We start from the raw sequence: 57671 nt of genomic DNA, 5'->3' as shown, positions 1-57671 counted from the left end.
CCCTAAAGCTTAAACCTCAAGTGCCTAATTGCAAGAGCAAATTACCACTTTTTAGCTCTAAAATAGTTTCACCTTTGTCATTTTCAATCAGTGTTCCATAGTTCACCAAATGATAGAAAGCCTGACGTTGAATCAGCGCGTTAATTCCAAAACGGACATGCACATAAGGGCGTAATTCCCCCGCATATTCACGCATAAAAATTGGATGTTCTGCATCAACCAAAATCACATCTTGATTGGTCGTTGTCAGTTGTAAAAACTGCCCACCTGAAATTTCGACCTGATCTACCTGATTGACTAATAAAGGTTCATCTTCAACTTCGATTTCAATTTGTTCTACAGGGGTTTTCAGGTAGAATTTGCCTTCTTCTTTCCATAGGACTTTGGTAAACAGATCCAATAGAGCTTGGCGCTTAATTAATTGACCTTCGTGCCACCATTCTCCATTGGATTTCACCGTCAAATCCATTTTGCCGCAATGCTTTGGATGCCACTGCTCTAAAGGTGGAATTGACCTTTTGTGACTTTGCTGTACATCTTTTAAGTATTGTGCAATGTTCATTAAGTTTTTATCATCAGATAACGGTATTTTTCCCATATCCGATGGTGAATTATTTTGATTTACCATAGTTTATGCCTTGCTGACGAAAAAATGTTACGACTCAGCCAATTGGCTAGATCATGGTTTAAAACTATACTAGCCCAAACGATAAAAGGCACAATAGCATATTTGCGCCTATGGATTAAAACACTCACGGCAGCACCGAATTTTCTAAATATGACGGTTGCCACCTTTAAGTATTGAGGAGTCCTACATGGAACACATCGAACGTGAATCGATGGAGTTTGACGTTGTCATCGTAGGTGCAGGACCTGCAGGTCTATCTGCTGCGATTAAGATCCGTCAATTAGCGATTGAAAAAAACTTACCCGATCTTTCTGTTTGTGTAGTTGAAAAAGGCTCTGAAGTAGGTGCGCATATCTTGTCTGGTGCTGTGCTTGAGCCACGTGCCATCAATGAACTTTTCCCGAACTGGAAAGAAGAAGGCGCGCCTCTTAATGTCCCTGTAACTGAAGACAAAACTTTCTTCTTACTTTCAGACACCACTTCTAAAGAAGTACCTCACTGGATGGTTCCTAAAACCATGCATAACGATGGTAACTATGTGATCTCTTTAGGTAACGTGGTTCGTTGGTTAGGACAAAAAGCTGAAGAGTTAGAAGTTTCTATCTTCCCTGGCTTTGCTGCATCTGAAGTGCTTTATCATGAAGATGGTACTGTAAAAGGTATTCAAACAGGCGACATGGGTATTGGTAAAGATGGCGAACCAACGCATAACTTTACTCCAGGCTATGAGCTTCACGCTAAATACACCCTCTTTGCTGAAGGTTGCCGTGGTCACTTAGGTAAACGCCTAATTGCTAAATACAATCTTGATAAAGATGCTGATCCACAGCACTACGGTATCGGGATTAAAGAACTTTGGGAAATTGATCCAGCAAAACATAAACCGGGCCTAGTCATGCACGGTGCAGGTTGGCCTTTAGCAGAAACTGCTTCTTCAGGTGGCTGGTGGTTATATCACGCTGAAAACAACCAAGTTACGTTGGGCATGATCGTGGACTTGTCTTATGAAAATCCACACATGTATCCATTTATGGAAATGCAGCGCTGGAAAACTCACCCACTGATTAAACAGTATTTAGAAGGTGGTAAACGTATTTCTTACGGCGCACGTGCTGTAGTGAAAGGCGGTTTCAACTCTCTTCCTAAATTAACTTTCCCGGGCGGTTGCTTGATTGGTGATGATGCAGGTTTCTTAAACTTTGCAAAAATCAAAGGCTCACACACTGCCATGAAATCAGGCATGTTATGTGGTGAAGCTGTATTTGAAGCCATTGCTGCGGGTGTAGAAAAAGGCGGTGATCTTGCCATTGCACGTGTTACTGAAGGCGAAGATTTATTCGTTAAAGAATTGACTTCATACACTGACAAATTTAACAATAGCTGGTTAAAAGAAGAGCTTTATAACTCTCGTAACTTTGGCCCAGCAATGCATAAATTTGGTCAATGGATGGGTGGTGCATTTAACTTTATCGACCAGAATGTCTTTAAAGTGCCATTCACTTTACATGACTTGAAGCAAGACTTTGCTGCATTGAAAACTGTTGATGCAACAAGCTTTAAGCCAAACTATCCAAAACCAGATGGCAAGCTTACATTTGACCGTTTATCTTCAGTATTTATCTCAAACACTGTACATGAAGAAAACCAGCCTGCTCACTTGAAGCTTACTGACCCTTCAATTCCAGTGAATGTGAACTTACCAAAATGGGATGAGCCTGCACAGCGCTACTGCCCAGCTGGTGTTTACGAAATCATGGAAAATGATGATGGTTCTAAACGCTTCCAGATTAACGCAGCGAACTGTGTTCACTGTAAGACCTGTGATATTAAAGACCCATCTCAAAATATCACATGGGTAACGCCTGAAGGCGGCGGTGGCCCGAATTATCCTAATATGTAATAAAAAAGCCCCGATTATTCGGGGCTTTTTTATTACTTATTATTAATATTTTTGCCTATTATTTTGTCTTTAGGTATTTTATATAAATGTGCATCATTATCTCCAACCTTAGCCCATAATTCATTAGTACTATTAAGCTTTACATATAGATGGTATGGGCCTTCTTTTGTAAAATCTCCTCCCAGCTCTTTTATATATTCTTGATTTAAATAAACGGTATCCTCATACATACCTAATCCAGTTTTTTTTGCAATATTGTTAATAGTATCAGCTGATAAAAGAAATAAAGATGAAAATAGAGATAGCGTACAGAAAATAATTAGATTTTCCACTCGCTTATTTGCTCCTCCTGAATAGACAATTGCTGAGAACAAACAATATGCTATTACCATTAGAAATAAAATCACCCACTGTAAAGATTCAACCTCAATGAGTAAAGCAATCTTAAAAAGAAATAGTAACGGATAAATACCAAAACAAACTCCTAAAAAAACAACAAGGCTATAAACAATCAAATCACCTAGATTATTATTAGGATTTTCTGGATTATTTTTATAAGGAATTAATAAAAAAAATGTGATAAGCAGAGCTATTATAAAATATATTATTACAGGAGGTTTATCCAGAAACTTAAATATAGCAACAAGACTTATCATTCCTAATAAATTTATAAATGTATTATAGACTACTTTCTTTCCAGATATTGTCGGAAAATCCCCCCAAATACGGTTGGTTTGAATTTCAAATGTAATCATCACCATGGGCATTAAGGCCATTATAACAACTACTGAAAACACAAATAAAATAGAATATGCGGCTATAACAGCTATTATAGATGGACTACCAAGCACATAAATAAAATTATCAGACAACCCTACACCGTCTAAATATTTTTTTATTATCAATATACCCACACTAGAAAATATTAAAGGAAATATTACGGAAAACGGCTGTAATACTTCTATAGACTTTTTTATCTTTTCAAGATAATTAGCAGACACAGAATACTTCTCCTATAGATTAGGATATTTAATTACCAACAATTAAAATATAAAAAAATATAATATTAAATTACACATTCATCGAATAAAAATCACTAATTATTACTTCCATAATAAAGACAAATTACAAAAAAACTGTATTTCTAAGCGATAAAAAATTATTATTTCAAATTAAAGTTGAATTATTCATGGCTTCTAATCATCTTTATTAGAAGCCTTATTATTCTATTAACCTTTCTTCACTAAGTAATGAAATTCTTTATGACCATTTTCATCTAAGCGTTCTTCTTGCAACAACAACTCATGGCCCAAATGCATACAAAACTTAGGAATATCCCAAGAGGTCGAATTATCTGTTGCAAAGACTTCAACCACATCGCCTGACTTAGATTTTCGGATGGCTTGATGCAACATCATCACAGGTTCCGGACAACGTAAACCACGCGTATTGAGTTGTACAGTAGGTGAAATGGGTTGCTCTGACATAACAAACTCGAACAAATAGAATTTTCACATTTTAGCATAAACAAATTACTGAGCTGTTAACTGTAACTGGCTTTTACATAACAATATACGTTTTGTCTTTTAGCTTGTTTTATAGATGCATAAGCATCTTTTCTTCGGTATGATCTGTGTATTCATTTGATACATTGAGTCTTTAGGAAAGATCATGCAAGAGGAACCAAGTCCGTCGTGGGGAATGCGAGGCTTACGAAAATGGTTAGGTACAGCGCCAGAAACCCGTGATGAATTATTAAAATTAGTCCAAAATTCACGCCGCTTTTTAGAACCAGATACTGTTGCTATGCTTGAAGGCGTTCTTGACCTTCCAGCTACAAAAATTCGTGAAGTCATGACGCCACGAACAGCAATGATCAGTTTACAAGAAGATGATCAATTACTTGATATTCTTGATGTACTGGTCGAGTCTGCTCACTCACGCTTTCCCGTCTTCTCTGCCGATCAGCCTGACAATGTTGTCGGGATTTTGCTCGCAAAAGATTTGTTGCCGTTTCTAACTGAACCGAATACCAAAGTTGATATTCGAGTTCTTATGCGCCAACCGTTATTTGTTCCTGAAAGTGCACGTTCCGATCAAGTACTACGCATGTTAAAACATACTCAGACTCACATTGCGATTGTGATTGATGAATATGGCTCAACAGCAGGTCTTGTTACGCTCGAAGATATTCTTGAAGAGATCGTTGGCGAAATTGAAGATGAGCACGACACTGTCGATGAAGATGCTCAGTACATTGTTCCGGACAATGACCATACGGTAGCAAATGCATGGATGGTGCAAGCACTTACACCAATTGAACATTTCAATACTGTTTTAGATGCTGATTTTTCTGACGATGAAGTAGAAACTGTCGGTGGTTTATTGCTTCAAGAGATTGGTCTAGTAAGTGATTTACAAGGTCAAACTGTTGAGCTTGGAAATTGGTTATTTACAATCGTTGAAGCAGATGCCCGCACTATTCATCTGATTCGAGCTGTACGTCAATGAGAGCATACTTTGAAAAGCTGTTAGATTCTTCGCAACAACAAAAACAGCTTCCTTTAATTTTCCCTTTACTCATTGCTTTATTTTCAGGTGCCGTATTCAGTTTTTCACTGGCACCTTATTATTGGTGGTGGTTGGCAATTTTATCTCCAGCCCTACTCTATGCAACATTACACAAGCGTTCAGCTAAACAAGCCTTTGCTATTGGTTGGAGCTATGGATTTGGCTTATGGTTTGTAGGCGCTTTCTGGCTCTATACTTCCATCCATGTATATGGCGATACCAATGCTTTTCTAAGCGTATGTATGATTGCTGTTATGGCTCTTGTGATGGGTTTATTTACAGCATTTCAAACATGGGTTTACCGACGGTTTTTCCCTGAAACACCACTTACTTTTGCCCCACTTTGGATTGTTTTTGAATGGGCAAAAACTTGGATATTTACAGGTTTCCCATGGTTGTTTGTAGGTTACGCTTTTACTGAACGTTTACTCGATGGTTATGCACCGCTATTTGGTATTTATGCAATTTCCTTCGTTGTCATTGTATTAGCATGTGCTTTAGTCGAAGTTCTTCGTAAACGTATTTTCTGGGTTATCCCTTCTGCCCTGTTAGTTCTGGGTGCATGGGGAGCATCATATATACAGTTTGTAAAACCGAAAGCTGCTAAACCACTTAGCGTTTCGCTCATTCAAGGTAACATTCCACAAGATTTAAAATGGCTGACTGAATACCAAGTTAGAACATTAGAAATTTATGCTGGTTTGACACAATCTGAATGGGGCCGTGACCTGATAGTATGGCCTGAATCTTCAATTCCGCTTTTCCAAACCGATATCGAACCGTTTTTGGATGCAATGGATGCACAAGCTAAAAAGAACCATACTGCATGGGTAACCGGCATTCCTTACTGGGATGTTGCAAAATCACATCAAGTCGGCAGTCCGCTTTATTACAACAGTATTATGGCTTCGGGGAGCGATTCAAGCGGTCTCTATAAAAAACAGCGTCTTGTTCCTTTTGGCGAATATATCCCGCTTGCTGGGTTACTTTCTTGGGTATTACCCGCTATGCAAAATGATGTGAGCATGAGCGGTTTTACACGTGGTGAGAGCGACCAGAAACCACTCTTAATTAAAGGGCATGCGCTTGCTGCTGCAATTTGTTATGAAGTGGCTTATCCAAACCTGACAAGACGTAATGCAGAAGACAGCGACTTTTTAGTCACTGTATCTAACGATGCTTGGTTTACGGGTACTGCTGGGCCTTGGCAACATTTACAAATGGTGCAGATGCGCGCTAAAGAAAATGGTCGCTGGTTTATTCGTGCAACCAACACAGGTGTAACAGCGTTTATTGATCAAAATGGTCATATCACTGAACAAGCACCAATCGATAAAGAGTTCATCTTGAGAGGTGATTTACCTGCTATGCAAGGCCAAACTCTTTATAACCGTTTAGGTGATTATCCAATTTTAGGATTTGCGGTCTTACTGCTGATTTTAGGTTGGGTTTACCGTCCACGTAAAGTTGATGTTTCTTTTAAATCTCGTCGCTAAATCATAATAACTTTGTACCCAGAGGCACTTCAAACTCTGGGATACAAAGTGCTACATCACCATCTGCGTTATGAAATCCTGTCACCAAACATTCTGACTGAATAGGACCAATTTGTTTTTTGGGAAAATTCACTACAGCAACAACTAACTTACCAATCAAATCTTGTGGCTGATAAAGCTTTGTAATCTGTGCACTTGATTTACGTACACCCAATTCCTCACCAAAATCCACATGCAAAATATAAGCAGGTTTACGCGCTTTTTCAAAAACATCGGCTTGAATAATTTTACCAACGCGAAGCTCTACTTTTAAAAAATCATTCCACTCGATTTGTTCCATTTCATATTTCTCATGTTCTTAAATTACTGATTTGAAGCATATAATATGTACAAATGAAGAAACACCCAGTTTTTAAGTCCAGTTAAAAAATAAAACGTAGATGTTTAGTCTACGTTTTATCTAAAATTTGTTTTTAAAATATTATTAAAAAGCAATCGATAGTTGCAGAGATAAATAAGCAACTAAACTCGATAAAAAAACCATGGGTACATAACGGTAAGCTTTAAAAAGGAATTGCTCATATTTAGTTGATATTTGTTTAGCTTGCCAGACGCTCGCTTTTAATGCAGTAAAGAAGCTCACCATTAACCATGCGCTCACAATACTTAATGCGAAGAAACCAATCATGATTTGGCTACTTCCCTCTGTACTCAGCCATAACTTTAATGAAACTTCAGCAATCGGCAACAAACCCAAAATCAATAGGACAGACTTGAGCATTACCCAATGAAACTGAGTCATTTCATCTAATATGAGAAATGCTTTCATTTAATCTCTCTTTTTAATTGAATAAAGTGCTTTTTAATTATTATGCAAAGGTTTTATTTAAATATATAGCTTATTTTTCTCTACATTTTAACTTTCTTGTAACCATTAAATATGGGAATAATTCTTATTATAAATCTCAAATCTAGATATTAACTTTTTTACTTTATTTTCAATGCATTATTATATTTTTATGATTAAGAAAGATTATCAATTCGGATTATTGTTTTATCTTATTAACCGAATCGATAATCTCTCTTACATTTTAATTAAGGCTGATAATAAATATCGGCATCTTTACCTTCACCACCTTCTTTACCATCTGCGCCAAATGAATATAGATCAAAAGGATGGCCGTCTTTTCCAGGTACGACATATTGGATATCATTTTTCCAGCTGTCTTTAGGATAACCACCTTTCACATAACCACCCGGCATCCAGTTTTTTGCTGTAGCAGGTTGATTAATAAGCGCATCTAAACCACCTTCTTGCATGGTTGGGAAATGCCCATTATCGAGCTTGTATTGATCTAAGGCACCCGCAACCCCTTTCAAGGTAATTTGAGTCGTATCAATTTTGGCTTTTTCACTACGCCCCATGACATTTGGTACGATTAAAGCTGCTAACACCCCTAAAATTACAATCACAACCATGACTTCAATGAGAGTAAAGCCTGAGGCACGTTTCATTCGAGCACCGCTCGAACGTGCCGCAAGTCCGAAAGCTACGCTTGAGGTTTTTTGAGCATCCTTAACGTGCTCTTTTTGTTTCATGACCATCTTCATCATTATCTCTAATATCAAAGTTATTAAATCATATTGTTCATATTTACGATTGGCAGCATAACCGCGATTACAATAACCAGTACAATGCTTGCCATTAAAACCAGCATAAGCGGTTCAAGTAATGCCAGTAAGGTTGAAATAAATGTCGTCACCTCACGGTCTTGCATGGTCGATGCTCGTTCTAACATCCTGTCGAGCTCACCTGATGCCTCTCCACTTCGAATCATTTGTACCATCATTGGTGGGAAATAACCACTGCGCTCCAGTTGCGTACCTAAGTTACCCCCCTCTGTCACTCGCTCAGCTGCTTGTGCAATTGAATCGCGGATGACCCAGTTGTTGGTCACAGCAGCACCAATTTTTAAGGCGTCGACCAAAGGGACACCTGAACGGGTCAAAATAGATAAGGTACTGGCAAATCGTGCAGCATTAATACCACGGGACAGTTTACCGAATAATGGCAATTTGAGTGTTAATCGATCAAAAGCATAATGTCCAGCAGTGGTTTTTAAAAACCGTACGAATGCAACAACACCCACCACCGCAAAAAGAATAATAAATACCCACGCGTGGCGAATAAAATCACTCGCTTTCATTAAAGCGACTGTAATCCAAGGTAAAGCATCTTTATTTTGATCAAAAGTTTTTACAATCTCTGGCACAACATAAGTCATTAAACCCATCACAATACCAAAAGACATTAGCATTAAAATGATTGGATAAATCATTGCGCCCTGAACTTTCTTTTGCATGGCAAAGCGGTTTTCGGTGTAATCCGAAAGCTGATCTAAAATGAGATCTAAATGCCCAGAACGCTCGCCAGCAGCCACCGTTGCAATATAAAGGTCAGGGAAACGTCCAGACTGCTGCATACCTTGTGCGAGTGAATGCCCTTCTAAGACTCGAGAACGCACAGATAATAAAAGATTTTGCACATGTGTTTTTTCACTTTGCCTGCTCACGGCGCGCAAAGCTTCTTCAAGTGGAATAGCAGCAGCAACTAAAACCGAAAGTTGTCTGGTCATGAGCGCCAAATCATAAGCACTGAACTTTTTTTGGAATAATCCCTGACTCTGATGTTTATCTTTTTGTTCAACGGGATCAACGCTAATTGGTGTCCATGCTTTATCACGTAATTGTTGGCGAATCTGGCGCGCTGAGTCTCCCTCAAGCACCCCTTTTTGCTGCTTCCCTGAAGCATCAATGGCAGTAAATTGATATGCAGGCATGGTAATGTTCTAATTTTCCAAAAATAATAGTCGCTGCTGTTGCATCTATGCTACGCAATCATTCATATTCGTTCTATAGCCTGTGTAGAATACCCAAGTCCTCTTCACGACGCTATGCCGTTTTTTAAAATTGACGAAATGAGCCTCTATGACCATAACGCCAAAGCCTGATTCAGTTGTTTATCGTGTGCGTGTAGCCGTACCTGTGCATCTGTACGACACTTTTGACTATACACTCACCCAAGCACAATATGAACGGGCTCATGTAGGCTCACGCGTCGCTATTTCATTTGGACGCCAAAATCTGATTGGCATCATTACTGAAAAAGTTGACCCAAGTGAATCATTTACAGGCACCTTTCAGCTTAAAGCCATTTCTGACCTTTTAGACGAACAGCCTATTTTAGATGAACAAGTTTTAAGTTTATTGACATGGTCGGCTCAGTATTACCAATTTCCAATTGGTGAGGTCATGCAAACCGCCCTACCTGCATTATTGCGTCAAGGCAAACCAATGGATGTTTTGTTCCATTTTTGGAAAATCACGCCATGTGATAATGTTGAAGCACTTCTTAAACGTTCTGTTAAGCAACAAGACGCGTATCAAATTTTAAAGTTACACCCTGCCGGAACTACAGAGAATATTCTTAATTTAAGTGGTGTAGAAACGGCTACGCTAAAAGCACTTCAAAAGAAGGGACTAGTTGACTGTACGCTTGAACCACACGATTTTAGCCCATCGCCTGTTCAATTGGCACAAATGCCGCTTACACTCAATGAAGACCAAAAGAAAGCAACCCAACACGTCGTAAACGCACAGCACCAATACCAAGCCTTTTTATTAGATGGTTTAACAGGAAGTGGTAAAACTGAAGTTTATCTGCACATCATGCACGAAGTGCTAAAGCAAGGTAAACAAGTACTGGTGTTAGTCCCAGAAATTGGTTTAACCCCTCAAACGATTTCTCGTTTTAAGTCTCGTTTTAACTGTGATATTGCTCTATTGCACTCAGGCTTAAATGACTCCAAACGCTTACAAGCATGGCAACAGGCTCAGACTGGCAAAGCATCTATTATTTTAGGAACCCGCTCAGCCATCTATACGCCACTGCCACGTTTGGGCTTAATCATTTTAGATGAAGAACATGACCTCTCTTATAAACAACAAGAAGGCTTCCGTTACCATGCACGTGATGTCGCACTGTACCGAGGTCACTTACAAAACTGTCCTGTTATTTTAGGTTCAGCAACACCGAGCATCGATAGTTATTATTTGGTCGAAACTGGTAAATTAACTTCACTGCAACTTAACCAACGTGCAGGCCATGCGCTTTTACCTAAAATGCATTTGATCGATCTTAAAATTGTCAAAAAGCAACATGGAATTAGCCAACCTCTTATTGAGCAAATCAAGCATACGTTAGCAAGAAAAGAACAGGTTTTAATCTTTTTAAACCGTCGTGGCTATGCACCTGTACTGGTCTGTGAAAGTTGTGGGTGGCAAGCAAATTGTCCACATTGTGATGCACATTTTACGTTGCACACTCAGCCTTATTCTTATTTACACTGCCACCACTGCGGTACTGTTCATCGCTTGCCCGATCACTGCCCTGAATGCCAGCAAAAAAGCCTAAAAACCCTAGGTGCTGGAACAGCTAAGGTTGAAGAGCACTTACAAGAACTATTTCCAGACTATGATGTGATTCGGGTTGACCGTGACAGCACCAGTCGTGTCGGTAGCTGGCAAAAAATCTATGATCGGATTCATCAAAACAAACCAACAATTTTGCTTGGCACTCAAATGTTGGCAAAAGGTCATCATTTCCCACACGTAACTTTGGTTGCCATTTTAGATATTGATGCTGGGTTACTTAGTGTCGACATTCGTGCGCCAGAACGTACTGCGCAGTTAATTGTACAAGTCGCTGGACGTGCAGGCCGTGGTGAACATAAAGGCCATGTTTATTTACAAACCCTAAGACCAGATCACCCTTTGCTCACCACGCTCATCGAAAAAGATTATCGGGCGGTTGCCAAACAGACTCTTGCGGAACGTAAAGTCGCATTGCTTCCGCCTTATCGTTATGCAGTACTGATACGTGCGGAATCCAAAGATCGTGACTATACCTTGCAATTTTTAAATGAAGCGGCAGAACATTTACGCCAAATTGCGGGTGAAATTGTTGATATTTGGGGGCCGATTCCAGCACCGATGGAACGTAAAGCTGGACGCTACCGCGCCCACATGGTGATTTTATCTGCTGACCGTGCTCGCTTCCATTTTTACTTAAGACAATGGTGGTCACAATTGGTTCATGCACCTCGGCAGCATCAACTTCGACTCTCAATTGATGTTGATCCGCAAGAATTTAATTAGATGGCTTGAATATCATGGTGTGAAGAAGCCTTTTTGGCTTTACACTTAAAAGAGACTAATACATTCGAGGCAATGAATGTCATTCTTACTGCAAGCAACAATTTTTCTTGGAGCTTCTCTGATTTTAGTCCCTCTTGGCAAACGCCTAGGGATAGCAACAGTTTTAGGCTATTTATTTACAGGAATACTTCTAGGTCCTAGTGTTTTAAATATTGCACATGACCCTGAAGCAATTATGGAACTTGCCGAATTTGGCGTTATCTTATTAATGTTCCTGATTGGTTTAGAGTTGCGCCCCCAACGTTTATGGGAAATGCGTGACTCTATTTTTGTAATGGGAAGTCTGCAAGTCCTCATTAGTGGGGCCATTCTTATGCTGATCGTACTGTTACTCTTTCAACAGCAGCTTTCTGTCAGCTTTGTCATTGGTTTTGCCCTTGCGCTGTCTTCCACCGCTTTTGTATTACAACTTCTGACCGAAAAGCAGCAACTCAATACGACTTATGGTCAGCAGTCTTTTTCCATTTTACTTTTCCAAGATATAGCGGCTATTCCCTTACTTGCCATTATTCCATTATTAGCAGGAACAGAATCAACCCATCATGGGGTAGCTTATTTTGCGGCTATTATTGCAACCTTTACTGGTCTATTTCTGTTTAGTCGCTATGTGATGCGTCCATTCTTCCGCTTTGTTGCCAAAAGTGGAGCGACTGAACTTATTACAGCAGTAGGATTATTTATTATTCTTGCTGTTGTCTTGCTTATGGACACTTTAGGAATTAGCACCACATTAGGTGCATTCCTCACAGGTGTATTATTAGCAGATTCAGAATTTCGCCACGAAGTTGAAGCGAGTATTGCACCATTTAAAGGTTTATTGCTTGGCTTATTCTTTATGACCGTTGGCATGACCACACAGCTGTCACTGCTCATTGAAATGCCTTTGCTTATTATTGGTGGTGCAATCGGCTTATTACTCATCAAAACGCTGATATTGACCGCTATTGACCGCTATAAAAAATACAGTTGGAATAACAGCTTGCTTTTAGGTACTTGCTTGGCACAAGGCGGAGAATTTGCTTTTGTAATTTTGAGCCTTGCCAAAAGTGAGAAGGTTTTAACTCAAGCTATATTAGAACCCGTGACTCTGATCGTGACGTTGTCGATGGTACTTACACCAGTAATTTACTGGATCATGGCAACTCAGGTCATTCCTCTGTTTAATAAAGAACGTCCTCCCGAGTATGATGAAATTCCTCAGCAGGATAACCCGATTATCATTGCCGGCTTTGGTCGGTTTGGACAAATCATCGCGCGTATTGCTCGCCTACAACATTTAGGCTTTACTGCAATCGACAACAATCTTCATCAAGTGGACTTTGTTCGCCGATACGGCGGTAAGCTCTATTATGGCGATGTGACCCAGCCCGATTTACTGCGTTCTGCCGGTATTGAAAAAGCCAAAGTATTTATTTTAGCAATCGATGATGTTGAAGACTCTATGAACGTCGCACGTCATCTTAGATTAAATTATCCAAACTTAAAGCTGTTGGCTCGTGCTCGCGACCGTCACCATGTCCATCTTTTAAGAGATTTAGGTGTTGAATACATTTGGCGTGAAACGTATTTATCTTCATTAGGAATGGCTTACCGCGCTTTGCGAGAACTCGGTATCTCTGATGAACAAGCCTATAACAATATCGAAATCTTTCGGGATTATGATGAGAAATTGCTCATACAGCAGCAAAGTATTTATACTGATGAACAGAAGATTTTTGAAACACATCGTAATGCCTTAGCCGAGCTTGAACATTTGTTTGAAAGTGATGCGCAGCAACAGGCTACATCAAAACATGATGTTAATTTAAAGCGTCATTTACAACCAAATCGCATCGACATTACAAGAGATCATCTAGAATAACTTGAGATTTCAGAAAATGGCTATATTAAGGACTTATTCACATTGCCTAAATAATTGGACAATGGGCACAAAGCTGCCCCTGTCCGGCTTGCGGCTTAGCTGCATTTCCTAAGCTTGATTAAAACGAAATAGTTATACTCTGCTTAGGGCCCTGGAGAATATTATGTCTGATTTACGCCAACGCTTTTATATAGAGAACTTTCCAGTACGTGGAGAAGTAGTTCATCTAGAAGAAGCCCTACAAACTATCTTAGCTCAACGTGACTATATGCCTGCGGTTAAAATTCTGCTAGGTGAAATGTTGAGTGCGACTGCATTACTTGCAAGTACACTAAAAATCAAAGGCCGTATCAGCTTGCAAATCCAGGCTAGCGGCACCTTCAAATGGGCGATGGCTGAATGTAATCATTTAGGAGAGGTTCGTGCTTTAGCGGACTATGAAACCGACCCTCGCTTTGTTGAAGCAACAGACAGCAGCACAGTTCTTGGTGCTTTAGTTAATCCAGTTTTATTTATTAACATTGAACCGGAATTTGGCGAACGTTATCAAGGGATCGTGCCGCTTGATCAAGTAAATTTAGCAGGCTGCTTGATGCAGTATTACGATTTGTCTGCACAAATTCCAACTCGTATTGTGTTGGCAAGTACAGATAAGCGTTCTGGCGGTTTACTGATTCAACTCTTGCCACGTCACGATGAAGAAGAGCAAAACTTGGTCGATGAAGATTTATGGCCACGTTTGACGATGTTGACCGAAACATTAAAAGCTGAAGAGCTTACCAATTTAGATGCAAACGAAATCTTATATCGTTTATATAACGAAGAAGAAGTTCGGTTACCAGAAATTGAAGCATTAAAATTTGGCTGTACATGTTCAAAAGAACGCTGTGCAAATGCCCTGATTCAAATTGGTGTAGACGCTGTTCATGAAACCCTAGAACAACAGAACCCGATTCGTATGGACTGTCAGTTCTGTAATACGCAATATACCTTTACCGCTGAAGAAGCTTTAGCGTTATTTGGTGAACATTTAAGTTAATCTTTTAACTTTATAAAAAGGCGGTTATACCGCCTTTTTTATTTAGCTGTATTTTTTGATGATAATTTTCAACATGTTAATTTAAATAGGATAATATAAGGCTACTTTATAGCCTAATAAATAAGATGCCTAAATACCATGAATTATTTTGATTATTTTCTCTTTATTTTTAGTGTAGTTATCATGATTGCGACCCCTGGCCCTGTCATGATTTTAGTTGCAAGCGCTGGACTTAAAGGAGGCTATAAAAAAGCACTGAAAACCATTTTTGGTACAAACCTAGCATCCCTTGTTTTAATTTTTATTTCAGTACTGGTTTTAAAAGGAGTACTGAGTGTTAATGATAGTTACCTCAATATCATTCGTATTTTAGGGTGCCTATATATTGGCTATCTGGGGTTGAGTATTCTTAAAGAAGTGATTCAAGCACCTCACCCAGAAGCGATACAAACAGTTTCAGCACAAAATGGCGGCTTTAAAAAAGGTTTTCTTGTCGGCATTTCAAACCCGAAAGATATTATCTTTTTCTCGGCTTTCTTTCCGCAATTTGTCTCTATTACTCCTCAATTAAATTTAAGTTTAACCCTACTTACGCTGACATGGATCGTTTTAGACTTCCTCACCCTATCTTTGGTTTATATCTTTTTCCGCCGCCTTTCTAACAGTCATTTATATCCAAAAATATTAGGCCTCTGCGGTTTATTACTTCTACTTATTGCTCTTTACGGCTTATATCAGAGTTTCATCTAATTCATTAGAGGTATAGTCTAATTTTTCTATACCTCTGTATTTCGTAATAGAACAACTCTTATACAATCTAGCTTATTGAAAACTCTAAAAATCGTTTCATAATGAAATAAACAACACCATCGTGATAAAACATTATGGCAAAAAATTATTATGAAGAATTAGGGGTTACCCGCAAAGCCTCTGCTGATGAAATTAAAAAAGCTTATCGAAAATTGGCCCGCAAATATCATCCAGACATCAGCAAAGAAAAAGATGCAGAGGAAAAGATGCAGGCCATTAATGTTGCCTACGACACATTAAGCAATGCAGAAAAAAAAGCCGAATATGACCAAATGTTAGATCACCCTCAAGGTTTTAATAACTTTGGTCAGGGTGCTGCACAAGGTGGTTTTGATGGAGCACAGTTTTATCGCCAAGGTTTTACAGGTGGTGAACAAGCAGACTTTAGTGGTTTTGAAGATTTATTTGGTCACTTTGGTGCAGGCTTTGGCGGTGGGCAACAACACTATCAAAGACAACAACGTAGTTATCGCGGTGAAGATCAACATGCCAGCATAGAGGTTGATCTTGATATTGCCTATCATGGTTCAACACAGCAAATTACTTTGCAAATTCCAACCATAAACGCTTATGGCGAACCTGAAGTTCAACGCAAAACCTTGCAGGTGAAAATACCAAAAGGCATGAAAGAAGGTCAACAAATTCGCTTAAGTGGACAAGGCCAAAGTGGGATTAATGGCGGTGCCAACGGCGATCTTTATATTGAAATCCAGTATAAAGATACAGACCGTGTTCATGTCGAAGGCAGTGACGTATATCTGACCGTAGATGTAACCCCATGGGAAGCGGCATTAGGTCAAGGTATTGAAGTGAAAACACCGGCAGGATCTTTACATGTCAATTTACCTAAAAATGCAAAACAAGGACAACAGCTACGTTTAAAAGACAAAGGGATACCAAATAAAACGCCAGGGCATCTGTATTTAATTTTAAATATTGTATTCCCCCCTGCAAATTCTGAAAAAGAAAAAGAAGCGTATCAGCAACTGGCAGAAGCCTTTGCTTCATTCGAACCTCGTTCATCTCATTAGGGAGCAAGATCATGACAACCATTCACTATCGAGAAATTGTATATGACGGCCATACCTTTAGTGCAGAGGTCGTTGATGAACAATCGACATTTGATTTACAACAATTTGCCCAAGCTTGCGGCCAAAGTCCTGACTGGATTCTTCAGCTCATTGAATATGATATTTTATCAGTCGAGAATACACCTGAAGCACACCAGTTTATGGGTGAAGATGTCGCACGTGCACGTAAAGCGTATCGTCTGCAACGTGACTTTGACGCAAGTTTGGCAGCAGTTGCTGTGATGTTAGATTTGATTGATGAAGTGCAACAACTTAGAAAACAGTTGAAGCATTTTCATTGAGATTTTTTCTTCTAAATAACCATTAAAACAGGCATGAACTAAGGTGACGGGCGGCAGGGATGCCGCCTTTTGGACTGCGGTAACATGGATGTACCGTCAGTCCAATAAAGGGTTTTGTTACTTTTGCCCAGTCAAAAGTAAGGACAGGCCTATACAAAGAATATCTAATTAACCTCTATATTTGAGGCAATGCTAACACATCAACTTTACTCATTTTTTGAAAATCACTTTTATTTCAACCGAGTAATCTTTTCCACTTCCTTCAATGTCTGCTTAATCGGCTCATACTCCAGAAACCAAAACAAATTCATTCGATCTTGGCGATGCTGTTGAGCCAGTAAATCAATCACACTTTTTTCACCGCGCCCCACCAAATGTTGTCGATAAAAATAGTACAGTAACAAAACAGTACTTAGCAGCATAACACCGAGCATAATCCAGAAACCTACCGGTGATTTAAGCCCTGGAATAAACTCAAAGTTCATTCCATAAATACCGGTTAAAAGCGTAAGCGGTGCAAATACAGCAGTAATAATGGCAAGAATACGCATATTCTCATTGGTCTGGTTGGCAATTGCTGAGAAGTGCAAATCAATCGCCGACTGAATGGCGCTACGTAAACGCAAAGTATGTTTTTGAATACGTTCGACATGACTCATTAAATCATTCAAACGAACTAATAAAAGATCTTGAGAACTATGCGTCTTCTCACCAATAACATGATGATAGTTTTCTACAATTTCATCACGAAACTCTTGTAAGGTTTCGATTTGCTCTTCGCATAAATTTTCAACCTGCTGAAAGGCCATGTTTTCATGAAACAGTTGATGCCACTGTTTAAAACGACGATTACCTTGCAACAATTGTTGTTGCCAATGCTCAACTCTTCTAGTTAAAGGTGAACGGATATCAAGGTAGCCATCCACCATGCTATTCAGCAGACGTAAACATAAATCTACAGGTGAATTAGGCAGCTTACGGGTTTTGTTTTGTTCTTCCAAAGTTTTACATAAAATATTTTCGAGACGTTGAATATAGTTTTCAATCGACTTATTGCCTTGCTCACGAACACTAATCAGAACTTTAGGGGTAAAAATAAAGCTAATCGGCGTGGTTGCTAGACCAAATACACTCTCATGGGATTCCCCATTTTTAATTTCATCATCAGGTGTAACGAGCTTTCTAAAAATAAGCAGGTCGTATTCTTCAAGCGTATCAAATGCACAAGGATGCTCAATATTCGCAATATCCCGCATATGAAATTCATTGATAACCACGTCTGAAAGCTGCTGAATCGTTTGTTGCCATTCTTCGTTATGGTTCACCACATCCGTTCTGACACTATCAATCCAGAAAAACTCCAGAATGTGTTCATTATGCTGCTCACGGCTTAAAAAGACATAGCCGTCAGCGTGATGGCGATAAAAGTAATAAACCTGCATACCACAATGATCTGTTTTTGTATTACTTGCATCATGCCATAAAAAAAGTCCGCATCAAGCGGACTTTTTCATGTCACCAGAACAATTATGCTTGTTCAATGTCTTTCATAGTCAATTTAATACGACCACGATTATCAACATCAGCAACTTGTACTTTCACTTCCTGACCTTCTTTAAGAACATCAGTTACGTTCGCAATACGTTCATTTGAAATTTGCGAAATGTGAAGAAGGCCATCAGTACCCGGCATGATGTTTACAAACGCACCGAATTCTACAATACGAATTACTTTACCGTCATAGATCTTACCTGGTTCAACTTCAGCAGTAATTGCTTGAATCTTAGCAATTGCAGCTTTAGCAGCAGCTTTAGTTTCACCAAATACGCGAACAGTACCGTTGTCTTCGATATCAATTGCAGCTTTAGTTTCTTCAGTAATTTGACGGATAGTTGCGCCGCCTTTACCAATAACATCACGGATCTTGTCTGGGTTAATGTTAATAACTTCAAACGTCGGTGCATGAGCACTGATTTCAGCACGCGCACGTGAAATGACTTTATTCATTTCGTTTAGGATGTGCATACGACCAGCAAATGCTTGGTTTAATGCAACTTCCATAATTTCTTCAGTAATACCTTCAATCTTGATGTCCATTTGAAGTGCAGTAATACCGTTTGCAGAACCTGCTACTTTAAAGTCCATATCACCTAAGTGATCTTCATCACCCAAGATGTCAGAAAGTACTGCGAAACGCTCGCCTTCTTTCACCAAGCCCATTGCAATACCCGCAACTGGTGCTTTAAGCGGAACACCTGCATCCATAAGTGATAATGAAGCACCACATACAGAAGCCATTGAAGATGAACCGTTTGATTCAGTAATGTCAGATACAATACGAATTACATACGGGAAGCGGTCAGCCGCAGGAAGAACTGCTTGAACACCACGACGTGCTAAACGACCGTGACCAATTTCACGACGCTTAGGACCAGATTCACGGCCTGTTTCACCTACAGAGTATGCAGGGAAGTTGTAGTGCAACATGAAGTTGTCAGTCTTAGTACCAGCAAGGGTATCAACCATTAACGCATCACGAGTATTACCCAAAGTTGTTGTTACCAACGCTTGAGTTTCACCACGTGTAAATAATGCAGAACCGTGTGCACGATCTAATACGCCAACTTGAACGTCGATAGCACGAACAGTTTTAGTATCACGACCATCAATACGTGGCTTACCTGACAAGATGTTGTCACGTACTGTACGGTATTTAAGGTCTTCGAATAATTCGTTTACTTCATCAGCAATACCAGTTTCGTCATTTTCTGGAACAAACTGAGCTAAAGCTTCTGCATAAAGTGCATCAAGTGCTGCATAACGATCTTGTTTAACTGCAATTGTATATGCTTCTGAGATTTTCGCTTCGAAAGCTGCTTTTAATTGCTCAAGAAGAGCTTCGTTTTTAGCTGGAGCAACCCAAGTTGATTCAACAGCGCCAGCAGCAGCCGCAAATTCTTTAATTGCTTGAATTGCAATTTGCATTTCGTCATGACCGAAAAGCACAGCACCAAGCATTTGGTCTTCTGAAAGTTCTTTCGCTTCAGATTCAACCATCAGTACAGCAGATTCTGTACCTGCAACCACAAGGTCAAGGTCACTTTCTTTCAACTGTTCAAAGTTCGGGTTAAGAACATATTCACCGTTGATTAAACCAACACGTGCCGCACCGATTGGGCCGCGGAAAGGAGTACCAGCAATAGACAATGCTGCTGATGTACCAAGCATTGCTGCAATGTCAGCATCCATAGTTTTGTCAGAAGAAACAACAGTTGCTGTTACTTGAATTTCGTTGAAGTAACCTTCTGGGAACAACGGACGAATTGGACGGTCAATAAGACGTGAAATTAAAGTTTCAGCTTCAGAAGCACGACCTTCACGCTTACCGTAACCACCAGGGATACGACCAGCTGCATATTGTTTTTCTTGATAGTTAACTGTTAACGGGAAGAAGTCTTGGCCCGCTTTTGCTTTAGGTTGAGCAACAACTGCAACTAAAACAGTTACGCCACCCATAGTGATTAAAACTGTGTTTGCTTGACGTGCAACGCGACCCGTTTCTAAAACGACTTGATGTTGACCGAATTGGAATTCTTTACGAACGATATTAAACATTGACATGTATTGTATTTTCCTAATTTTATTCTAGTGAGACCCCTAAGGTTTGGCATTCAGACTACACCAATTGGTAGATAAATGACAAAGCTTAGAAGCCATCACACTAGATCAATTATTTAAAATAAGTTAAACGCAAAGAAGGAGCGCACAAGCGCCCCTTCTAAAAATCACTTAACCTAGCATTAAGTGAAACTCTCTTTTCAGCGATAAAGCATTGCGACATGCGAAATAGCGAAAACAAAGTGAAAATCGAATTAACGACGTAAACCTAAAGCACCGATCAAAGCAGTGTAACGACCGTGGTCTTTACCATTTAAGTAGTCGAGCAATTTACGACGTTGGTTAACCATACGGATCAAACCACGACGGCTGTGGTGGTCGTGTTTGTGAGCTTTGAAGTGACCTTGTAAATCATTGATTTGAGCAGTCAATAAAGCTACTTGTACTTCTGGTGAACCAGTGTCATTTTCAGCGCGAGCAAATTTAGCAATGATCTCTGCGCGGTCTGCATTAGTTAAAGCCATTCGATTTCTCCGAGATGCTTAAAAAAGTAAACGATATGAATCAGTTGAGGCAACTGACTGCCGTGCATCACTACAGCAAGTCGCCTATTTTAAGGTATCTATAGGTGGATTGCAAAATAGTTTTCAGTAACTTGTCATTTTAGACACTGACATCAAGACCTTAACCCTGCACACTAGCCTCGAATAAAAAGAAAGAAGCGCGAGGGACGTGTGAAAATTTTTTCAACTAACACTTGTCCAGTACCGGACAATATTGAGCAAGTCATTCGACAAAAAGATGAAGTTGCTGCTGAACAGGGTGGAATGAGCGATCACCAGATTCAAAAAATCTGGAAAAGTATAGAGGCACTATATAAAACCGGAAATTATCCACTTATTACCTTTTGTCTACGCAGACAAGGTAAAATTTTACTCAATCGAAGCATTGGATATGCCCAAGGTAACTCTCCGGCAGGACTTCAAGAAAATGCCCTGATTGCAACACCTGATACACCTGTTTGCCTATTTTCAGCATCAAAGATGATTACAGCCATGTTAATTCATCTATTAGATGAAAAGGGTGAAATCAATTTACTTGATCCCGTGAGCTATTATGTTCCTGAATATGGTGTCAACGGTAAGCGCCGTGCAACGATCTTTCATTTATTAGCACATCGTGGCGGCATTCCCTATATTGATGGCGATGTCACACCAGATTTATTATTTGATAAAGACGAAATTTTAAAACGTTTATATGCTGCTCGACCTGTGTCTCCTGCTGGCAATCACCTTGCCTATCATGCTGTTACGGCAGGTTATATTTTAGGAGAAGTCATTGAACGGGTGACTGGGCAGGATTTACGTGAATTTGTACATCAAACTATTGAAAAACCAATGGGGATGCCTTATTTCAATTATGGCTTAAAACCAGAATACCGTTCAGAAGTCGCCTTAAACTGTGCAACAGGTCTGCACCCTCGCCTTGGTACCGATCACTACCTGAATCATGTGTTAGGTGGCGGCTTACAACTTGCAGTTGATGTGACGAACGATAGTCGTTTTATGGACACCATTTGTCCAGCTGGAAACATCTATACCAGTGCAGAACAAGCTGGCCGCTTCTTTGAAATGCTTTTAAATGGTGGAAGCTACGGCGGTCAGCAAATCTTTAGTGAGAAAACAATTTTCAGAGCAACACTGCCAACCACAGGCGTTAACATTGACCGGACTTTGTTAATTCCAATGCGCTATGCTTTAGGGCCAATGTTAGGCAGTAACCCGGTAGGCCTTTTTGGTCCTATGACAGGACAAGCATTTGGCCATTTAGGGTTCTCCAATATCTTATGCTGGGCCGATCCAGAAAGAGATATTAGTGTTTCCCTATTAACGACAGGTAAATCTGTAGTAGGTACTCACCTACCTGCTTTAGCTAAAGTACTCTATCAAATCTCCAGCCAGTGCCCACGAATTCCTAGAGATCAACGTCGTTCTTTATTCGGCAGCGACTCTCATGAAACCAACTTAGTTTAAAAGCAAATAAAAAACCCAAGCATTTCTGCTTGGGTTTTTTGCGCTGTAGTTTTTGTTTATCGTGTTATTACTGTTTTTATTATCGTTGGTGAGATGCTAGTCACATCCTTCTTGTTGTTTTAACTCACTTCCAATGTTTTCGTTTCTATTTCCTTATGTGATGTATTGTGACACATCCAATTATGAAGAAAAGTAGTATTTTTCTTATCATCATGTAAGTAAAAACGTACAGGTCTGTATAATATTTGGTGTTTAGTCATTTTCAACATTTAACGTACAGTTCTGTATAACATATAACTTAACAATTCACAGGAAAAATGCTTATTTAAGAATCATATTACAGATAAATATATTGATATTATTGATATATTTTTCTCAACCGAAATATACTAGAGATAGGCTTAAAATTGATCTTTTCTGGTAGTTTTTTAGGAGCATTAGAAAAGCAAAAGATAAAAAAGCCCTGTAGTCTCTCCCAAAACTACAAGGCTTAGCGGCTGTAAGTTTCCTCTTTATACACCTACTTCATTGTAAGTTCGCAGTCTCTCGACTTAAGTTATTATTATTGTGCGATTTTGCCCGACATTCCGTGCCAAGCTCGTTGTGCGTTTATAATCTCAAAAACACGGAGTGTACTCTAGCAGCAAATATCTCGAATCTATGTAAGCTTTTTCTTACAAGGGTGAAAATATTAAGTTTGGCTTAACGAACTAACCGATTAACTTTTTGAACTAAACCGCTTTTCCGTGTAGTACGAACTGTAAATGCTTGTAATAAAGCCTCTTGATGCACCAAAAGACTGACTACTTTCTTAGCGCGTGTAATCGCAGTGTAAATAAGTTCTTGGCTTAATAAGTTCTTGGCAGCCTGATCTAAAACGACAGCAGTATGAGTAAATTCAGACCCTTGCGATTTATGAATCGTTAAGGCAAATGCGCTCTGAATACTTTTAGGCAATCGATTCGCAGCGACCCATTTGTTCAAACTTGGAAAATATACTTCAAATTGTTGTGGCTGAGTTCTATGCTCAAAGCACAAACCAATATCCCCATTTGAAATACCGAGCTGATAATCGTTATAAGTCATCATCACCGGACGACCTACATACCAACCACCCACTGTAACTATTGATAACTGTTGTTGTAACCAGCGCTGCGCATACTGGTTTAACTGTTGTAAGCCAAATGGGCCGTGACGGACCGCCGTTAAAATACGATAGTCATCGAATGCTCTTACTACGTTTTGAACCTGTTCAATCGAGCGTTCTTCTTTTAAATAGTTTTTTAGACTCTTTACATAGCCTTGGAAACCTAACATGAGTTTCTGATAATAAATTTCGACTTCTGCGTGATTTCCTTCTGGTAAATACTCAAGCTGAACCACATCTGGCATGTCACTTTGTAAAACTATAGGCTTTAATTCTGACACCTGAACAATATCAACTTCAAACCGCTGTAAAACTTCTACATGGTCTTGTTGATGAGTTTGCGCCTGAATAAATTTAGCAACTTGCCCAATCAGTGCCCCTTCAGCAAAACGACGACTGGTTTGTAATTGTACTCGGTTATCAGCCAATGCCTGTATTTGCTGTAAATCAGCAAGAACTGCCCCGACATCGACGGAAGCGAGCTGATTTGCATCTCCTAATAAAATAATTCGACAGGACTCAGGCACAGCTTCAAATAAAAGAGTAGCCAGGTTTAAATCCAGCATAGAAGCCTCATCCACGACAATCACGTCATAAGGCAAAGGCTGTTTTTGATTAAACCGTGGTGTCTGACTATGTCCCATCCCTAACAAACGGTGAATCGTTTGTGTTCCCTGATTTCTTAGCTCTTCACTCACTAATCCAGACTCAAGCAATTTAGGGTCATTAAATGAGTTCTGTAAGGCCTCTTGCATGCGCTGTGCGGCTTTACCTGTTGGAGCAGCCATCGCCACACGAATATGTGGAATTGCTTGGCTAAGTACAGCAATGATACGTGCAAGTGTATAAGTCTTGCCTGTACCTGGCCCACCCGTAATAATACTCAAGCCCTGCCGAGCAACCATCTTTAAAGCTGCCTGTTGATGAGGATCGGTAAGCAGGTCTAAATAGTCATCACAAGAAACAGGTTGAATTAATTGTTGCTTTAATCGACAAATTTGTTCTGCAAGTCGTTGCTCTAGGTGCCAATATCGGTATAATGCCAACCCCTGCTCATCGTAGACGCATGGCGCAACTTTTGAAGTTGCTTGATCGGCAGATATAGCAAGCTGACCAAGTGCTGCAATTTGCTCTGAACTGATATCAATACAACTATCGCCTTGTAAGCTCGCTTCAATAAGCTGTTGCAAGTAAGAAGTGGCTTCTGGTACTTGCGATTGTTCAGTAAATGGAACCTGATTTAAGAAGTTACTCCACGTTGTTAACCAGCTTAAATCGGCTTGTTCAGGGCTATTTAGATTGTCCACACACTTATCCACCTAGTTTTCCACACGCTTGTCCACATGGTTATAGACAGGCTTATCCACATGTCAAGTATTTGTTAATCTTCAAATTACGCTTTTTATCAGCATTTTTCATGCTATTTTATCCTCAGCAAAATATCCCAAAATGGCATCAAGACGAAGGATAAACTCGACACTAGGTTCCCAGTAATAATACCCCTGCTCCGCTTCACCATTCATACCACGTAAGTAAAGATAAGTTGCCCCACCCAAATGTTGCTCAATCTGATAATCCTGCATTTTGACTTGCAAATAGCGGTGTAACGCAACGAGATATAAACCTGCTTGTAGCCAGTAACTTGCCAAAGACATACTTTGAGCAATGCTATCGCTACGATAGTCTGCAAGATCATCACCTAAGTAATTACTTTTATAATCGGCAATGTGATAACGCTGCCCATCAAAATAAACCAAATCGATAGAACCATTGAGGTAACGTGCTGAGCGAGCCTCAAGTAACTCCGGCATATTCAACCCATACTCAGCGAAGAGTTGCTGAATACGTGTCATGGCTAAAACTCGATCTGAGAGCGCCAAATAAAATGGAAACTCTGACAAATACTGTTCTTGTTGAAGCTGATTGAGCCGGAAACCTTGATAAAGCGGTGTTCGCAAAATATCTTTCAACCAGTCTGCAACTGACTGGTAAAGCAGGTTCTCGGCGTCCTCTTGCTCTGGGAAACTCTCGTTATATTTATTAAGTAAATCTTGCCAAAGGCCACTATAGTCATTTTTAAAACGACGACGTATTTCTATGATCCACTCATCTGAACATTGAAAGTCGATATGTTCAAATATTTCATGCAAGAAATTACCGGCAAGCGTTCCTCGAGGGAAGTTACTCTTTATCCAGTCAATCGGCTGAGCACTGCTTGCTTCAGCAGTGTTGATTAAGTCTAACTCATCTTCTGCTAATACAGCATCATTGCTCTGACTCGCCAATAAATCTGTGCCAGCTTTATGTTTTAAATGCTGTGCCAAGTAACTGAAACTAGTTTTACCTCTCGAATAAAAACGCTGTTCAGGAAACCGTTGTGCTTGTATTTCAATAATACTTGTTTGTTTGGCTAAGTGAATTGTCTGTGGAATCTGCTCCAAAACCATTTCATCCGTACAGCAACGATGTTGAAAAGGCTCAGTCCTATTTTTCCAAAACGCGAGGCCTGATACTGACTTGCCATCAATATCTTGTAGAACAGCATAGACGCGGTGGCTTGCTCGCGTTAAAGCAACATACCAAAGCCGATTCTGTTCAGCGAGCGCTCGTTCTTCGTGCTGCTTAAGTTCTATTTCATTCAAATAGGTCTTGTCAGCAATCGCAACGACACGTCGAGTCAAAGTCTGGTTTGAGTCTGGTTTGACAATGTCTTGGGTCGAAAAATTGAGTGTTTTATTATTTTCTCGAAAGGGCTTGTCTGCACCTAGTAAAAATACAATCTTAAATTCCAGCCCTTTTGACTGGTGAATTGTCATGAGCTGAACACCAGCTTCACTCGATAATTTACGCTCTAACTCCCAATCACGATCAAGAGGAGAACTCAACTGTTTGAGATACCAATGGTAAAGGTTTTGCGCGCCTGAGTATTTCTCACTGTGCTGACTCAAAATTTCAGTTAAATGACGCAAGTTCACGACAACCCGTTCATTATCTTTACTTTGAGCAGCAACTAAATTTTGCCATATATCAAACTGGATGAGACATTGTTGCCATGCCACTAAAAAGCCTTGAGCGGACCACAACTCTCTAATCGTGTCAAAACCAGTCATAAACTGGCTTAACCCTTCGGCTGTCTGCTCAAGTTGCAACAGCTGTTTCAGGTCCATAGCAAATAGACGGCTAATTAAAGCTCGCTTCACTTTTGCCTCATCGTAAGGATGAAGTATGGCAGTCAACAAAGCACCCACATCTTGAGCAATCGAGCAATCGAAAACACTTCGTTTTGATGGCCTGTTAACTCGTATTCCTAAACGCTCTAGCTCAAATTGAACTTTATCCAGCCCATCATGATTACGAGACAATACCGCAATATCGTCTTCATTTAAGGTTTGAGTCTGAGCATCTTTTTGAAAATATAGTTGTCCGGCATGTGACTGGTTAAGTAGATCTCGAATCTTCCATGCAACTTGCTGAGCCTCTGTTTCTTTATCTTTGAGCATTAACCAGCGCAAAGGGTAAGGATTATGATTGTTCTGCTCAATCAGTACAGGATGAGGTCGAGTGCCCGCTCGAATTGGGTCATATTGAACCTCTTCACCAAAGTCGATTTGCCTTTGAAATAAGGCGTCGACCACTTTAACCAGATCTGCAACGGAACGATGGTTATGAATTAACTTATATTCGCGGCCATGTTTGGCTTGAATATCTTTATAGGCATTTAAAAAGGTGAGCATATCCCCACCACGGAAACCGTAAATTGCCTGTTTACGGTCACCTACCATAATCATGCAGCCTTTGTGGTAGCGCTCTGGATGGCGCCAAATGCTCGCCAGCATGTCGTCTTGATCTTGGTTGGTATCCTGAAATTCATCGACCAAAATTAAGGGATAACGCGCCTGCACAAACACAGCGAAACGCTGTCCCTGTTCACCTTTTAAAGCTTCAGAAAGTGTTCGAATTTGCTGAGAAAAAGTAGTTTCACCTTTATTTTGTAAAACTTGTGGTAAACGTTTTTTAACCTCAACACATAAATAGGCTTTTAAAAAAATATGAAGCTGGTCGAACTGCTCGGCATAGTTTTTCAGCACACCAAATAGCTGTTGAATCTGTTGAATACAAGGATGTTGATAGAAACCATCTGAAATTTCAGCAGGACATTTCTTGAAAACTTTTTGATCGACAAGTTGACCTAAAAACTTAAAAACAAGCTCACGTTGTGCAGTCAAAGACCCATCAAAAACCAAAATGCTGTCGCTTTGCGTTAGAACTTGCAAAAGCTGCGGTAAACACTCGCTAAATAATTTGTTAAACGCCCCATTACGAAATACCGTCCCGCTCACATGCTTATAGTGTTCGCCATCAAGCAAGTAATACGGCTCTAAAAGACTTAAGTCAATTTCTGTTGCCAACTGTTTGAGCTGAGCAAGTTGTTCAAATTGAATGGTTGGTTTTTCGGGAAGTTTAAAATGAGCAGAACTAAAGTTAAGTGAGTCTTCGACCAGTTTGACAAAACTATCGACACTTTTTAACTCTCCTGCCAGATATAAAGCATCAATTACGGTTTGAGGTTGAGACTGTATCCATTCACGTAAAACATCATGAATCAGTTGTCGGCTATAAGTTTTGGCATCATCGGTAATTTGAGCGCGTTCAATTTTGCCACTCTCAAAGGCAAACTCACGTAATAGTTTTTGGCTAAAGCTATCGAGTGTCCCGACAAATAACTCGTCTAACTGATCGATGACCAATTTTAAACGCTCACACGCATAGGCAATACGCGTCGCAAAGCTTTTTAAAATATGTTGGAGTAATAAGTCAGGCTCTTGCTCGGCCTGCGTAAGTATTTCTTGTTCTGTAAAACTGCGTTTGGTCTCTAAGTAACGATACGTTTCGATCAAACGGGCGCGAATACGGCTTTTTAACTCAGCAGCGGCTGCACGGGTAAACGTGGTCGCAATGACTTGTCTAGGCAAGTATTTTTCGAGAAAGATACGGACCATTAAGCTCGATAAAGTATAGGTTTTTCCTGTACCTGCCGAAGCTTCAATTAAGTGTAAACCACTAAATTCAATATCAATAATAGGTTGATAAGACACCTGTACTCTTGAGTTCATGTCTTACTCCGAATGTTGAAATTGAAAAACCGGATGATACAGATCATACGCAAACTCATCACAAGCATGTTGAAGCAAAGCTTGCGCATCTTGTTCTTGTAAAATAAAGCTCCAGTCTCGATGCAACTTGCAAGCTTCATTTTGAGTCATATCCATTGTGGTAAATGACCCTGTTTCATTCCAGTATTTTAACAGCTCAGTGTAGCTCTTCTCATCCAGTTTTGCTTTTTCTGCCTGATCTGCTGTTTCCCACTGATATGCTTTAGCTTTTTCTAGCGGCTTTAATAATAAAGCTGCTGGTAGAACCAAAGGTTGTTGCTGTGCATGACGCCAGATTTTAAACCATGGCTGTAAATATTGCCGAGCTTGCTCAGAACTTACACCACTACAAATCACAGTTTGATCACTAAAAACCACAATACGGCGCTTTTCAGCTCCGGCACTACCCTCATTCAAATAAGCTAACCAGAGCAGATATTCTAACCAAACTTTAGCACGTCTTTTTGCGCGAGCACTTGAAGGTTCCATGCTGACCCAGTCCCGAGTTTCAGACTTCGGAACGGTAATATTCATATGAAGCTGTTTAGCAATTCGCCAAATACGCTGAGTTGTTTGTGTCACTGCAGGTGCATAATGATGAAGGCGTTCAAGCAAACATTCTTGCTCAAAAACACCTTGTTGCCATGCGCTATATTTGACTTTACCTACAGGCAACTGATCAATTAATACTTCAGGTTGTGCTTGCTGTTCAGATTGTTGTAAAAAATGTCGGATCGCATAGCGCCCTAAACCATCTAATAGCAAAGGTTCATTTTGGTCGAGCACTCCGACACTTCCTAAGTTTTCTACCCCTAAAGTTTTTAAATAGAGGCGTGCAGGGAATGTCACATCCTGTATCCATTGCTGGCTATCTAAAACCAACATGTCAGGGGCTTGCAGCGGATAGGTCGTATTCGCCCAAGGTTGACGGTTTCCTGAAATTTGCTGAATTTGTGAAGCGACCTTAAACCAATGATCTTGATAGCGAATAACACTTTTTTCTACAGTAAAACCTTTCGGATCAAAGGGCTGTAAGTCATGTAAGTGATAGAGTTGTTTTAATTGTGATGGAATCTCAATTCCTTCAATAACTACATTTTCAGGTACACCATCTTCAGCTTTCACAATCAAGGCAAGGTGTTCACGGAACTCTTGAAGAATACTGGAAGGTTCTCGCACCTCACCATCATTCACATCAAAACCGTTATAAAACAGCCATAAATTGTCTTGTGCTAATAATAAAGCATCTAAAAAAGCACCTTGATCATCTTCAAGTCGAGAGCGGTCACCTAACTGTTGGCGCAGTGCATCCATTAAATCAAATGGAACATGGGTATCGCGGTTTGGAAATTGCCCTGCATCAAGATTTAGCATGACCATTAAACGATAAGGTAACGGTCGAATGTGTCCAATTTGGGCAAAAGTAATTTGCCCAGTCGGCTCAGCTTGCGCACTTTGACTTTCTAAAGTCCGTTGAATTTCTTCAATAATATAAGGTAGTGGCAAGGTGATTTTGCGCAAAGTTCCTGTTTCTGTCTCGGCGTAATAGCTTGCGAGGGTCAACATTCGCTCTTGTTTTTTAACAATTTCTCGCACAGCTTTTAGGGCAGCAACACCAACCTGCTCAAATTCAACAATATCTTTGCTCAGTACCTGAAGCCAATATTCAACGGTATAGACTTTCCCCTGCTCATGCAGAGTAAGCCAATCACGACGCTCATTCAAATCCTGATAAATCTGAATGAGTGTACCCACCAACTCGAAATCGCTCGGTTGAACTTTGGCATAACTCAACACCTGATTAAATGTTGCATGCACAGGCACAGCAATGCCAAGGGCCAATCGCTCTAAGGCAAATTTAAAACTATATCGATAATCATCATCACCCTCACACAAACTGCGCTTGAGATGCTCTGCATCCAATCCTCGTTTAAAGCCTGCATCGGCGAGTAAATTTAAAATTCGCTCAACCTGAGCATATTCAAGTTCGTATCGTTGCTGAGTCGCATGCAAGCTTAACCAGTCAGCAAAATCATCAAAGCTAAAACGTCCTTGCATCAGCTGAATACGCCCAATTACGGCACGCCAAGCATTCAGTGCATCAAGTGATGCAACACCTGCAATCTTGACTGGCAAATGCACACCCGGCTCAGTGGCAGTAGCAGGAAATACACTTCGAATTAAAGGCTCTATGTCGGCCAAATTAGGAACTAAAACTAAAATATCGTTTGGTCGGCGCGGCTGTTCATGTGCTTTGGCCAACCAACCAATCAATTGCTCTTTTAAAACTTCAAGCTGACGTAAAGTTGAATGACAAACATGGATCTGAATAGAGTCATCGTCTGGAGCGAGTTCATATTGCTTAGCTTGAGGTTCCACTAAATGCAAAATATCTGACTGAACTTTACCGAGTAAACTTTCAGGGAAATCATCCACAAAAGCATCAACCCATTTACCCTCTTCACCCGTAGATAAATTTGATAATAGTGAAAAGTGGTCGCGGGCTTGTTTTCCTAATCTGGTTAAAAGCGGATGTCTAGACTCACGCGCTTCAGCATTAAAATTGAGTGTAAATTTATTAAAGAAATCGCTAATTTCAGTATCAGTAGCCTTTGGATTTTTCGCAATAAAACGCTCTTTTACACCTAAATCATAACGCTGCTTCCAGAGTGGATCGACACTATCGGCCCAATATTCTTGTGAAGGGTTATAGTGCAAAATCAGTACATCAACGTATTGGCCTAAACGGCGCAAGAACTGTAACTGGCTTGGCGGCAAATCTAATAACGTAAAGATCACCACCTGATTAGGTAATCTTGAAATAGCACGCTTACTGCGGTCTGGATGATCTAACTCTTGCCAAAACAATGCATCAATTTGCTGCATCTGCAAAAAGTCATCATGAAAATGTTGTTGCCACAACCAACGCTGCCAACGTTCTAGCTCCTCAGTTTGATGTAATGCAAAAGCAGTCACTTCTTCATCTTTTTGCACAATATATTTTTCAATATCTAGTGCTCGGCCCTGCCCCCAAGCAGACAACCAGTTTTCCGGACAGGTACAACTATTTTCACAACCACGCTGACATTGCCCACGATAAATCATATAGTTACTAAATAGATCAGCAACCTGCTCAGCGACCCAGTACAGCATTTTTTGTTTTTTTAATTGTTTGTCTATGCCTTGTTCAAGTCGATCTGCGCTGTCATAAATACGCTGAACAATAGAATGCAAAGGATGCGATGAATCTATACTTATCGTGTCAGGTTGAATGAATTCGTGCAAAGCTTGATGCACCCGCCATTTAAAAATTAAACGTGGGATGTTCGCTTTACGAACCTGTTCTTTATGCGCAGTTAAAACTTGCTGGTAGGCGTACCACTGGAAGCCGCGTACCCGTTGGTGAAACTGGTAATTAGCACTCATGCCTTGCTGTTCTGCAAGTTTTTGTATCAGCCACTGCTCGACCGCAGGACTTGGAACAATAAAATGCTGGGTTTTCAAAACCTGTAATGGATGCGTTGAAGCTTGAGATGTAGACGTCAATACACCTTGCAACAACACATCAATACGTTGACTTTGAATAACATGAATCCCCATTTATTTCATATCCTGCTTGCATAATTTATGCACAAAATCATAAACATTCATTACTATACAACTGAATCTGACTATGTCACGTTGTTTTAAACACAGCATAATTTAACTTTGGGGTCACTTACACTTGGTTTAAATGACGCCATCAAGAAACTTATACAGGTAGACATTATGAAAATTGACAAGATTCCTGACTATATTGATCCTAGCCTAAATCTGGAACAAATTCGCGATGAGTGTCATGATCTCATCAAAAAACGAGCTTACGTCTCAGCAGGAGCGGCAATTGTACCGATTCCTTTTTTTGACGTGGCAGTCGATTTGGGAATTTTGTCGTACCTTATTCCAGATATCAATTCCCGTTTTGGCTTAGCACCTGAACACGTGAGTGTCTACGACCCGAAAACTAAAACAATTCATTGGGATGAATTACGTAAACGCGGTTTTGAATTTTCAGGCTTTGTAGTAGCGCGTACTACAGTTAAAAAAACATTTAATGGCTTTCTTGGCAAAATCGTAACGAAACAGGTGACTAAATTTATACCACTAGGTGGGCAAATTGTAGCAGCAAGTTTGGGCTATTTCATGATGAAAAAAATAGCAGAAACTCATCTGAATGATAGTTATAACCTTGCAAAACGTATTCAGCAAAAAAGCCGTAGCACTATTGTAAATTAATGTTTGCCTTGTAGCTGAGAGCTTAGTCTGCTCTCAGCTGTTTTAAAATGGCCTTCAACACTTCTAAACGTGCCGTATATTTATCATCGGTTGCGACAATATACCAAGGTGCATATTCAGTACTAGTTCGCTCAAACATATCTGCGGCCGCTTTTAAATAATCGTCCCACTTATCACGATTACGCCAATCCTCTGCGGTAATTTTAAAGCGTTTATGCGGTGTTTCTTCTCTGGCCTTAAAACGCTGCTCTTGCTCATCTTTACTAATCGCCAGCCAAATTTTTACTACAATCGTTTGACTATCAAATAAATCTTTTTCAAAGCGGTTTATTTCATCATAGGCACGCTGCCATTCTAAAGGTGAAGCAAAACCTTCGACACGTTCAACGAGTACACGTCCATACCATGTCCGATCAAAAATCGTGATTTTTTCGGCCTCATTAATGCGGTTCCAAAAGCGCCATAAGTAAGGATGACGTGCTTCAAAACGTTCAGGTGCTCCAATACAGTGAATATCATATTCACGCGGGTCTAGGTTTTTAACGATTCGCTTAATGGCCCCACCTTTACCAGCTGCGTCCATGCCTTCAAAAGCAATGACGACATTGCGTTTATCGAAACGCATTGAATCAGCAATTTTTTTGCTTAGTTTATCGAGTTCTTTTTTATATTCTGCTTTTTCAAGTGGTTCGTTAGAAGGGTTTAATAAACTCTCGGGAATTTGGGCTTGTTGCCATTTTCCTTTAACTTCGGTTTCATGCTCTGGAAGTTGACGCATGTGTTGTAAAAGGTATTGAGCAAAAAACTGATCACGCCGCTTTTCATCTTCGCCATCAATAATGTACCAATCGTCGGTAAAACGACGACGTAACTTTTGCAAAGTGTCATATTGTTTTTTATTACGCCAGTCTAGGCCATGCAGTTTATGCCAGTGCTGTTCAGATGGATCTATCTTGTCTAAACGTTTTTGCAGCGATTTCCATGACAGATCGAACCAGACTTTAACCACATCGACATAGTTATTTTTTAAATCTTGCTCAAATGCCCGCATATTTTCAACGTAAGCATCAAAGCGTGCTTCATCCAAAGGTTCAGACACGTGCGTTGCCGTGACGAGCAAATCGCTATACCAGTTGCCAAACATCACCACAATTTGCCCTTCAGTCGGAATGAACTCCGAGTAAGATTGCCAAAATGCTTCTGTATCTGTCAGCACACGTGGCGCGTCTGCTTTGACTCGTAAATATCGTGGATCTAGCCATTCACGAAGTTGCTTAACAGCCTCGCCTTTTCCAGCCAGCTCAATACCACTCATTAATATTAGTGTGCTCTTAGCGTTGGGTTTGCCCCGACTTTCTTTTAACGCATATTGTGCTTCAATCAAATCGACTGAAAGCTGTTCTTCATCACGAATCTCAAATTTTGGTTGTTGTTCACTCATAGTCCACGGCTCTAATCTTTTATTGTTTAATTTCGATGATCTTTAACTTATGCGCTTAAATGATGAATTGCTATACAAATTATGTCATTGCGCCAAAATTCTGTTTAAAAATTGACGCATGAATCATTTTTTTTACATCTACTCGCCATAGTACAAGGTTACAATGCCTTTTATGATTTTTTGCAAATAGCCCAATATTAGAGTCTTAAATGTCTAAACTCGCTGCTTTTGATGATCTTTTACAACAATATAAAACATTTAATTATCACGATAATCCAGTACTTGCTCAGCGTTTGCAAGATGTACAAACATGGTTAAAAGAGCGGATGAAAGATACGCATCATGACTTTTTTAATCTGCCAGCGCACAAGCTCATGTCAGAGTACTTTTTAAATCGTTTATATGGTGGCCCAGAATTTGATGCTCTTGCAGCGCAAATCGAACGCTTATTGAAATATGCGCATAAAGCAGAAAAAGTCTTACCTGAGAATGCAATTAAAACAGGTACTAAATCAGTAAGTTTGGCTGTACTTGCAACCCAACTTGATGAGCAAGTAGCAACGCAACTTCTTGAGGACTATCCGGCAGATACAGTACTCACTGATGAGATTATGCGTTTAACCTTAATCAAGCTTAATCAGGCCGAAGCTCGTTATCAACAACTTGCTCTTCTTGACGATTTAGGTGCAGCACTCGATAAATACATGCGTTCATTTATGATGTTTACTGCTTTTAAAATGTGTAAAGGTATTGCCCAAAAATATCACTTCGAATTGATGTATGATTTCATTCAAGATGGTTTTAGTGCGATGAAACCGTTAAAATCAGCCGAGACCTTTATTAAGACTTTTACTGAAAAAGAACGCCAGATTATTGAAAATGTACATTCAGGGCATCCGAATCCGTTTAGAGTGTGATAAGGTCGGCACATAGAAAAACTCAACCTCGCGAAGTTGAGATTTTATTCATTATATTTGCATGATGATGCCTGTAAAAATAGACAAAATCTGTCATCATGCAGAACTTATTCCGTTTCACTTGAGTTTGAGTCTAGGAGAGACAATATGTCTAACGAAAACCAAAAGCCAACATCTCCAACTGAGCAGGCACAAAGTTCAGACAAAGTTAGCCCATTCCTAAGCTCACCTTTACCTCAAGGTACTCCTCAAGGGCAACAACAAACTTTACAGCAAACCTTAACAGACACACCTGTGAATGGCTCTGTACCTAAATACAATTTACCTCGTGGTGCTGGTAATACTGCCAACGTTGGTGAAACAACACACTTCGGTTACTCAACAGTTAGAACTGAAGATAAAGCACAAAAAGTTGCAGAAGTTTTCCACTCAGTTGCAAGCAAATATGACTTGATGAATGACTTGATGTCATTTGGTATTCACCGTTTATGGAAGCGTTTTGCAATTAACATGTCTGGTGTCCGCCGTGGTCAACACGTGTTAGACATTGCTGGCGGTACAGGCGACTTAGCAAAAGTATTTAGCCGTGAAGTTGGTCCGCAAGGTCATGTTGTACTTTCAGACATTAACGAATCTATGCTCAATGTTGGCCGTGACCGTCTAATTGATGCAGGCTGTACCAATGTTGACTTCGTTCTTGCCAATGCTGAAACATTAGAGCCTTTTGCAGACAACAGCTTTGACCTTGTAACCATTAGCTTTGGTTTACGTAACGTGACAGACAAAGACGCAGCACTTGCTTCTATGTTCCGTGTGTTAAAACCAGGTGGCCGTTTACTGATTCTTGAGTTTTCTAAACCTGTATTTGAGCCATTCTCAAAACTTTATGACCTCTATTCATTCACCGCTTTACCGATTATGGGTAAATTGGTTGCGAATGACTCAGAAAGCTATAAATATTTGGCTGAATCAATCCGTATGCACCCAGACCAACGTACTTTAAAAGGTATGATGGAAAATGCTGGCTTCCAGAACTGTGACTATCACAACCTTACTGCTGGTATCGTTGCCGTTCACCGTGGCTTCAAACTGTAAGGGATAACGATATGTGGTCGATTCTGGCACTCGGTGCAGTCGAACGTATCATTCATCATCTGATCGATCTGGATGCGGTTACTCGCATTCAGTTTAATCAGTTACAGGGCAAAATGTTGCGTGTTGTGATTGATAGCCCGCAGCTTTCTGTCGATGTGTTCTTTGACCAAGAAAAAGTACGTCTTGAACCTACCGTAACAGGTCATAGTGAAAAGCCTTCTATTTTTGAACAGCGTCCTTTTGATGCCCAATTCAAAATTTCTGAAGCAACCGCAACTTTGCATGTTAAAGATGTCGTTGAATTGATTAAATTATTGGTCAGCGATCCAGACCAGATTGGGAATATCCCGCTCCAAGGTGATTATCACCTATTACAGGATATTCAAAAAATTATGCAGCAAGCTGAACCTGATTTAGCTGCGCATTTATCAAGATGGGTGGGTCCTCAACTCGCTCATGAAATTGGCAAGATTCAACTTGCACCAAAACATTTAAAACGCTCGGTGCAAAGCCATCTGTTTTTTGCTGAAGATGCCTTAAAAGAAGATAGCGGCCTATTTGCCCCTCGCTGGGAAATGGATGACTTAACTCAAGCAACTCGCAAGCTTAATCAAGACATTGACCGTCTTGAAGCAAGATTGCAGCAACTCAATGCACAACTACAACCCTCTCAAGACTAGGTAAGACTTTATATGATTCCGCACGTTTCACGTTTACTCGAACTTTGGCGTATTGCAGCGCACTATAGACTCGATACGTTGTTCCCTGCGGATGAATTACCAGTTAAAGCTCGGCATGCATTAAATATTATTAAAATGCATCCAGCTGCATGGTCGAGTCGTGAACGTAAAAATCCTTTAAAGCTTAAAGAAGCTTTAGAAGATATGGGACCACTTGCAATCAAGCTTGGTCAATTACTGTCTACTCGCCGTGACCTAATTCCACCTGAGGTGCTCGCTCAACTGGTTTTACTTCAAGATCAGGTAAAACCTTTTGATAGCAATGTTGCCAAACAACGTATTCAAGAATCGTTAAAAGCTGACGTTAATACATTGTTTGCTCGCTTTGATGACCAGCCATTAGCTGCTGCATCAATTGCCCAAGTTCATACTGCTGCTTTGCATGATGGTCGTGAAGTTGTGGTTAAAGTGACTCGTCCGGACATTCGCAATCAAATCTTACAAGATTTTGAGATTTTGGCATGGTTAGGCAATACCTTAGAAAGCCGCCTTGAAGCTGCTCGTGCATTGCATCTCACCGAAATTATTCAAGACTACCGCCAAATCATTTTAAATGAGCTGGACTTAAGTATTGAAGCAGATAACACCCGTCGTATGCGCCATTACTTCACTGGCTCAACCATGATGTATGTACCAGAAGTCTACATGGACACCAAAGATGTCATGGTGGCTGAGCGTATTACTGGTGTCCCTATTTCAGATACGGCAACCTTTGACCGTCTAGGCATGGACCGTGCACAACTTGCAGAAAAAGGGTTAACTATTTTCTTTACGCAAGTATTCCGCGATAACTTTTTCCATGCCGACATGCACCCTGGCAATGTCTTTGTAGAAACAATTAACCCAAGCAATCCACGCTTTATTGCACTGGACTGTGCAATTATGGGTGAGCTTTCTAAGCACGACCAAATGACAGTTGCCCGTATGTTGCTTGCTGTCATGAACAGCAACTTTATGCAGCTTATTCAAATTGTGCATCAAGCTGGCTGGATTCCACCGGGTACAGATCAAGACGCGTTAGCACGTGAAATGCGCCGCACTGTTGGGCCAATGGTGTCTAAACCAATGGATCAACTTGATTTTGCGGGTATCTTAATTCAAGTGATGGACATTGCTCGTCGCTTCCATCTTGAGATTCCGCCACAGCTCATGCTGCTACTCAAAACTTTAGTGCATGTAGAAGGCCTAGGGACTGATCTTTATCCGCAGCTCGACATCTGGAAATTGGCAAAACCAATTTTGACGGAATGGGTCAAATCCAACATGAACCCAGTCAAAAATGTAAAAGAACTCGGCCAGCAATTACCTGACCTGCTTTTAGGCGCTCAAGATTTCCCAAGCTTAATTATTGATAGCTTAAATGGTTTAAAAAATCAGTCGGCTTGGCAAGACCGCCAGTTACGCGAAATTCAGCAACTTCGTTTGCAAATGGAACATCAGCAACGCCGTAGCTGGATGTTCGGCAGTACTATGCTGATTTTACTGACTATTGCAATTATTAGCCCTTGGTTTGTTTCGATTATTCTAATTGTGCTGAGTAGCTTATTAGCGCTTTGGCGTATATTGAAATAAGTTCAAAATCCCTTGCCAGTGCAAGGGATTTTTTATGGAAAAAATTTAATTTTCAAAAAATTTATAGATCAGCTATTCGTTCATTGCTAAATTGAAGCTATAAATGCTTCAAAAGAACAAACAATGAAAACACCTCATTTTGCCATTATCGGTGCAGGTACAGCAGGTTTAGCCACTGCCATTTTGCTTGCCCGCCAAGGCAATAACGTTACTATTTTTGAACAAATTGATGAGTTATCTCCGGTAGGTGCCGGTTTATTACTACAACCTGCGGGCTTAGCTGTATTTGAACACTTAGGTGTGCTCGAAAAAGCCCTAACCTTAGGTGCGAAAGTCACAGGCTTAGAAGGACAACTTCCAGACAAGCGTCTTTTAGTTAACAGTCACTATCGCGAAGCATCAACAAATCTTTATGGTCTAGGTATACACCGAGCCACTTTATGTCACGTTCTCACTCAAAAACTTAGCGAATATTCAAGCCAGATTACTTGGTGTATGAACCACTCTGTTGAAAGTTTTGAAGAACATAACGATGAAGTTCGGCTATTCGGCAGTCATCAAAATCAAAAGTTTGATGCTTGCTTTGATGGCCTACTCATTGCCAATGGTGCTCGTAGTCAATTACGCCCTAAAGCATGGGTAAAGGTTGACAAAGCTTATCCTTGGGGGGCTATGTGGAGTATCGTGCCCGAGTGCCAAGTCCTCGATCCTAAAATTCTGCATCAATTTTATGATCGCTCGAAAATTATGATGGGAATTCTTCCTACGGGAGCGATTCCAACCAAACCTCAACAGCGCCTTTCAAGTGTTTTTTGGAGTCTACCTACACCACAACTACAAAGCTTTTTACAAGATGAGCAGGCTAAACAAGCTTGGTTAAAGCAAGTCTCAGAACGTTGGCCCAAAGTTGCAGAATGGCTGAAAGAAATTTTGTATAACAGTCAAACTCAGCCTAAATGGCTATCTGCAAACTACCGCGATGTGGTCCTGACTCAATTTGGTCAGGGTCGAGTTGGAGTAATTGGAGATGCAGCTCATGCGATGAGTCCACAGTTAGGTCAAGGTGCAAATATGGCATTATTGGATGCTTGGGCTTTCTCTCAATCATTACAACATGCTCAAAAGAACCAGAGTATTGATTGGTCCCTGCTCTGGCAGCACTACCACCAGCTTCGCCGTTCATCCACCCAGTTTTATCAATTTCTTAGTCGCTTATTAACACCACTTTATCAATCTGATCATTGGTGGGCTGGAGGTTTAAGAGATCTAGTTTTTCCGTGGATGTATCAAATCCCTTATTTTCGAAAAGAAATGGCAATTACGATTTCAGGCTTAAAGACTGGTCCATTCCAGCAACTTGATTATGATCAGGTAGCTCAAACGCCTAAAGAAAACAGTGCATTTCATTTAGAAAGCGAATCTCTGTCTGACTATTAACCCCACCAAATAATAGTGAGTAACACATGAAAATCAGCCATCTTGATCATCTTGTTTTAACTGTCTCGAATATTGAAACCACCTGTCATTTCTATCAAACCGTATTGGGGTTTGAGGTCATCACGTTTAAAGGTAATAGAAAGGCCCTAAAGTTTGGAAATCAAAAAATAAATTTACACCAGCAAGGCAATGAGTTTGAACCCAAGGCATTACAGCCGACTCCCGGATCTGCCGATTTGTGTTTTATTTCTGACACTCCCATTTCAGAAGTAGTTGCGTACCTTAATCAATTAAATATTCAAATTGAAGAAGGTCCGATTGAACGTACTGGTGCAATGCATCCTATTCTTTCAGTTTATATTCGTGATCCAGATCAAAATTTGATTGAGATTTCAAATATTCTAATGACTCAGCCATCTGAATAAGGCACTTATGAGTAAAAAGTACAAGCTACTCATTACGCTGACAAAGACAAAAAGGACAAAGAATTTTTCCGCAAAGCGACGTTGATGCCGTACACTATACAAGCTATTTTTAGCATCTGATTGAAATCAATTTATAGTTCATATTTCTTTGGTGATTCCTCATGAATAACACGCAATGGCTCGATGAAGTAAAATTTAACGAACAAGGTCTTATCCCTGCCATTGCTCAACATCATCAAACCGGACGTATTTTGATGGTGGCGTGGATGAACCGTGAATCACTTGCGCTCACAGCAGAAAAAAATCAGGCGGTGTATTTCTCTCGCTCTCGCCAAAAACTTTGGCACAAGGGTGAAGAATCAGGTCATTTCCAAACGGTTTATGAAATTCGTCTGGACTGCGACGGCGATGTAATCATATTACAAGTTGAGCAACACGGCGGTATTGCATGCCATACAGGTCGTGAGTCTTGTTTCTACCGTAAACTTACCCCACAGGGCTGGGAAATTGTCGATGCACAATTAAAAGATCCTACTGCAATTTATGGCGATAAAGCCAAAACTGAAAGCCACGATCATGATCACACGACAGAACAAGTGGATGTACTTGCTCACTTAGGGCAATTAATGCAAGAGCGTAAACAAGCAGAAGCGGATACGTCATATGTTGCAAGCCTCTACAAAAAGGGCATCAATAAAATCTTGGAAAAAGTCGGTGAAGAAAGCGTAGAAACTATTATTGCTGCGAAAGACTACGCTGCTCAAAATACAGAAAGTAATTTAAATGACTTGATTTATGAAACTGCCGATTTGTGGTTCCATAGCATTGTCATGTTGGGTTATTTCGATCTTAATCCACAACTTATTATTGACGAATTAGCTCGTCGTCAGGGTTTATCTGGTTTAGTTGAAAAAGCTAACCGTAACAAGGTTTAAAATCACTCAGTGTCGAATATCGAAAAACCTAAAGCCACCTATGAGCAAGCAATTGCCATAGATAACGCACGTCTTGGGCAATCATTTAAAGTGATTGCCTATGCGGGTACAGGTAAAACTACTACCTTACAAATGATTAGTGATGCCATGCCTGAACGGCGCGGTATGTATCTAGCATTTAACAAGGCAATTGCAGGCGAAGCACAAAACAAATTTCATCGTAATGTAGATTGTCGTACTTTTCACTCCCTCGCTTTTCGCAGTGTGCCACGAGGTGTGACTGATAAATTACGCTTACCTCGCTTAAGCCCAAGTTTTATTGCAAAAGAATATCGACTACAACCTATAACTTTGCGACGCATGATGGGTGGACGTTATGAAAAATACGTCTTAATGCCAAGTCGCCTCGCAAGTCTTGTCGCCAATGCTGTCAGCTATTTTTGCTCGACCAGCTCGCAATACCCTGCTCCTCGACATATTCAGGCACCAAACTGGTTACATCCAGACGATATTACCGAGCTACAAACTCATCTTTACCCTGCTGTTGAACGCCGCTGGTTAGAGTCGATCGACCCGAATCATCAAGCAGGAATTGGTCACGATGTTTACCTCAAACTTTGGGCATTGTCTGAACCGAACATTCCAGCCGATTATGTACTATTTGATGAAGCACAAGATGCTGATCCTTTAATGTTGGGCATTTTGCTTCGTCAAAAAAATACTCAGGTTATCTATGTTGGCGATGCACATCAGCAAATCTACGCGTGGCGTGGTGCAATTAATGCCATGCAGCAATTACCATTGCCAGAGTCTCGCCTCACCACTTCTTTTCGTTTTGGTGAAACGATTGCCGATGTTGCCAATGCATTGCTGGGCGGCTTAAATGAAACTGTTCCTCTGCTTGGTAATCCAAACCAGAAATCAAGTGTTGTAAATAAACCACACACTAAAATGCGTGATGCGATTTTGTGCCGTACCAATGCTCGTGCAATGGAACTTTTATTAGCTGGTTTAGTTCACGGCGATAAAGTAAGTTTGCAGGCTGACCATCAAAAACTAAACCGTTTTGTAGATGCCGCAAGCCTCTTAAAGCAAGGAAAACGAGTTACTGATGTACCTGAATTAGCATGGTTTAATTCATGGCATGATGTCCATGAATACTGTGAAACTAATGAAGGTAGTGATATTAAGCCATTGGTTAAACTTGTCGATGACCACGGCACCGACCCACTAAAAAAAGCGCTTGCAAAGATTACACCACTTGAGCAAGCTGACTACGTCATCTCTACAGCCCATAAAGCGAAAGGCTTAGAATGGAACCGCGTTCATATTGAAGATGACTATCAATTTAAAATTAATGGGTTAGAACACAAGATTACCGATGAAGAATTAAGATTACTGTACGTTGCCTGTACTCGTGCTAAAGTAAGTCTAAATATCCATCATCTTTATGATCTGATACAACAATTAAAACTAAGGGCGCCTTTAAGTCTTCGTCAGTCGGTTGGTTGAAGCGCTCATATTTAGGTGAGCCTATGAAACTTGAATCTGTCCAATTTAAACATATTGCTCTGTTTCACGACCTTAAAATACACTTTCACTATAAAAAACAGCCAATCACCTTAATTTTAGGTGAACAGGCAACTGGTAAAAGTATGTTGCTCAAACATACTTACCATGCTTTAACTTGGCTCCCTGCTCGCCTTAAAGATTTGCGTAGTCCCGGTATTGTCATGCCTGATCAAGACATTACTCAGTCGCGTCTACAATCAAAAATTGAAGTGACTATTCAAGTTCCTTCAGAAATTGGTCATCTACCAGAAAGTACCTCTGCTCAGCAGGTAGATTCTTCGCTGTGTAGCTGGAAACTTTTTAAAACCTTAAATGCAAGCGGGATTGGAGTGAGCCAAGTTGAAACTCAGCAACTTGACCAAACCATGGCTCTTTATCAACAAGTCATAAAAAAAGATCCATTACAAGGACTTCCCTTAATCGCTTACTACCCAGCCGAGCGATTTGTAAATGATATTAATCTGCTTAATAAAAATTTACCTGGCATTACTCAAGCCATTTCAGCCTATGATATTAGCCCACTACCGTTTACAACTTTTACACGCTTTTTTGAATGGTTACGAGAAATCAGTGATATCGAAAATGCTCAAGCTGCATATCTAGTACAACGGATTAGATCTAAACAGTCAGATCAACAAGATCAAACAGAATTATTAAATGAGCTCCAAAAAGAGTTAGCAGGGCAACCTAAACAGCTCACTTCACCCAATCTCTATGCCCTCAAGAATGCATTGAATATAGTTTTGCCTGAGCTTAAAGACCTCTATCTACAGTATCAGCCTCGACTGCAACTCATGGTCGACTATGAAGATCAAACTTTACCTTTTCAGCAACTTTCAAATACAACAAAAACTTGGATTGCTTTAGTAGGCGATATAGCCCGCCGACTCTGTTTACTTAATCCTTTAAGCCTAAACCCTTGCCTTGAGGGGGATGGCGTTTTACTCATTGATCAAATTGATGCACAGCTCGACTCAACGCATTGCTCCGAGATCTTAAATCGACTTCATCAAGCCTTCCCACGCCTACAAATTATTGCAACAGGAAGTCGTGAAGAGCTCCTTGAACATGCTTCGACCTATCAATGTCTAAAATTAGAACACGGTAAAATTAGCCATCTTGATCTAAACACCACCAAACAACAGCTTGAACATATCTATACCTTACTTCAAAGAAGCGAGCCTTTAACACCATCTATAGAAGCACAGCCTCTGAGCTTAATAGACCCAACACCAGCACAGATTGAGGTTTTATTTCAGCAGATTCAGGGTTTGAATGAACAACAAAAAAATGAATTATTAAGAATGATTCATGCGGGAGACACACCGGAAGAGAGCCCTTCGGTTTAAGTTTTATAATCGAAAAAACCGCACTCACAAAATATATAGTTGAGTGAGTTTTTTGGGCACTAAAACAACTAGATGTTGTTACTACATGTAATAACATCAGATTTTCAATGCTTTTTTAGTGTACAATAAATTTCATTTTGCGTTTTTATTCTTCAAGTTGCGCAATACAACTTGTTTCTCGCTTTATTTTCTAATTTGGTTGGGTTTTCGGAATAATAAGCTTTGGAACTCTCTTTGAATTCCTATCTATTCTGAAATTAAAATTTCACCTTTAGGTTTCGGCCTAAATCATATATGGATACGAGTGTGCTACCGATAATTATCTTATTACCGTTAATATTAGGCACCACCCTTGTTTCATTGCTTCAACGGTTCTCGCGTGGAGTAACGGCTTTAGGGGCAATTGGAGTCAGTTTAACCAGTTTTGGTTTATTACTGACTCAAGCTAAAACTGTGCTTGGTGGTGCAAGCATTCAACAAAGCTGGGATTGGCTACCTCAATTAGGGATCAATCTGAGCTTCAGGCTCGATGCTCTTGGTTTATTATTCTCTTTACTTATTACCGGTATCGGTACACTCATTTATATATACGCCTATTATTATTTAGGCCCTAAAAATTCATTAAGTAAACTCTATACTTTACTCATGCTGTTTATGGCAGCAATGCTGGGTATTTCGCTCTCTAATAATCTTATTATTTTATTAGTCTTTTGGGAGCTCACCAGTATTTCATCTTTCTTGTTAGTGGGTTATTGGAGTCATTATGAAGCTGCTCAACGTGGCTCTCGGATGGCACTCACCATTACAGGGATGGGCGGTTTAGCAATGCTAGGTGGATTTGTTCTATTAGGACAAATCACCGGAACCTATGAAATTAGCGAAATCATGGGCATGAAAGATGTGATCCAAGCTCACACTCTTTTTATGCCTATGTTATTGCTTATTTTGCTTGGTGCATTTACAAAGAGTGCTCAATTTCCATTTCATTTTTGGTTACCTAACGCAATGGCGGCACCAACACCAGTGTCCGCTTACCTGCACTCTGCGACCATGGTAAAAGCCGGGATTTTTCTACTTGCCCGCTTACTTCCAATCTTTATAGGCGCTGCGATCTATCACAATATCGTTACGTTTGTCGGCCTCTTTACGCTCTGTATGGCAGCGTGTTTTGCTATTTTCAAAGAAGATTTAAAAGGACTGTTAGCCTATTCAACCATTAGTCATTTAGGGCTTATTGTTTGTTTACTTGGGATCGGTTCTCCTTTAGCGGTTGCCGCTGCTATTTTCCATATTATTAACCATGCAACATTTAAAGCAGCGCTGTTTATGCTTGCAGGGATTATTGATCATGAAACTGGCACACGTGATCTTCGAAAACTCAGTGGTATTTGGCAATTACTTCCTTTCACTGCCACACTCACCATGATCACCGCTGCCTCTATGGCAGGTGTACCACTTACCAACGGCTTTATTTCAAAAGAGATGTTCTTTACCGAGCTATTGGCAAATCTTTCAGGTTCAACGGTTATCTTTGCCAGTATTATTGCCACTCTGGCTGGTATCTTCGCAGTAAGTTATTCAATTCGCTTAGTGCATGGTGTGTTCTTTGACGGCCCAATCGGTAAACAAGTGCCAAATAAAGACGCACATGAACCACCAATCGGGATGCGTGCTCCAGCCATTCTTCTTGCTGTACTCTGTATCTTGGTCGGCATTCTGCCTTCGTTATTGGTAGAACCACTGGTCAATAGCGTAACTAGAGCAAGCTTAATGCAACCAGAATTTGCAGGTACACACCTTGCAATTTGGCATGGATTCAACGCTCCTCTTGTGATGAGTATTATTGCTTTAGTGGGCGGTACGCTGTTCTACTTTGCTTTAGCAAAAGACGGCATGATTCGTAAAATTGACCTTGATCCGCGCCTAGGTAGATTACAAGGCCGCATCTTATTTGATTTATTTTTAAAACATTTGCTTCTTACAAGCCGGAAAATCAAACAAAAAACTGAAAATGGTTCATTGCAAAGTTATTTGTTCTGGATAGTCGCTTTTAGCATCATCATAGTGACAATGCCTTTACTCAATCAAGGGCTGAGCACAGGTACGCGTGAACTCACCCATGCTCCATGGATTGCTGTAGTTCTTTGGCTAACGTTGTTCTCAGGCTGTTGGATGATGCTCTGGTTCCACCATGAGCGTATTAAGGCAGTACTTATTAGTGGTGCAATTGGTCTAGTGGTAACGATGGTCTTCGTCACCATGTCAGCGCCAGATTTAGCACTGACTCAAATTACAGTAGATGTAGTAACCACTGTTCTCTTACTAATGAGCTTATCGTTACTTCCACAGCTAACACCGTATGAGTCTCTTCGTTCTAGACGTTTAAGAGATGCAGCTTTAGCAATTATTGGAGGTTTAGGAATTGGTTGGATTACGTGGCTCATTTTAACCCGTGATCACAATTCGATTTCTTGGTTCTTTGCCCAACAGTCTCTACCACTTGGTGGTGGCTCAAATATTGTAAATGTCATTTTAGTTGACTTCCGTGGCTTCGATACCTTCGGTGAAATTACAGTATTAGGCATCGCTGCGATTGGTGCTCTATGTCTTATGGATGGTATGCGTGTACACGGCACAACCATGACGCAAGGTCTCACCTACCGTTTTAATCCATCACCGCTTATGTTCCGTATTACAGCATCTTGGGTATTACCACTAGCGCTTGTGGTCAGCGTTTATATCTTTTTGCGAGGACACAACTATCCAGGCGGTGGCTTCATTGCAGGTCTAATCACCTCAATGGCGCTAATCATTCAATATATTGCACTAGGTCAAGATCAAGCAGAACAGCTGTTAAAAGCGAAGTCTGGCCGCCTTTATGAAGTCTGGATTGGCACAGGATTAATGATTGCAGGTCTGACCGGTGTAGCAGCATGGTTCTGGTTACGTCCTTTCCTCACTAGCGCTCATATCTATGTTGAATTACCAATTCTAGGAAAACTACATTTACCTTCAGCTGCAAGTTTTGACTTGGGTGTTTATATCACCGTTGTAGGCGCGACAATGTTGCTTATCTCTGTATTAGGCGACTCTCGTCACTCGAGTATGTCTGGTCCTGTACAAAATCGGGAGGAATCATCATGATCAGTTTAGAATTCTTATTGGCTTCTGCTATTGGTTTACTTGTTGCCACAGGTATTTATCTGATTTTACGTGCTCGTACCTTCCCTGTTGTACTTGGATTGGCTGTAATCGGTTATGCAGTAAACCTATTTTTATTTGCCATGGGTCGACTACAAATCAGCTCACCGGCAATTTTAACTGAAACAACAAAAATAACCGATCCACTTCCTCAAGCACTGGTGTTAACTGCCATCGTGATCGGTTTTGCAACTACAGCGTTTATTGTACAACTGGCGCTACGTAGCCGTTATGAATCAGGTAGTGATCATGTTGATGCTAAAGAAGATGCTTCCCCAACATACGACCCACGTGAGGATGAGCCGTGATGTTTGATTTTTTATCTTTTTGGCAACAACACACGCCTATTTTTAGCATTCTTATCCCAGCATTTACTGCTTTTATCTTATTACTGTTAGGTAACCCAGGGGCAGGCTCCTTAAAAGATGACTGGCGTCAGCCTTGGCGTCGTGGTATTAGTCTTATCTCAGCAATTGCCGGATTAATTACCGCTATTGTTTATCTAAGTTACGCCAGTACGGGTCAAATTACTGTTTACCAATTAAGTGAATGGTCAGCACCATTTGGTATTGTGCTTGTACTCGATCGTCTGTCTGCTTTTATGCTAGTACTGACCTATGCATTAGCAGTACCAGTTTTATGGTATGCAAGTGACAACTGGGACACCCGTGGTCGCTATTTCCATGCAATGGTACATTTCCTATTGATGGGGATCTGTGGCGCATTTCTAACAGGCGACTTATTTAACCTTTTCGTCTTTTTTGAAATCCTACTGATGGCTTCGTATGTGTTGCTCTTACATGGACAAGGCAAACCTCGTTTTCAGCTTGGTGTTCACTATGTCATTATCAATCTTTTAGCCTCTGCCCTCTTCTTAATTGGGCTTGGCATGATTTATGGCAGTGTGGGTAGCCTTAATATGGCGGATGTCTCACGTCTTATACCGACACTTGAAGCAGATCAACACAAATTAGCAGTCGCTGGTTCCTTACTTCTTTTTGTTGTCTTCGGCATTAAAGCAGCAATGCTTCCTGTCGGTTTTTGGCTACCAAAAACTTATGCCGTTGCAAGTACACCTGTAGCTGCTATTTTCACCATCATGACTAAAGTCGGGATCTATTCTATTTTACGTGTAAATGGAACAGTCTTTGACGATGCACTTAGTCAAGAAATCTTAAAAAGCTGGTTACTCCCTATTGGCTTAATTACTTCACTCTATGGTGTGATTGCCGCAATTGGGGCAGATCGTTTACGTCGATTTGTCGGCTTTATGGTCCTTTCTTCAATTGGCACCTTACTTACAGCAATTGCCATGTCTAATACACAGGCATGGTCTGGCGCTTTATATTACTTAGTGCACAGTACATTGATCGGAGCAGCTTTTTATCTATTTTGTGGATGGATTACCTCACAACGTGGAGATTTTAAAGATCATTTAAAAGTTGCCCCAAGAATTAAACAAGAAAAAGCGGCTATGCTGACTTATTTCTTGATTGCGATGATGATGGCTGGATTACCACCTTTTAGTGGTTTTCTTGGAAAAGTATTCATTTTACAAGCGACAGTTGAAGCTAGCTATCAAGGCTGGATTATTGGTGTTGTGCTTGTGGTAAGCCTATTAAGTATTATTGCACTCACACGTGTTGGTTTTATCTTATTCTGGCGCGCATCTTCTCCAGAAGAAGATCCAATCCAGCCAGCTTATATTCTTTATCGTGCTTTACCGGAACGCGCACCGCCACGTAACGATCAAGTCATTTATCTATTCTTGGCTGGTTTAATCGCATATGTTGTTTTTGCTGCACCAATTCAGCATTACACATTAAGCACCGCACAACAGATCCAAGACCATGCGCTTTACCAACACTCTATTCTTAAAGTAGATCAAAACGGTGAGTTCATTAGTGTACAGCCATATGACCCAAGTTACTTACCGGAAACGAAGTATGGCGGTGAGGTTGAAGATCATAATGCTTATCTTGTTCCAGATATTATTTCGAAAGATACGCTCAATGGCGAACATATTTCTGAATATAAACAACGACAAATTCAGCAACAGGACAAACTCCAAACGCCTACCATTGTTGATGAAAGTCAATTGAAACCTATGGAGCCATAACAATGCAGTTATCTCATTTGCTTGAACGCTGGTTTCCACATCCATTTGTTTCGGTTCTCATCATTTTATTTTGGTTAATGCTGGCGCATAGTCTGGATGCGAGTGATCTTTTGACTGCTATGCTTTTGGGCTTAATTATCCCTCGCTTAGTCAAACCGTTTATTACTCGCACACCGCATATTCACTGGAAACCTGCGGTTAAACTATGTTTTGTGGTTCTTTGGGATATTATTATTTCTAACTTTAAGGTCGCAAAACTTGTTTTGGGGCCTACTAAAAAATTACATCCTAAATGGTATCGCGTACCTTTAGAGACAGAACATGAGCAGGTCAACACCTTACTGGCAATGATCATTACCACAACACCAGGTACGGTTTCTGCGGGTATTGATCAGGAACGTGGGGATATTCTGGTTCATGCTTTGAGCACAGATAATACTGAATCTGATATTCAAGACATCAAACAACGTTATGAAATTCCTCTTATGGAAATTTTTAATGTGAAAAGTAAAACGGAGGCAAGTGCATGACAATCCTACCTTATGCTCTAGGTATTAGCTTGATTGCCATTACAATCTCGATGCTACTTTGCCTTTTTAGACTGGTTATGGGGCCTTCAATTGTAGACCGCCTTTTAGCGCTCGATACGCTTTTCCTCAATGCAACTTGCCTGATTGTTGTGTTAGGCATTTATTGGATGACGACTTCTCTATTTGAAGGAGCACTGCTGGTTGCGATGCTAGGTTTCGTATCTACAGCTGCCTTAGCACGCTACTTCACAACCGGTCATGTTATCGATTAAGGAGAGGTCAAATGCAATTTACAATTGAAATTATTGTTTCGGTCTTTCTGGTTTTTGGCGCCTTCTTCATGTTAGTTGGCTCAATCGGTATGGTCCGTTTACCCGACTTATTCATGCGCTTACACGCGCCAACTAAATCGAGTACGCTTGGTTTAGGAAGCTTTCTGATCGCTTCAATGATATTTTTTGCTTTCGAAGGGCGGTTCGGTTTTGCTGAGCTACTTATTACCCTTTTAGCTTTCATTACCGCACCAGTTTCGGCTAATTTGATTGCTCAAGCTGCGCTACATTTACGTTTACGCTCATTGAGTGGTGAAGTACCTGAAGCTATTGAACGCCCTCTACCTTGGGATCGTTATAAAATTGGTCAGCGCTTTTCACAAAACAAACCACCAATGGAACCTCCTAAAGAATAAAAAATTGAATCAATAAAAAAGCCACCCGAAGGTGGCTTTTTTATTTTGAGTTTTAATTACTCTTCATCATCTGACTTACGTTCTGGTAAATCTTGTACCGCTTTTTCGATTAGACCAAACATATAGTTACCATATGCATTCGTCTTATCGTAATGGAAACGTAAGCGAGGCGTAATACGAGTCTTAATGCGACGGCTCAATTCATGACGCAAGAAACCAGAAGCTTTATTTAATACATCTAAAGTTTCTTTATTTGCTGCTTCACTTTGCTCATCGCCTAGTTCACGTCCCATAACGGTGACATAAACTTCAGCATAACCCATATCCGCACTGACTTTCACCGCAGAGATGGTCACTAGACCACCTAAGCGAGGATCTTTAAGCTCTTGACGGATTAGATCAGACAACTCACGTTGTACTGAATCCGCCATGCGCTTTAAGCGTTGGCTACCCGCCATTAAAGACTCCGTTTAATCAATTGAACATCATACACTTCGATCTTATCTTGTGGTTTGATGTCTTTATAACCTTTCACTGCAAGGCCACATTCCATACCAGCACGAACTTCATCAACAACATCTTTATAACGACGAAGAGATTCAAGCTCGCCTTGGAAAATTACAACATCATCACGTAATACGCGAATCGGTTTATTACGATGTAATGTGCCTTCAAGTACCATACAGCCTGCTGCTGCACCAAACTTACTTGAGTGGAATACTTCACGTACTTCCGCAACACCCAAGATTGTTTCACGATGTTCAGGAGCAAGCTTACCGCTCATGGCATCTTTTACATCATCAATCAATTCATAGATGATGCTGTAGTAACGAATATCGATACCATCTTGGTCACTTCTCTGACGAGCAGTAGTATCGGCACGAACGTTAAAGCCTAATAATACAGCTTCTGAAGATTCAGCAAGAATCACATCAGACTCGGTAATCGCACCAACACCTGAGCTAATTACACGAACTTTTACTTCATCAGTAGATAATTCATGTAGAGCTGCATTCAATGCTTCTAAAGTACCACGTACGTCTGTTTTCAAAACAACGTTCACTGTAGGAACATCTTTTTTGCCCATTGACGACATGATATTTTCTAGACGCATTGCACTTTGACGATCAATACGTTTTTGACGCTCACGGTCAGCACGAGCATCGGCAACTTCACGCGCTTTCTTCTCGTCATTTACAACAAGAACTTCATCACCCGCCATTGGAGCATCTGGAAGACCCAGAATTTCTACCGGAATAGATGGTCCTGCTGATTTAATCGGCTTACCGTTTTCATCAGACATTGCACGGACACGACCATATGATGAACCTGCAAGAACAAGGTCACCAATGTTTAATGTACCGTTTTGAACAAGAATCGAAGTTACTGCACCACGGCCTTTATCAACACGTGCTTCAATAACAACACCTTGCGCAGCACCTTCAGCAGATGCTTTTAATTCCATCAATTCTGATTGAATAAGAATTAAATCAAGGAGTTCATCAATACCTTGTCCACTGTGTGCAGAAACTTTAGCAACTGGAACATCACCACCCCATTCTTCTGGAACGATTTGTTTAGTTGTTAATTCATTTAACACACGGTCTGGATCAGCAGATTCTTTATCCATTTTGTTGATTGCAACAATAATTGGAGTACCTGCTGCACGAGCATGGTCAATTGCTTCTGCAGTTTGTGGCATTACACCGTCATCTGCAGCAACAACTAATACAACGATATCGGTTGCTTTAGCACCACGTGCACGCATTGAAGTAAATGCCGCATGTCCCGGTGTATCAAGGAATGTAATAATTCCTTTGTCTGTTTCAACGTGATATGCACCAATATGCTGGGTAATACCACCTGCTTCTCCAGCCGCCACTTTCGAACGACGGATACGGTCAAGCAATGATGTTTTACCATGGTCAACGTGACCCATAATGGTAACAACTGGCGGACGAGTTGTTTGCTCACCACGAGCTTCTTCAGCTGCTTCAAGCAAGTTATCTTCCGCTTGTGTATCAGAAACTAAAACAGGGTTGTGGCCCATTTCTTCTACAACAAGTGCCGCTGTGTCTTGATCAATAGCTTGATCTTGATTAACCAATTCACCCATTTTCATAAGTGTTTTGATAACTTCACGTACTTTAATCGCCATTTTTTGAGCAAGATCGGCAACAACAATGCTTGAACCGATTTCTACATCATAAACTTGCTTTTTAACTGGCTTTTCAAATCCATGCTTATTCGCTTGGCTTGATTTTAAACCACGTTTGTTATGGTTAACAAAGCTTTGCTCTTCTTGACCACGACGACCACCTTTCTTCCCAGCACGTGGGTTAGTGGTTGCGCCACCGCGTTTAATTTCACGGTCTTCTTGCTTAAATGAATCTTCATAAGCTTGGCCAACTAGACCTGAAGCAAGTGGAGAATCATCAATCACACGAATTGTCGTAGTAGCATCGTCATTTGAATACTTAGACGCCATTTTGCGCATTTGTTCAAGTGTACGTTGCTGAGCTTCTTCAGCCGCTTTACGACGAGCAGCTTCTTCAGTTGCTTTTAACTGAGCTGACTGCTCTTCACGAGCTCGTTTCTGTTCTGGAGTTTCAGCTGGTTTTGGTGCAGGTTTTACTGTACCACCACCACGCTTTTTCACTACAACAGCAGCTTTTGGAGCTGTCTGTGCAGCACTATCTTGTTGATGAGCAGCACGCATAGCATCTAAAGTTGCTTTAGCTTTTTGCTCTGTTTGAAGACGCGCTTTTTGCTCGGCAGTTTCACGCGTTTGCTGTTCTACACGTGCTTTCGCTTCGGCTTCTGCACGTGCTTTAGCTTCAGCTGCAATTTGTTCAGGGTTTGGTTTAGCAAAAACCTGTTTTTTACGTACTTCTACGTTAATTGTTTTTGCTTTGCCTGAAGTACTTGCAACTTTAGCGGTACTGGTTGTTTTACGTTTCAACGCAATTTTTCCTGTGTTACCACTTTCCTGACCATGAACTTTTTTCAAGTGATTGACCAAAGTATCCTGTTGTTCAGTGGTAATAATGTCGTCTGCTGTACGTTGAGGCAAACCTGCTTCACGAGCCTGTTCTAGGAGCTTCTCAACAGGACGTCCTACACTGAGAGCTAACTCTTTAATCGACTTGTCCGTCATATTTCATCTCCTAGTTAAACCATGATTCGCGAGCTTTCATGATCAATTGACCTGCTTTTTCATGACCAAGTCCTTCAATATCAGAGATATCATCAGTAGCCTGATCTGCCAAATCGTCGACAGTAATAATACCGCGAGCGGCAAGCGAGTAAGCGATCTCAGAAGTCATGCCTTCCATAGTAAGAAGGTCTGCGCTCGGTTCTTGAATATTTTCTTGCTGTTTCAAAGCATCAGTAAGGGCTGCTTCTTTTGCACGACTTTGCAATAACTCAACCAACTCAGCATCAAGCTCAATTTCGTCAAAAGTTTCAGCAGGAACATAAGCAATCTCTTCTAAAGAAGTGAAGCCCATCTCCACCAATGCCATTGCTAAATCTTCTTCAATATCGAGACGTGATACAAACATATCAAGATATTGCTGAGCTTCATTTTGCTGACGAGCACGATACTCTTCTTCAAGCATCATGTCGAGTTTGTAGCCAGTTAAATCAGAAGCTAAACGAACGTTTTGACCTTGAGAGCCAATCGCACGAGCTAATTGATCGCTGGTTGCAAAAATAATGTCGGCACTTCTTGCATCTTCATCAAGCACGATGCCTGAAACATCAGCTGGTTCTAATGCACTAGCAATGTATTGAGCCGGATCATCAGACCAGACCACTACATCAATACGTTCACCATTTAACTCTTGTTGTACAGCTTGAATACGCGTACCACGCATACCAATACATGCACCTACAGGGTCAATGCGGTGATCATTTGTTTTCACTGCAATTTTAGCACGAACGCCTGGTTGACGTGCCGCTGCTTTAATTTCAATAATTTCTTCAGAAATTTCAGGAATTTCTTTTTTCATTAAAGCAATTAACATTTCAGGCTTAGCGCGTGATAACAACAACTGAGCGCCACGACCTTCACGGTTAACATTATATAAAATAGCGTTTACACGTTGTTTTGGACGAAGAATTTCTTTTGGAATCATTTCTTCGCGTGCAAGATAAGCTTCTGCGTTGTCGCCTAAGTCGATAATGAAGCCATCTTTGGTTTGTTTTTTCACCTCACCGTAAATTAACTCACCAACTTTAGACTCGTATGCATCAGCAACTAAAGCACGCTCAGCTTCACGAATTTTTTGTACGATAACTTGTTTTGCAATTTGTGCAGCAATACGACCAAACTCAATAGATTCTACTTCGAGTTCACGCACGTCACCAATTGACCATTTAGCTGGATCAACGTCAGAAATTGCATCTTGGCAAGCCGGCATTTCATGATCTTCATCTGCCACAACAGTCCATTGACGGAACGTACGGTAATCACCAGTTTTACGATCAATTTCTACACGAAGCTGAGCTTCTTCAGCATGCGTACCTTCGTAAAATCTTTTCTTCGTTGCAGCAACTAGAGCTTGTTCTAAAGCTTCGAAGATCGCTTCACGACTAACACCTTTTTCATTACTAACCGTTTCAACAACGGTAAGAATTTCGCGGCCCATAAGTCACCTACCGATTTCTTATAAAATTTAAATAAATTTAATCTTGATAGATCAAGTTTGCTTTATCGATATTGTTGCTGTCGATCACAAGCACATGCTTCCCATCAACTTCAACCTGAATTTCTTCATTTTCAAGGTCTACTGCGATAAGTTTTGCTTGAAATTTACGACGGTTTTCTACTGCTGCAATTAAACGCAAAGCAATTTGTTGTCCGATGTAGCCTTGTAACTGTTCTAGTTGAAAAAATGGACGATCCCAACCCGGTGAAGAAACTTCTAATGAATACTCACCTGAAATTGGATCATGAACATCCAACATTGCGCCAACTTGTTGTGTTACACGCACACAATCTTGTACACCAATACCACGGCCTAGTTCTACTTCGCCATCTTCATTAATTACAGGCTCAGCATCTTCACTTACCGCTTTATCGATATAAATACGCAATAATGAACGTTTACCTTGTGGGAGAAACTCGATTCCCCAAAGGTCGACACCACATGCTTCCACTGCAGGAACAATTAAGTCATGCAATGCTTGGGATTTATTTGATAATTTCATTTACTCTCGTCATTCTCGTGCGATTCAATCGGTTGTTTTAACCGACACAGACCTACTATAGTGAAGCATGACTATTTGACCAATTGATGTCGACACTACACGATAGCGATACGATAACCAATAAAAAAGGGCGTTAATCGCCCCTATTTAGCACAGAAAACAATAGTCCACTGTGCAAAAAGGCCCACCTGTCTGTGAGCCTCTTTTAAGAAACTTGGTAGCGGGAGCTGGATTTGAACCAACGACCTTCGGGTTATGAGCCCGACGAGCTACCAGACTGCTCCATCCCGCATCAACGTGCAAAAATTATATACAAATATCGAAAAAAGTCAATGTAAACTTATCCAATATTCGCTTGATTAAGTTGCACCTTAATCAAATTGGTAGCGGGAGCTGGATTTGAACCAACGACCTTCGGGTTATGAGCCCGACGAGCTACCAGACTGCTCCATCCCGCATCAAAAAACTGCTTGCACTCAACTTTCTGGTTCAAAGTTGGTGCGGAAGGGGGGACTTGAACCCCCACGCCCGAAGGCACTACCACCTCAAGGTAGCGTGTCTACCAATTCCACCACCACCGCAGCTTGTGGGACGCATTCTAGTCCTTCCCACTGCAAAAGGAAAGCCCTATTTCGAATTATTGACTCGATTTCGGTGCATTTGGTGAAGTTTCAGGCGATGTCGTTTGAACTGGTGCCGTAGTTTGTACAGTTTTCAAACTATATGCATCAGTAGTCTGTTTTTTTGCGAAAACAGCTAGAGTTAAACTCGTCACAAAAAACAACGCTGTTAAGATAGCAGTAAGTCGAGTAAGGAAGTTACCTGAACCTGAAGCACCAAATACGGTTGCTGCTCCACCACCGCCGAAAGAAGCACCGGCATCAGCACCTTTACCGTGTTGCACTAGAATTAAGGCAATCATCAGTACCGCTAAAATAATATGTACGATCAGTACAAAAGAGTGCATACCCTATCCTCGTTATTTACTTTGTGCAAAGGCTTGTACAATTTGATAAAAAGATGCTGCATTTAACGAAGCACCGCCTACCAACGCACCATTAATATCTGGACATGCCGCCAATTCGACTGCATTTTCAGCTTTTACACTACCGCCATATAAAATCGCAATGTCTGAACCCGCTGGGGTAATCTGACTTAAACCTTCACGAATCTTAGCATGCATTGCCTGTGCATCTTGTGGAGAAGCAGTTTTACCTGTCCCAATTGCCCAGATTGGCTCATAGGCAATTACAATT

The 57671-nt window shown here is 40.6% G+C and carries 46 protein-coding genes and 3 tRNA genes (1 of these 49 only partly in view); 26 read left to right on the top strand and 23 right to left on the bottom strand.

What is annotated here, in order from left to right; genetic code table 11:
• Nucleotides 1-16 precede the first annotated feature (16 nt).
• Nucleotides 17-628, bottom strand: coding sequence for a DUF1285 domain-containing protein (locus HJG58_RS00525; protein ID WP_170247583.1), 612 nt, complete (start codon nucleotides 626-628; stop codon nucleotides 17-19).
• Between the two features lie 187 nt (nucleotides 629-815).
• Here HJG58_RS00525 and HJG58_RS00520 point away from each other — a divergent pair, with 187 nt between their 5' ends.
• Nucleotides 816-2528: an electron transfer flavoprotein-ubiquinone oxidoreductase gene (locus HJG58_RS00520; RefSeq protein ID WP_005065953.1), complete on the top strand. Its 1713-nt coding sequence runs from the start codon at nucleotides 816-818 to the stop codon at nucleotides 2526-2528.
• Between the two features lie 32 nt (nucleotides 2529-2560).
• On the opposite strand, the gene HJG58_RS00515 is transcribed toward HJG58_RS00520, so the two are convergent.
• Together HJG58_RS00515 and tusA are read right to left on the bottom strand one after the other, a co-directional pair.
• Entirely contained in the window at nucleotides 2561-3529 is a 969-nt protein-coding gene (locus tag HJG58_RS00515) for a hypothetical protein (RefSeq protein ID WP_170247582.1), read from the bottom strand.
• Nucleotides 3530-3757: 228 nt separating this feature from the next.
• A complete protein-coding gene (tusA, locus tag HJG58_RS00510) occupies nucleotides 3758-4015 on the bottom strand; it encodes a sulfurtransferase TusA (RefSeq protein ID WP_002053527.1) in 258 nt (85 codons plus the stop codon).
• A gap of 184 nt (nucleotides 4016-4199) precedes the next feature.
• On the opposite strand from tusA, the gene HJG58_RS00505 reads away from it, so the two are divergent.
• Both HJG58_RS00505 and lnt read left to right on the top strand, forming a co-directional pair.
• Nucleotides 4200-5039: an HlyC/CorC family transporter gene (locus HJG58_RS00505; RefSeq protein WP_002114976.1), complete on the top strand. Its 840-nt coding sequence runs from the start codon at nucleotides 4200-4202 to the stop codon at nucleotides 5037-5039.
• Complete coding sequence (gene lnt, locus HJG58_RS00500; RefSeq protein WP_170247581.1) at nucleotides 5036-6595, top strand: apolipoprotein N-acyltransferase; 1560 nt, start codon at nucleotides 5036-5038, stop codon at nucleotides 6593-6595. Before HJG58_RS00505 ends, lnt begins: the two co-directional genes overlap by 4 nt.
• Nucleotide 6596: 1 nt before the next feature.
• Here the strand turns inward: lnt and HJG58_RS00495 are convergent, their stop codons facing one another.
• The 4 genes from HJG58_RS00495 to gspF form a co-directional block, all read right to left on the bottom strand.
• Nucleotides 6597-6935, bottom strand: a complete 339-nt coding sequence (locus HJG58_RS00495) for a tRNA-binding protein (protein WP_017481974.1) — start codon at nucleotides 6933-6935, stop codon at nucleotides 6597-6599.
• A gap of 144 nt (nucleotides 6936-7079) precedes the next feature.
• Nucleotides 7080-7424: a hypothetical protein gene (locus HJG58_RS00490; protein ID WP_017481973.1), complete on the bottom strand. Its 345-nt coding sequence runs from the start codon at nucleotides 7422-7424 to the stop codon at nucleotides 7080-7082.
• Between the two features lie 266 nt (nucleotides 7425-7690).
• Complete coding sequence (gene gspG, locus HJG58_RS00485; protein WP_170247580.1) at nucleotides 7691-8206, bottom strand: type II secretion system major pseudopilin GspG; 516 nt, start codon at nucleotides 8204-8206, stop codon at nucleotides 7691-7693.
• A gap of 23 nt (nucleotides 8207-8229) precedes the next feature.
• Entirely contained in the window at nucleotides 8230-9435 is a 1206-nt protein-coding gene (gene gspF, locus HJG58_RS00480; RefSeq protein ID WP_170247579.1) for a type II secretion system inner membrane protein GspF, read from the bottom strand.
• A gap of 148 nt (nucleotides 9436-9583) precedes the next feature.
• Between gspF and HJG58_RS00475 the strand changes: the two genes are divergently transcribed.
• From HJG58_RS00475 to HJG58_RS00450, 6 genes are all read left to right on the top strand, one after another.
• Nucleotides 9584-11812, top strand: a complete 2229-nt coding sequence (locus HJG58_RS00475; protein ID WP_170247578.1) for a primosomal protein N' — start codon at nucleotides 9584-9586, stop codon at nucleotides 11810-11812.
• Nucleotides 11813-11888: 76 nt separating this feature from the next.
• A complete protein-coding gene (locus HJG58_RS00470; RefSeq protein WP_170247577.1) occupies nucleotides 11889-13733 on the top strand; it encodes a monovalent cation:proton antiporter-2 (CPA2) family protein in 1845 nt (614 codons plus the stop codon).
• Nucleotides 13734-13896: 163 nt separating this feature from the next.
• Nucleotides 13897-14772 carry an Hsp33 family molecular chaperone HslO gene (gene hslO, locus HJG58_RS00465; RefSeq protein WP_017385390.1) on the top strand — a complete coding sequence of 292 codons (876 nt, stop codon included), beginning with the start codon at nucleotides 13897-13899 and terminating at the stop codon, nucleotides 14770-14772.
• Nucleotides 14773-14910: 138 nt separating this feature from the next.
• Complete coding sequence (locus tag HJG58_RS00460) at nucleotides 14911-15522, top strand: LysE family translocator (protein WP_170247576.1); 612 nt, start codon at nucleotides 14911-14913, stop codon at nucleotides 15520-15522.
• Nucleotides 15523-15656: 134 nt separating this feature from the next.
• Complete coding sequence (locus tag HJG58_RS00455; protein ID WP_170247575.1) at nucleotides 15657-16613, top strand: DnaJ C-terminal domain-containing protein; 957 nt, start codon at nucleotides 15657-15659, stop codon at nucleotides 16611-16613.
• 11 nt (nucleotides 16614-16624) lie between these two features.
• Nucleotides 16625-16954: a chaperone modulator CbpM gene (locus tag HJG58_RS00450; RefSeq protein ID WP_002114963.1), complete on the top strand. Its 330-nt coding sequence runs from the start codon at nucleotides 16625-16627 to the stop codon at nucleotides 16952-16954.
• 230 nt (nucleotides 16955-17184) lie between these two features.
• Here HJG58_RS00450 and HJG58_RS00445 read toward each other — a convergent pair whose 3' ends face one another.
• The 3 genes from HJG58_RS00445 to rpsO all read right to left on the bottom strand — a co-directional run bounded on the left by HJG58_RS00445 (nucleotide 17185) and on the right by rpsO (nucleotide 21096).
• Complete coding sequence (locus tag HJG58_RS00445) at nucleotides 17185-18396, bottom strand: magnesium transporter CorA family protein (RefSeq protein WP_086264328.1); 1212 nt, start codon at nucleotides 18394-18396, stop codon at nucleotides 17185-17187.
• 85 nt (nucleotides 18397-18481) lie between these two features.
• Nucleotides 18482-20569, bottom strand: coding sequence for a polyribonucleotide nucleotidyltransferase (gene pnp / locus HJG58_RS00440; RefSeq protein ID WP_170247697.1), 2088 nt, complete (start codon nucleotides 20567-20569; stop codon nucleotides 18482-18484).
• A 257-nt stretch (nucleotides 20570-20826) separates the two neighbouring features.
• Nucleotides 20827-21096 carry a 30S ribosomal protein S15 gene (gene rpsO / locus HJG58_RS00435; protein WP_002114951.1) on the bottom strand — a complete coding sequence of 90 codons (270 nt, stop codon included), beginning with the start codon at nucleotides 21094-21096 and terminating at the stop codon, nucleotides 20827-20829.
• A gap of 210 nt (nucleotides 21097-21306) precedes the next feature.
• Between rpsO and HJG58_RS00430 the strand changes: the two genes are divergently transcribed.
• Nucleotides 21307-22605 carry a serine hydrolase domain-containing protein gene (locus tag HJG58_RS00430; RefSeq protein WP_170247574.1) on the top strand — a complete coding sequence of 433 codons (1299 nt, stop codon included), beginning with the start codon at nucleotides 21307-21309 and terminating at the stop codon, nucleotides 22603-22605.
• Nucleotides 22606-23307: 702 nt separating this feature from the next.
• Here the strand turns inward: HJG58_RS00430 and recD are convergent.
• The 3 genes from recD to HJG58_RS00415 form a co-directional block, all read right to left on the bottom strand.
• The gene (recD, locus tag HJG58_RS00425) at nucleotides 23308-25059 is read right to left on the bottom strand and encodes an exodeoxyribonuclease V subunit alpha (RefSeq protein WP_170247573.1); all 1752 of its coding nucleotides are present in this window, start codon (nucleotides 25057-25059) and stop codon (nucleotides 23308-23310) included.
• Between the two features lie 108 nt (nucleotides 25060-25167).
• Nucleotides 25168-28866: a UvrD-helicase domain-containing protein gene (locus tag HJG58_RS00420; RefSeq protein WP_171545185.1), complete on the bottom strand. Its 3699-nt coding sequence runs from the start codon at nucleotides 28864-28866 to the stop codon at nucleotides 25168-25170.
• 3 nt (nucleotides 28867-28869) lie between these two features.
• Nucleotides 28870-32505, bottom strand: coding sequence for an exodeoxyribonuclease V subunit gamma (locus HJG58_RS00415; RefSeq protein ID WP_170247572.1), 3636 nt, complete (start codon nucleotides 32503-32505; stop codon nucleotides 28870-28872).
• A 168-nt stretch (nucleotides 32506-32673) separates the two neighbouring features.
• On the opposite strand from HJG58_RS00415, the gene HJG58_RS00410 reads away from it, so the two are divergent.
• The gene (locus tag HJG58_RS00410; RefSeq protein ID WP_005079307.1) at nucleotides 32674-33180 is read left to right on the top strand and encodes a hypothetical protein; all 507 of its coding nucleotides are present in this window, start codon (nucleotides 32674-32676) and stop codon (nucleotides 33178-33180) included.
• A gap of 22 nt (nucleotides 33181-33202) precedes the next feature.
• Here HJG58_RS00410 and pap read toward each other — a convergent pair whose 3' ends face one another.
• Nucleotides 33203-34621 (bottom strand): polyphosphate:AMP phosphotransferase, encoded by a 1419-nt coding sequence (gene pap / locus HJG58_RS00405; RefSeq protein WP_170247571.1) that lies wholly within the window; start codon nucleotides 34619-34621, stop codon nucleotides 33203-33205.
• A gap of 209 nt (nucleotides 34622-34830) precedes the next feature.
• On the opposite strand from pap, the gene HJG58_RS00400 reads away from it, so the two are divergent.
• From HJG58_RS00400 to HJG58_RS00330, 15 genes are all read left to right on the top strand, one after another.
• Complete coding sequence (locus tag HJG58_RS00400; protein ID WP_170247570.1) at nucleotides 34831-35538, top strand: DUF8198 family protein; 708 nt, start codon at nucleotides 34831-34833, stop codon at nucleotides 35536-35538.
• Between the two features lie 147 nt (nucleotides 35539-35685).
• On the top strand, nucleotides 35686-36633 hold the full coding sequence (ubiE, locus tag HJG58_RS00395) for a bifunctional demethylmenaquinone methyltransferase/2-methoxy-6-polyprenyl-1,4-benzoquinol methylase UbiE (RefSeq protein ID WP_170247569.1): 948 nt from the start codon (nucleotides 35686-35688) through the stop codon (nucleotides 36631-36633).
• A gap of 11 nt (nucleotides 36634-36644) precedes the next feature.
• On the top strand, nucleotides 36645-37313 hold the full coding sequence (locus HJG58_RS00390) for a ubiquinone biosynthesis accessory factor UbiJ (protein WP_005079315.1): 669 nt from the start codon (nucleotides 36645-36647) through the stop codon (nucleotides 37311-37313).
• Nucleotides 37314-37325: 12 nt separating this feature from the next.
• Nucleotides 37326-38945 (top strand): ABC1 kinase family protein, encoded by a 1620-nt coding sequence (locus HJG58_RS00385; RefSeq protein WP_170247568.1) that lies wholly within the window; start codon nucleotides 37326-37328, stop codon nucleotides 38943-38945.
• Nucleotides 38946-39068: 123 nt separating this feature from the next.
• Nucleotides 39069-40382 (top strand): FAD-dependent oxidoreductase, encoded by a 1314-nt coding sequence (locus HJG58_RS00380; protein WP_170247567.1) that lies wholly within the window; start codon nucleotides 39069-39071, stop codon nucleotides 40380-40382.
• 26 nt (nucleotides 40383-40408) lie between these two features.
• Nucleotides 40409-40807 (top strand): VOC family protein, encoded by a 399-nt coding sequence (locus HJG58_RS00375; protein ID WP_032062863.1) that lies wholly within the window; start codon nucleotides 40409-40411, stop codon nucleotides 40805-40807.
• 161 nt (nucleotides 40808-40968) lie between these two features.
• Nucleotides 40969-41742 carry a bifunctional phosphoribosyl-AMP cyclohydrolase/phosphoribosyl-ATP diphosphatase HisIE gene (gene hisIE, locus HJG58_RS00370; protein ID WP_032062861.1) on the top strand — a complete coding sequence of 258 codons (774 nt, stop codon included), beginning with the start codon at nucleotides 40969-40971 and terminating at the stop codon, nucleotides 41740-41742.
• Nucleotides 41743-41751: 9 nt separating this feature from the next.
• A complete protein-coding gene (locus tag HJG58_RS00365; RefSeq protein ID WP_170247566.1) occupies nucleotides 41752-43254 on the top strand; it encodes a UvrD-helicase domain-containing protein in 1503 nt (500 codons plus the stop codon).
• 23 nt (nucleotides 43255-43277) lie between these two features.
• Complete coding sequence (locus tag HJG58_RS00360; protein WP_170247565.1) at nucleotides 43278-44663, top strand: AAA family ATPase; 1386 nt, start codon at nucleotides 43278-43280, stop codon at nucleotides 44661-44663.
• 294 nt (nucleotides 44664-44957) lie between these two features.
• Nucleotides 44958-47807, top strand: a complete 2850-nt coding sequence (locus HJG58_RS00355) for a monovalent cation/H+ antiporter subunit A (RefSeq protein WP_170247564.1) — start codon at nucleotides 44958-44960, stop codon at nucleotides 47805-47807.
• Nucleotides 47804-48172, top strand: a complete 369-nt coding sequence (locus tag HJG58_RS00350; protein ID WP_002115033.1) for a Na+/H+ antiporter subunit C — start codon at nucleotides 47804-47806, stop codon at nucleotides 48170-48172. The genes HJG58_RS00355 and HJG58_RS00350 overlap by 4 nt, the downstream gene beginning before the upstream one ends.
• Complete coding sequence (locus HJG58_RS00345) at nucleotides 48172-49983, top strand: monovalent cation/H+ antiporter subunit D (RefSeq protein WP_170247563.1); 1812 nt, start codon at nucleotides 48172-48174, stop codon at nucleotides 49981-49983. The genes HJG58_RS00350 and HJG58_RS00345 overlap by 1 nt, the downstream gene beginning before the upstream one ends.
• A gap of 2 nt (nucleotides 49984-49985) precedes the next feature.
• Nucleotides 49986-50513, top strand: coding sequence for a Na+/H+ antiporter subunit E (locus HJG58_RS00340; protein ID WP_170247562.1), 528 nt, complete (start codon nucleotides 49986-49988; stop codon nucleotides 50511-50513).
• On the top strand, nucleotides 50510-50785 hold the full coding sequence (locus HJG58_RS00335; protein WP_016142368.1) for a monovalent cation/H+ antiporter subunit F: 276 nt from the start codon (nucleotides 50510-50512) through the stop codon (nucleotides 50783-50785). The genes HJG58_RS00340 and HJG58_RS00335 overlap by 4 nt, the downstream gene beginning before the upstream one ends.
• Before the next feature lie 11 nt (nucleotides 50786-50796).
• A complete protein-coding gene (locus HJG58_RS00330; RefSeq protein WP_170247561.1) occupies nucleotides 50797-51201 on the top strand; it encodes a Na+/H+ antiporter subunit G in 405 nt (134 codons plus the stop codon).
• A 56-nt stretch (nucleotides 51202-51257) separates the two neighbouring features.
• Here the strand turns inward: HJG58_RS00330 and HJG58_RS00325 are convergent, their stop codons facing one another.
• The 9 genes from HJG58_RS00325 to tpiA form a co-directional block, all read right to left on the bottom strand.
• Nucleotides 51258-51659, bottom strand: coding sequence for a ribosome-binding factor A (locus tag HJG58_RS00325; protein ID WP_002157043.1), 402 nt, complete (start codon nucleotides 51657-51659; stop codon nucleotides 51258-51260).
• Entirely contained in the window at nucleotides 51659-54358 is a 2700-nt protein-coding gene (infB, locus tag HJG58_RS00320; protein ID WP_039763518.1) for a translation initiation factor IF-2, read from the bottom strand. The genes HJG58_RS00325 and infB overlap by 1 nt, the downstream gene beginning before the upstream one ends.
• 10 nt (nucleotides 54359-54368) lie before the next feature.
• Complete coding sequence (gene nusA, locus HJG58_RS00315; RefSeq protein ID WP_002115134.1) at nucleotides 54369-55853, bottom strand: transcription termination factor NusA; 1485 nt, start codon at nucleotides 55851-55853, stop codon at nucleotides 54369-54371.
• A gap of 37 nt (nucleotides 55854-55890) precedes the next feature.
• A complete protein-coding gene (gene rimP / locus HJG58_RS00310; protein ID WP_002114922.1) occupies nucleotides 55891-56415 on the bottom strand; it encodes a ribosome maturation factor RimP in 525 nt (174 codons plus the stop codon).
• Nucleotides 56416-56630: 215 nt separating this feature from the next.
• Nucleotides 56631-56707, bottom strand: a tRNA-Met gene (locus HJG58_RS00305).
• An 89-nt stretch (nucleotides 56708-56796) separates the two neighbouring features.
• A tRNA-Met gene (locus HJG58_RS00300) sits at nucleotides 56797-56873 on the bottom strand.
• 38 nt (nucleotides 56874-56911) lie between these two features.
• Nucleotides 56912-56996, bottom strand: a tRNA-Leu gene (locus HJG58_RS00295).
• Between the two features lie 56 nt (nucleotides 56997-57052).
• Nucleotides 57053-57382, bottom strand: coding sequence for a preprotein translocase subunit SecG (gene secG / locus HJG58_RS00290; RefSeq protein WP_002115012.1), 330 nt, complete (start codon nucleotides 57380-57382; stop codon nucleotides 57053-57055).
• Nucleotides 57383-57394: 12 nt separating this feature from the next.
• Nucleotides 57395-57671: the end of a triose-phosphate isomerase gene (gene tpiA, locus HJG58_RS00285; protein ID WP_046812055.1), read on the bottom strand. Its footprint extends 518 nt past the window's final position; 277 of the gene's 795 nt are visible here — the last part of the coding sequence; its start codon lies beyond the right edge, outside the window — the gene reads right to left on this strand; its stop codon occupies nucleotides 57395-57397.

The organism is Acinetobacter geminorum, from assembly GCF_013009345.1.
GTDB lineage: Bacteria > Pseudomonadota > Gammaproteobacteria > Pseudomonadales > Moraxellaceae > Acinetobacter > Acinetobacter geminorum.
The sequence above is the reverse complement of the archived record's forward strand: the minus strand, read 5'-3'. Positions and strand labels throughout refer to the sequence as shown.

Coding starts and splice junctions, on each gene's coding strand:
- HJG58_RS00495 (WP_017481974.1), bottom strand. CDS start 6,935: ATGGAACAAATCGAGTGGAATGATTTTTTAAAAGTAGAGCTTCGCGTT.
- HJG58_RS00360 (WP_170247565.1), top strand. CDS start 43,278: ATGAAACTTGAATCTGTCCAATTTAAACATATTGCTCTGTTTCACGAC.
- HJG58_RS00460 (WP_170247576.1), top strand. CDS start 14,911: ATGAATTATTTTGATTATTTTCTCTTTATTTTTAGTGTAGTTATCATG.
- secG (WP_002115012.1), bottom strand. CDS start 57,382: ATGCACTCTTTTGTACTGATCGTACATATTATTTTAGCGGTACTGATG.
- hslO (WP_017385390.1), top strand. CDS start 13,897: ATGTCTGATTTACGCCAACGCTTTTATATAGAGAACTTTCCAGTACGT.
- HJG58_RS00400 (WP_170247570.1), top strand. CDS start 34,831: ATGTCTAAACTCGCTGCTTTTGATGATCTTTTACAACAATATAAAACA.
- nusA (WP_002115134.1), bottom strand. CDS start 55,853: ATGGGCCGCGAAATTCTTACCGTTGTTGAAACGGTTAGTAATGAAAAA.
- infB (WP_039763518.1), bottom strand. CDS start 54,358: ATGACGGACAAGTCGATTAAAGAGTTAGCTCTCAGTGTAGGACGTCCT.
- HJG58_RS00445 (WP_086264328.1), bottom strand. CDS start 18,396: ATGCAGGTTTATTACTTTTATCGCCATCACGCTGACGGCTATGTCTTT.
- ubiE (WP_170247569.1), top strand. CDS start 35,686: ATGTCTAACGAAAACCAAAAGCCAACATCTCCAACTGAGCAGGCACAA.
- gspF (WP_170247579.1), bottom strand. CDS start 9,435: ATGCCTGCATATCAATTTACTGCCATTGATGCTTCAGGGAAGCAGCAA.
- tusA (WP_002053527.1), bottom strand. CDS start 4,015: ATGTCAGAGCAACCCATTTCACCTACTGTACAACTCAATACGCGTGGT.
- pnp (WP_170247697.1), bottom strand. CDS start 20,569: ATGTTTAATATCGTTCGTAAAGAATTCCAATTCGGTCAACATCAAGTC.
- HJG58_RS00385 (WP_170247568.1), top strand. CDS start 37,326: ATGATTCCGCACGTTTCACGTTTACTCGAACTTTGGCGTATTGCAGCG.
- HJG58_RS00525 (WP_170247583.1), bottom strand. CDS start 628: ATGGTAAATCAAAATAATTCACCATCGGATATGGGAAAAATACCGTTA.
- HJG58_RS00350 (WP_002115033.1), top strand. CDS start 47,804: ATGATCAGTTTAGAATTCTTATTGGCTTCTGCTATTGGTTTACTTGTT.
- HJG58_RS00330 (WP_170247561.1), top strand. CDS start 50,797: ATGCAATTTACAATTGAAATTATTGTTTCGGTCTTTCTGGTTTTTGGC.
- HJG58_RS00420 (WP_171545185.1), bottom strand. CDS start 28,866: ATGAACTCAAGAGTACAGGTGTCTTATCAACCTATTATTGATATTGAA.
- HJG58_RS00380 (WP_170247567.1), top strand. CDS start 39,069: ATGAAAACACCTCATTTTGCCATTATCGGTGCAGGTACAGCAGGTTTA.
- HJG58_RS00475 (WP_170247578.1), top strand. CDS start 9,584: ATGACCATAACGCCAAAGCCTGATTCAGTTGTTTATCGTGTGCGTGTA.
- HJG58_RS00415 (WP_170247572.1), bottom strand. CDS start 32,505: ATGGGGATTCATGTTATTCAAAGTCAACGTATTGATGTGTTGTTGCAA.
- HJG58_RS00470 (WP_170247577.1), top strand. CDS start 11,889: ATGTCATTCTTACTGCAAGCAACAATTTTTCTTGGAGCTTCTCTGATT.
- HJG58_RS00520 (WP_005065953.1), top strand. CDS start 816: ATGGAACACATCGAACGTGAATCGATGGAGTTTGACGTTGTCATCGTA.
- HJG58_RS00355 (WP_170247564.1), top strand. CDS start 44,958: ATGGATACGAGTGTGCTACCGATAATTATCTTATTACCGTTAATATTA.
- HJG58_RS00390 (WP_005079315.1), top strand. CDS start 36,645: ATGTGGTCGATTCTGGCACTCGGTGCAGTCGAACGTATCATTCATCAT.
- HJG58_RS00325 (WP_002157043.1), bottom strand. CDS start 51,659: ATGGCGGGTAGCCAACGCTTAAAGCGCATGGCGGATTCAGTACAACGT.
- HJG58_RS00490 (WP_017481973.1), bottom strand. CDS start 7,424: ATGAAAGCATTTCTCATATTAGATGAAATGACTCAGTTTCATTGGGTA.
- HJG58_RS00345 (WP_170247563.1), top strand. CDS start 48,172: ATGTTTGATTTTTTATCTTTTTGGCAACAACACACGCCTATTTTTAGC.
- HJG58_RS00455 (WP_170247575.1), top strand. CDS start 15,657: ATGGCAAAAAATTATTATGAAGAATTAGGGGTTACCCGCAAAGCCTCT.
- HJG58_RS00375 (WP_032062863.1), top strand. CDS start 40,409: ATGAAAATCAGCCATCTTGATCATCTTGTTTTAACTGTCTCGAATATT.
- lnt (WP_170247581.1), top strand. CDS start 5,036: ATGAGAGCATACTTTGAAAAGCTGTTAGATTCTTCGCAACAACAAAAA.
- HJG58_RS00410 (WP_005079307.1), top strand. CDS start 32,674: ATGAAAATTGACAAGATTCCTGACTATATTGATCCTAGCCTAAATCTG.
- pap (WP_170247571.1), bottom strand. CDS start 34,621: ATGAGTGAACAACAACCAAAATTTGAGATTCGTGATGAAGAACAGCTT.
- HJG58_RS00505 (WP_002114976.1), top strand. CDS start 4,200: ATGCAAGAGGAACCAAGTCCGTCGTGGGGAATGCGAGGCTTACGAAAA.
- rpsO (WP_002114951.1), bottom strand. CDS start 21,096: ATGGCTTTAACTAATGCAGACCGCGCAGAGATCATTGCTAAATTTGCT.
- HJG58_RS00335 (WP_016142368.1), top strand. CDS start 50,510: ATGACAATCCTACCTTATGCTCTAGGTATTAGCTTGATTGCCATTACA.
- HJG58_RS00450 (WP_002114963.1), top strand. CDS start 16,625: ATGACAACCATTCACTATCGAGAAATTGTATATGACGGCCATACCTTT.
- rimP (WP_002114922.1), bottom strand. CDS start 56,415: ATGAAATTATCAAATAAATCCCAAGCATTGCATGACTTAATTGTTCCT.
- gspG (WP_170247580.1), bottom strand. CDS start 8,206: ATGAAGATGGTCATGAAACAAAAAGAGCACGTTAAGGATGCTCAAAAA.
- hisIE (WP_032062861.1), top strand. CDS start 40,969: ATGAATAACACGCAATGGCTCGATGAAGTAAAATTTAACGAACAAGGT.
- HJG58_RS00340 (WP_170247562.1), top strand. CDS start 49,986: ATGCAGTTATCTCATTTGCTTGAACGCTGGTTTCCACATCCATTTGTT.